General features: G+C 68.1%; 7 protein-coding genes and 1 pseudogene (1 of these 8 running past the window's edge). 3 read left to right on the top strand and 5 right to left on the bottom strand.

The features are described from left to right. The 3 genes from AB0J95_RS07060 to AB0J95_RS07050 all read right to left on the bottom strand — a co-directional run. A protein-coding gene (locus AB0J95_RS07060; RefSeq protein ID WP_364753573.1) for a type I polyketide synthase crosses the window boundary here: on the bottom strand, positions 1 to 11889 show its 5' portion. It extends 7215 nt beyond the left edge of the window; the window shows 11889 of its 19104 coding nt (coding positions 1-11889); the start codon lies at positions 11887 to 11889; the stop codon falls past the left edge of the window. Between the two features lie 21 nt (positions 11890 to 11910). Further along, the gene (locus tag AB0J95_RS07055) at positions 11911 to 36147 is read right to left on the bottom strand and encodes an SDR family NAD(P)-dependent oxidoreductase (RefSeq protein WP_364753570.1); all 24237 of its coding nucleotides are present in this window, start codon (positions 36145 to 36147) and stop codon (positions 11911 to 11913) included. A gap of 309 nt (positions 36148 to 36456) precedes the next feature. After that, positions 36457 to 51675 (bottom strand): SDR family NAD(P)-dependent oxidoreductase, encoded by a 15219-nt coding sequence (locus AB0J95_RS07050; protein ID WP_364753568.1) that lies wholly within the window; start codon positions 51673 to 51675, stop codon positions 36457 to 36459. Between the two features lie 97 nt (positions 51676 to 51772). On the opposite strand from AB0J95_RS07050, the gene AB0J95_RS07045 reads away from it, so the two are divergent. The 3 genes from AB0J95_RS07045 to AB0J95_RS07035 are packed head-to-tail and all read left to right on the top strand — an operon-like array spanning position 51773 to position 55638. After that, on the top strand, positions 51773 to 53107 hold the full coding sequence (locus tag AB0J95_RS07045) for a glycosyltransferase (protein WP_364753566.1): 1335 nt from the start codon (positions 51773 to 51775) through the stop codon (positions 53105 to 53107). A 3-nt stretch (positions 53108 to 53110) separates the two neighbouring features. Continuing rightward, the gene (locus AB0J95_RS07040; RefSeq protein WP_364753565.1) at positions 53111 to 54283 is read left to right on the top strand and encodes a cytochrome P450; all 1173 of its coding nucleotides are present in this window, start codon (positions 53111 to 53113) and stop codon (positions 54281 to 54283) included. 8 nt (positions 54284 to 54291) lie between these two features. After that, positions 54292 to 55638 (top strand): glycosyltransferase, encoded by a 1347-nt coding sequence (locus AB0J95_RS07035; RefSeq protein WP_364753563.1) that lies wholly within the window; start codon positions 54292 to 54294, stop codon positions 55636 to 55638. A 129-nt stretch (positions 55639 to 55767) separates the two neighbouring features. On the opposite strand, the gene AB0J95_RS07030 is transcribed toward AB0J95_RS07035, so the two are convergent. Together AB0J95_RS07030 and AB0J95_RS07025 are read right to left on the bottom strand one after the other, a co-directional pair. After that, entirely contained in the window at positions 55768 to 56043 is a 276-nt protein-coding gene (locus tag AB0J95_RS07030; RefSeq protein ID WP_364754990.1) for an HNH endonuclease signature motif containing protein, read from the bottom strand. A 45-nt stretch (positions 56044 to 56088) separates the two neighbouring features. Beyond that, positions 56089 to 56998, bottom strand: a pseudogene (locus tag AB0J95_RS07025) (DUF222 domain-containing protein); the annotation flags it as partial. Positions 56999 to 57671 lie beyond the last annotated feature (673 nt).

Raw genomic sequence — 57671 nt, 5'->3', positions numbered from 1 at the left:
GCGGTACCAGTAACCGGCGTCGAATGACGTGCCGTCCTCCCATTTGCCGGTCACCGTCGAAAAGAACGGGATCCGGGCCGCACGCGGCCGGATGCCCGCCAGGTCACGGGCAAGGTCATCCTTCAGCAGCTCGACATGGGCCGAGTGCGAGGCGTAGTCCACCGCGATCTTGCGAACCCGGATACCTTCGGTTGTCAGCTCGTCGAACAACCCGTCGAGCGCCTCCGGATCACCGGCGACCACCACGGAGTTCGGGCCGTTCACCGCGGCGACCGAGACCCGGTCGTCCAGCCGGGCCGAGATGTTGACCAGCGGCAACGCCACCGACATCATTCCCCCGCGCCCGGCCAGCCTCCGCGCGATCGCTTGGCTGCGCAGGGTCACGACCTGAGCGGCGTCCTCAAGCGACAGTGCACCCGAGACGACCGCCGCCGCGATCTCGCCCTGCGAGTGGCCGACCACTGCATCAGGAGTGACGCCGTAGGATTTCCACACCTCGGCCAGCGAGACCATCACGGCCCAGGAGGCGGGCTGAACCACATCGACCCGGTCCAGGTCGCGGCCTTCGCGCAGAACGTCGAGCAACGACCAGTCCACAAAGGATGACAGGGCCGCCGCGCACTCGGCCATCCGCTCCGCGAACACCGGCGACTCGTCCAGCAGCTGGGCGCCCATGCCCACCCACTGAGCACCTTGACCAGGGAAAACGAACACCTTCTTGCCGGACACATCGGCGACACCCTGAACCAGCCGGGCATCCGGCTCCTCATTCGAAAGTGCCGCCACACCGGCCAGCAGGTCCTCACGCGAGCCCCCGGCAACGACGGCCCGGTGGTCGAACAACGCCCGCGTCGTCACCAAGGACGAGCCGACGTCGACCGGATCAAGCGAGTCCACACTGGACACAAGGTTGGCCGCCTGGTCCTTGAGAGCGTTGGCGGTCTTGGCGGAGATCACCCACGGCACGGTGCCGAGGGTCTTGGTCGGCGCCTCGGACTCGACGGCCTCTTCTTCGGGTGCCTGCTCGAAGATGGCGTGCACGTTGGTGCCGCTGACGCCGAACGACGAGACACCCACCCGGCGGGCGCGGCCAGTCTCCGGCCACGACCGTGCCTCAGTGAGCAGCTCGACGTCACCCGTGGTCCAGTCCACGGCAGTGGTCGGCTTGTCCACGTGCAGGGTCTTGGGCAGGACTCCGTTGCGCATGGCCATGACCATCTTGATCACGGCCGCGACACCGGCAGCGCCCTGAGTGTGACCGATGTTGGACTTCAGCGAACCGAGCCAGAGCGGCAGGCCCTCCTTGCGGTCCTGGCCGTAGGTGGCCAGCAGGGCCGTCGCCTCGATCGGGTCGCCGAGCGTCGTTCCGGTGCCGTGCGCCTCGACCGCGTCAACGTCCGCAGTGGACAGTTGAGCGCTGGCCAACGCGGACCGGATGACCCGCTGCTGGGCCAGACCATTGGGCGCGGTGAGACCGTTCGAGGCGCCGTCCTGGTTCGCCGCCGAGCCGCGGAGGACGGCGAGGACCTCGTGACCGTTGCGGCGAGCATCGGAGAGCCGTTCCAGCAGAACGAAACCGACGCCCTCACCCCAGCCCATGCCGGTCGCCGAGTCGGCGAAAGCATGACAGCGACCGGAGTTCGACCAGCCGCCCAGCGCGTCGAACTGCTGGAACGCGTACGGCGTGGTCATCACCATCACGCCACCGGCCAGGACCAGGTCCGACTCGCCGGTGCGCAGCGACTGGGCTCCCATGTGGATGGTCATCAACGAGGCCGAACAACCGGTGTCCACCGTGACCGCGGGACCTTCCAGGCCCAGGGTGTAGGAGACGCGACCGGACATGATGCTGGCGAGCACACCGGTCATCACGTTCGCCGCCTGGTCGGGCGACGGCATGTACAAAGTGCCTGTGGTGCCGATGAAAACGCCAGTCTTGGAGCCGCGCAGGCCGGTCGGGTCGATGCCGGCGTTCTCCAGCAGCTCCCACGAGGTCTCCATCACCAGCCGCTGCTGCGGATCCATGCCCGTGGCTTCCTTGGGTGACAGGCCGAAGAAGGCCGGATCGAAATGGATCGCGTCGGGGATGAACCCGCCCTGGTAAACCCGCTCGGGGTCGATCTCCCAGCCGCGGTCGGTCGGCATCGGCCCGACCGCATCGACACCGTTGGACACCAGCTCCCACAGGTCCTTGGGCGACTTCACCCCACCGGGGAACCGGCAGCTCATGCCAACGATCGCGATCGGGTCGCCGGTCAGGTCCACTGTGGCCGCTTGAGCGACCTCGACCGACTGTGTGCCAAGAACCTTGTCGAGCAGGTGCTCGGCGAGGGTGAACGGCGAGGTGTAGTCGAATACGAGGGTGACCGGCAGGCTCAGGCCGGTCTTGGCGGTGAGCCGGTTGACCAGTTCGACGCCGGTCATCGAGTCGAAGCCCAGCTCCTTGAACGCCTTGGCCGGCTCGACCGCGTCCGTCCCCGGGAACCGGAGCACGGCAGCGACCTGAGCCCGGACGATGTCGAGCATGAACTCCAGCCGGTCCACCTTGGACAGTGGCCGCAGCTTCTCCTGCAGCTCGGACGGACGCTTCTGCTGCTCCCGCTCGGCCTGCTGAGCCGCCTCGATCGCGCGCTTGACCTCGGGCAGGTCGGTCAGGGTCGCGCTGCGCCGCTGGGACAGGAATGCCGGAGCGAACCGCAGCCAGTCCACGCCGTAGACCACCGGCATCGGCTCACCGCTGGCGACGACCTTGGTGAGCGCCTGGACCGCGAGCACCGGATCCATGGCCACAACGCCGTTTTGCGCGGATTGCTCCTCAACTCCACTGCCCACGGCCAAACCGGACCCGGCCCACAGACCCCACGACACCGCCGTCGCGGGAAGCCCGAGGGCACGGCGCTGGGCGGCGATACCGTCCAGGATCGCGTTGGCGGCCGCGTAGTTCGCCTGACCCCGGCTGCCCAGAGCGCCGGCCGCGGAGCCGTAGAGCACGAACATGGTCAGGTCGCGCTCGCGCGTCAGCTCATCCAGATGCTGCGCGGCGACCACCTTCGACCGGAAGACCTGCTCGAACCGCTCCGGCGTAAGGCCTTCGATCAGACCATCGTCCAGCACACCGGCCGTGTGAATGACGCCAGTCAGGTCGGGAACTCCGTCAAGCAGTGCGGTCAGAGCATCTCGATCGCTCGCATCGCAGGCGACAATGCTGACCTCGATGCCCTTCGCGGTCAGCTCGTCGCGAAGTTCTTCAGCGCCAGGGGCTTCGAGACCGCGACGACTGGTCAGGACGAGGTGGGAGGCACCGGCCTCGGCCAGGTACCGGGCAACGTGCCCACCGAGGGCACCCGTACCACCCGTGACCACCACAGTTCCGGAAATCTCAAAGCCATCGGAAGCACCGGTCAGCCGGACAAGCCGACGGCCGAAAGCACCTGAAGTCCGCAGTGCGACCTGGTCCTCGTTCTCGGTGCCGGTCAGCACGGCGACAAGGCGTTGCGCTACACGGTGGTCGACGGTCTCGGGCAGGTCGATGGCGCCGCCCCAACGGTTCGGGTACTCGAGGCCGGCCACTCGGCCGTAGCCCCAGACACCGCTCTGCGCCGGGCTGAGCACCTGTTCGCGGCTGCTCACCGAGACCGCACCGCGGGTCAGTGCCCACAGCGGGGCGTTGATCTCGGCGTCGCCCATGGCCTGGACCACCGCGTTGGTCTGCACCAACCCGGCCGGGACGCCGTTGAAGTCCGATTCGTCGAGGGCGAGGAACGACAGCACACCGGCGAACCCGACGCCGCCGCTGGCCGCGGCCCGCAGCCGGGTGGCGATGGCCTCGCGGTCGGTGGAGTCGACGTCGATCTGGACCGTCTGGGCGCCGAGCGCGGACACCACCGAGGCGATCCACTCGGAGCCCTCGGTCCCCGCGATGACCAGCCACGTTCCGGCCAGGGCGCCGGACTCGGGCAGCGACAGCGGCTTCCAGTCGACGCGGTACTGCCAGTCCTCCACTGTGGACTGGTCGCGCAGCTGGCCGCGGTAGGCGGACAGCGCGGGCAGCACCGTCTCCAGGGCGGCCGGGTCGACGTCCAAAGTGGAGGCAAGCGATTGCGGGTCGGTCTCCTGCAGAGCGCGCCAGAACTCGCTGTCCATCGAGTCCGCGACGAACACGGTCTCGGGCATCTCGGGCCAGTACCGCTCCCGCTGGAAGGCGTAGGTCGGCAGTTCGACCTGGCGCCCACCGGGGAACGGCCACGTGACGGCGACACCGCGGACGAACAACTCGGCGGCCGAGGTCAGGAACCGGGCTAGGTCACCCTGGTCACGACGGAGCGTCCCGCCGACAACAACGGTCGTGTCACCAGCGGTCTCCTGGACCGCGGCGGCGAGCACGGGATGCGGGCTGACTTCGACAAACGTCCGATGGTGTTCGGCCAGCAGGGCGCGGATCGCGGGCTCGAACCCGACCGTGCCACGCAGGTTCCGGTACCAGTAGCCGGCATCGAACCCGGTGCCGTCCTCCCACTGCCCGGTCACCGTGGAGTAGAACGGGATCTGCGCCTTGCGCGGGCTGATCCCGCCCAGCTCGCTGAGCAGTTCGTCGTGCAGCAGCTCCACGTGGGCGGAGTGCGAGGCATAGTCCACCGCGATCTTGCGAACCCGAGTGCCTTCCGCTGTCAACTGCTCGAACAGGGCGTCCAGAGCTTCGGGGTCACCGGCGACCACGACGGAGTTCGGGCCGTTGACGGCGGCGACCGAAACGCGATCATCCAAACGCGACTCCACGTCGGCCAACGGCAACGCGATCGACATCATTCCGCCGCGACCGGCGAGCGTGCGCGCAATCGCTTGGCTGCGCAGGGCGACCACCCTCGCGCCATCCTCGAGTGACAACGCACCCGAGACGACGGCCGCCGCGATCTCACCCTGCGAGTGGCCGACCACAGCGTCCGGCTTCACACCGTAGGACCGCCACAGCTCCGCGAGCGCAACCATCACCGCGAACGACGCGGGCTGGACCACGTCGACCCGGTCCAGGTCACGGCCCTCGCAAAGGACTTCCAGCAGCGACCAGTCCACAAAGGAGGAGAGAGCCGCGGCACATTCGTTCAGCCGCTCGGCGAACACCGGCGACTCGTCCAGCAGGCGAGCCCCCATTCCCACCCACTGAGCGCCCTGACCAGGGAAGACGAACACCGTCTTGCCGTCGACGTCCGCGACACCCTCGACGACGGTGCCCGCGGCCTCGTCCCGGCTGAGTGCCTCGACACCGGCCTTCAGATCCTCGGTCCCGATGACCACCGCCCGGTGCTCGAACAAGGACCGGTTCTTGACCAAGGTGTAGCCGACGTCGACCGGGTCCAGACCGTCCACAACGGACGCAAGCCGGGCGGCCTGAGCACGCAGCGCCCGCTCGGACCGGCCGGACAGTATCCACGGCACGATTGGGGCCTCCGGCCGCTCCTCCGCGGGTGCGTCCTCGGCCGGAGGCTGCTCAAGGATGGTGTGGACGTTGGTGCCGCTGATGCCGAACGAGGACACGGCCGCGCGGCGCGGGTGCCCGGTCTCCGGCCACTCCTGCGCCTCGGTCAGCAGACGGATGTCGCCGACGGTCCAGTCGATCTTGGTGGACGGCTCGGTGACGTGCAGGGTCTGCGGCAGCGTGCCGTGCCGCATGGCCTGGACCATCTTGATGACGCTGGCCACACCGGCGGCGGACTGCGTGTGGCCGATGTTCGACTTGATCGAGCCCAGCCACAGTGGACGCTCGCGGTCGCGGCCATACGTGGCAAGCAGAGCCTGCGCCTCGATCGGGTCGCCCAGCGTGGTTCCGGTGCCGTGCGCGTCGATCGCGTCGATGTCCGCGAAGGACAGGTTCGCGCTGGCCAAGGCGTCCATGATCACGCGCTGCTGCGATGGGCCGTTCGGAGCGGTCAGGCCGTTGGAAGCGCCGTCCTGGTTGACGGCGGACCCCTTGATCACGGCCAGGATCGGGTGGCCGTTGCGGCGGGCGTCCGAGAGGCGCTCGACGAGGACCAGACCAACGCCCTCGGAGAGGTTCATACCATCGGCGCTGTCGGAGAAGGCCTTGCACCGGTTGTCGCTGGAGAGGATCTGCTCCTGTCCAAAAGCGACGAACGGCATCGAGGTGGCCATCACGGTGGCGCCACCGGCGATCGCGAGCGAGCTGTCCCCGGCTCGCAGTGACTGGCACGCCATGTGCAGGGCCACCAAGGAAGACGAGCACGCGGTGTCGATGGTGACGGCGGGACCTTCGAGACCGAACAGGTACGACACGCGGCCGGAGATGACGCTCATCGAACTGCCGGTGACCAGGTGGCTGCCGACCTGCTCGACCGGGGCCGAGTAACCCGCGCCAGCCGCGCCGACGAAGACGCCCGTCCTGGTGCCGTGCAACGTCTCCGGGTCGATCCCGGCGTGCTCGAACGCCTCCCACGCGGTCTCCAGCACCAGGCGCTGCTGCGGGTCCATGGCCAGCGCCTCGCGTGGCGAAATGCCGAAGAAGGCCGGGTCGAACTCGCTCGCGGCGGTGATGAAACCGCCTTGCAGGGCGCCGATCCCGCGGGTGTCCCAGCCGCGATCGCCGGGCAGATCGCTGATCGCGTCCACACCGTCCGACACCATCTGCCACAGCTCGTCCGGAGTCGTGACACCACCAGGGAAACGGCAGCTCATGCCGACGATGACGATGGGGTCACTGGAATCGACCGCGCGAACGGTGCTGACCACCGTAGCCGGGGTGGCATCCATGATCTCGTCGAGCAGGTGTCCGGCGAGGATGGTCGGTGTCGGGTAGTCGAACACCATCGTCGCGGGAAGGCGCAGACCAGTGGCGCCGCTCAGCCGGTTGCGCAGCTCGACCGCGGTCAGCGAGTCGAAGCCCAGCTCACGGAACTCCTTGCGGACGTCGACCGCGTCCTGAGCGTAGCCGAGCACGGCAGCGACCTGGCCGCGGATCGTGTCCACGATGAGCCGCAACCGGTCCGCTTCGGGCGTTTCGCGAACCTTCCGCGCCAGGCCGGAAGCCGCGGCGGCCGCCGCCCGACGCGTTGTGCCGCCACGGACAAGGCCGCGCAGGACCGGCGGGATCAGGCCGGCGTTCCTCAGGCCCTGGGTGTTGACCAGCGCCGGAACGACGATCCCGCGGGTGGACTCGATGGCCGCGTCGAACATCGCCATGCCACGCCCGGTGTCGATCGGCAGCAGACCGCCGGAGTCCATCCGGTGGGTGATCGTGTCGGACACGACCGCGGTCATGCCGCTGTCATCGGCCCAGCGGCCCCAAATGAGCGAGTGCGCGGGCAGGCCGTTGGCCCGGCGGTGCAGGGCGACCGAGTCCTGGAAGACGTTGGCAGCGGCGTAGTTCGCCACACCCGGGCCGCCGATCAGGCCGGTGACCGACGAATACGTGACGAACGCGGCCAGATCCATGTCCTGGGTGAGTTCGTGCAGGTACCAGGCGGCGCCTGCCTTGGGCCCCAGGACGTTGGCGAGCCGCTGCGAGTCGAGCAGTTCCACAACACCGTCATCCAACGCGGCGGCCGCGTGAACGACCGCGGTCAGCGGGTGCTCGGCGGGGATCTCGGCGAGCAGGTCCGCGATCGCTTGGCGGTCCGCGACATCACAGACCACGATCTTGGCTTCGGCGCCGGACTCGGTCAGGTCGGCCAGGAGTTCGACGGCGCCCGGAGCTTCCATACCGCGGCGGCTGGCGATGATGATGTGCTTCATCCCGCGGGCCGAGGCGAGGTGCCGGGCGAGCTTGCTGGCCAGACCGCCGGTACCGCCGGTGATCAGGACCGTTCCGTCCGGGTTCCACGGTCGCTCTTCGCTTTCCGGGCCGAGCGGGGCGATCCGTGCAACGCGGACCACGCCGTCCCTTATGACGTAACGGGACTCGCCGTTGGCCGGGATCTTTGCGGTCAGGTCATCGGTGTCGACGAGGACGAACCGGTCCGGGTGCTCGGTCTGGGCACTGCGGATCAGGCCCCAGACCGCCGACGCGGGCAGGTCCTCGAAGTCGGTGCCCTCGTCCGCGATCACGGCGCCCTGGGTGACCAGAACAAGCTTCGAGTCAGTGCACCGCTCGTCCTTCAGCCAGTCCTGGATCAGCCGCAGCACCCGAGAGGTCACGTCCTGCACCGCCCGCATGACCGGGAGGTCCTCGGACGCCACCAGCACGGCGACGGTCCCGGGAATAGCGTCCAGAGTAGACAGATCGACGTCGAGCGAGACGAACTCGATGTCCGCCAGGGAAACGCCCTCGTCCAGGGTCGGGTCAGGCACCCAGCCGAGCTGGTACATGCCTTCGTTCCCGTTGGGCCGGCCGAGATTCGCCGGTGCCGGCCTGGCCACCACCGACCCGGCGCTGAGCACGAGAGAGCCGGACGGGTCGGTGGCGGCCAGGGTCGTGGTGCCGTCCCCCGTCCGCGTCAGGCGGACGCGGATGGCCGAGGCACCGGCGGCGTGCAGGGAAACGTGGGCGAGGGAGAACAGCAGGCCGCGCTCACCCTCCATGAAGGACAGACCGTGCAGGGCCGCGTCGAGCAGAGCGGGGTGCATGCCGAACGCGTGCGCGTTCTCGACCTGTTCGGGCAGCGAGACCTCGGAGTAAACTTCACCGTCACGGGTCCAGACCTTGCGCAGGCCTTGGAAGATCGGCCCATACCCGGCGCCGCCTTCGGCGAACCGGTCGTAGAGGGTGTCGATGTCCTGGGCTTGAGCACCTGCGGGCGGCCATTCGGTGGTGTCGAACTCGATGCTCGGCGCGGACTCGGCGAGCACACCGGAAGCGTGCTGGACCCAAGGTTCCTCAGGCGTGTCCGCCGGTCGTGAGTGGACGGTCAGCGCCCGGCGGCCGGAGTCGTCCGGCGCGCCCGCCCAGACCTGGACGTCGGCGGGGCGGTCGCTGAGGATCAGCGGGACGCCGAGGGTCAGCTCCTCGATGACCGCGCAACCGACCTGGTCACCGGCACGGATGGCCAGCTCCAGAAACCCGGTGCCGGGAAACAGAACCACGTCACCCATAGCGTGATCGGCCAGCCACGGGTGTGTGGAAAGCGAAAGACGGGTGGTGAACACGACGGCATCGGAGTCCGCCAGCTCGACCGCAGCGCCCAGCAGCGGGTGGTGAGCCGACGTCAACCCCAGGCCGGCCGGGTCGCCAGCGGCCTCAGGAACACCTGTCTGCCAAAAGCGCTTGTGCTGGAAAGCGTAGGTCGGCAGGTTCACCCGACGAGCACCCGGGAAGTCCCACCGAACGGGAACGCCCCGGACGAACAGCTCCGCAGCCGACGTCAGAAACCGGGCGAGGTCACCGTTGTCACGGCGCAGAGAGCCGGTGACGACAGCGATCGCGTTGGTCTCGTCGGCGATCTCCTGCACGCCCATGGCCAGCACGGGATGCGGGCTGACCTCGACGAACACCCGGTGCTCGGCGGCCAGCAGCGCGCGGATGGCGGGCTCGAACCCGACCGTGCCACGCAGGTTCCGGTACCAGTAGCTCGCGTCGAACCCGGTGCCGTCCTCCCACTGCCCCGTCACCGTCGAGTAGAACGGCACGGAAGCCTTCTGCGGCCGGATCTCGGCGAGCGTGGACAGCAGTTCGTCCTGCAACAGCTCAACATGCGCCGAGTGCGAGGCGTAGTCCACCGGGATCTTGCGTGCCCGGACGCCGTCAGCAGTCAGCGAGTCATACAAAGCATCGATGGCCTCGGGCTCCCCGGCAACCACCGTGGACCGAGGCCCGTTTACCGCCGCGATCGAAAGCCGCGAGTCCAAACGCGACTCGACATCGACGGCCGGAAGCGCGACAGACATCATCCCGCCGCGACCCGCAAGCGTTCGCGCGATGGCCTGGCTGCGCAACGCAACCACCCGAGCGGCATCCTCAAGCGACAGAGCGCCAGACACCGCAGCGGCGGCGATCTCACCCTGGGAGTGCCCGACCACAGCGTCCGGCTTGATCCCATAGGACTTCCAGACCTCCGCGAGCGCGACCATCACCGCCCACGAGGCAGGCTGAACCACGTCGACACGGCCCAGGTCCTCACCGTCGCGCAGAACTTCGAGCAACGACCAGTCCATGAAGGACTCAAGTGCGGCGGCACACTCGGCGAGCCGCTCGGCGAACACCGGCGACTCATCGAGGAGCTTGGCGCCCATGCCCACCCACTGGGCGCCCTGCCCCGGGAACACGAACACGGTCTTGCCGCTGACATCCGCCACACCATCGACCACCACTGCCGACGGCTCACCACTACCCAGTGCCTCAACACCGGCGAGCAATTCAGCGCGGTCATGTCCCACAACGACAGCGCGTTGTTCGAACATCGCCCGCGAAGTGGCCAGTGAGAAACCGACGTCTACGGGCTCGAGCGTGGCCACGTGTGACCACAGGCGCTTAGCCTGATCTTGCCGGGCCTCAACGGTCTTGCCGGAGATCACCCAAGGCAGGGCGGCCACCGGCTCGCGGGGCTCGTCGACGACCTCCGGCGCCGCAGGCGGTTCCTCGATGATGGTGTGCACGTTGGTGCCGCTGATCCCGAAGGACGAAACGGACGCGCGACGCGGGTGCCCGGTCTCCGGCCACGGCTTGGCCTCGGTGAGCAAGTCGACCGAGCCGGAAGCCCAGTCGACGTAAGGAGAAGGCGCGTCCACGTGCAAGGTCTTGGGCATGACACCGTGCTTCATCGCCATGACCATCTTGATGATCCCGGCGACACCGGCGGCGGCCTGCGCGTGCCCGATGTTCGACTTGATGGAACCCAGGTCGAGGGGCCGCTCCCGGTCCTGGCCATAGGTAGCGAGGAGGGCGTGCGCCTCGATCGGGTCGCCCAGCGTCGTGCCCGTGCCGTGCGCCTCGACGATGTCAACGTCCGAAGTGGTCAGTCTGGCGCTGGCGAGAGCCTTGCGGATCACCTGCTCCTGCGCGGCCCCGTTCGGGGCGCTGAAGCCGTTCGAGGCGCCGTCCTGGTTGGCAGCTGAGCCGCGGATGACGGCGAGAACTTCGTGACCGTTGCGCTGCGCGTCGGAAAGCCGCTCCAGCAACAGCAAGCCGACACCCTCAGAGAAGCCGGAACCATCGGTCGAGGCGGAGAAAGCCTTGCAGCGGCCGTCCTTGGCCAGACCGCGCTGCCGGCTCATCTCGACGAACAACCATGGGCTCGACATGACCGCGACACCGCCGGCCAGCGCCAGCGAGCACTCACCCGACCTCAGTGCCTGAGAAGCCAGGTGCACAGCGACCAAAGAGGACGAACAGGCAGTGTCCACAGTGACCGCTGAGCCCTGAAGTCCCAGGGCGTAGGCGATCCGGCCGGACACGACGCTGCCGGTGCTGCCGTTGGTGATGTAGTAGCCGCCACCCTTGGGAACCGGGCTGAGCTGGATGCCGTAGTCATGGAACATCGAACCGGCGAAAACGCCGGTCTGCGTACCACGCAACGAATCCGGGTCGATCCCCGCGTACTCGAAGGCCTCCCACGCGGACTCCAGCAGCAGCCGCTCCTGCGGGTCCATCAGCAGTGCTTCGCGCGGGCTGATCCCGAAGAACTCCGGGTCGAAGTCGGCAACCCCGTCCAGGAAGCCACCTTCCCGCGCGTAGGTGCTGCCGGGGACTTCGCCGCTCGGGTCGTAGATGCCCTCGACGTCCCAGCCGCGGTCCTCCGGGAACGGGGTGACCGCGTCGCGGCCGTCGGCCACCAGGTCCCAGAGGTCCTCCGGCGAACGCACCCCGCCCGGCAGCCGGCAGCTCATCCCCACGATGGCGATGGGCTCGTGCCGCTGGTTGACCGACTCGTGCAAGAGCTGACGGGTGTCGTTCAGCTCGGCTGACACGCGCCGCAGATAGTCGCGGAGCTTGTCCTCGTTCGACATTCCGAATCCTTCCCCGGGTTGTCAGCTGCCGAGCTGGGTGTCGATGAACGCGAACAGCTCGTCGTCGGTGGCTGTGGGCATCAGGTGCTCGGTCGCGGCCGGCACGGCCACCTTCGCCATCAGCGCCTGCAGGTGACCGGCGACGCGTTCCCGGTCCGTGTCAGCCATCGCGTCGAGCATGTCCGCCATCCGTTCCAACTCAGCGACAAGCGCATCCGCGCTAGTCCGGCTCTCACCGGTTGATTCTTCGGCAGACCGGCTGGCAGATTGCCCAGTGAACTGGCCGACCAGGTGATCGGCGAGGGCCTGTGGCGTCGGGTGGTCGAACACCAGCGTGGCCCGCAGACGCAGGGCCGTGGCGGCCGACAGGCGGTTACGGAACTCAACGGCGACAAGGGAATCGAAGCCCAGGTCCTTGAACGCCCTCGTGGGTTGCACGAGATCCGCGGACTCGTAGCCGAGCACGCTGGCCGCGTGCCCACGAACGAGCGATAGCAGGCGCTGCCTGCGCTCGTCTTCAGGCATGGCCGCCAGGGCCGCGGATTCGTTGGCCGTGGCCGGACGACGGGCCGCCGCGCGGACCAGACCACGCATCAGCGGTGGCAGGCCACCGGATTCGGCGGCCTCATGCAGGAGTTCGCCGTTCATCTTGGCCGTCACCATGACCGGGCCGGACCGCAGCGCCGCATCGAACAACGCCAATGCTTCCCCGCTCCGCATCGCCGTCGTACCACCGCGAGCCATGCGAGCCAGGTCGCTGTCGGTCAGGTTTCCAGTCAGGCCACTGCGTTCCGCCCACAGACCCCAAGCCATCGAGGTCGCTGCGAGCCCTCGCTGCCGGCGCTGGTGCGCCAGAGCGTCGAGCCAGGCGTTGGCGGCGGCGTAGTTGCCCTGCCCCGGTGCGCCGAATGTCGTCGCCGCGGAGGAGAACAGCACGAACGCGCTGAGGTCCATACCTTCGGCCAGGTCGTGCAGGTTCTGCGCGCCGATGACCTTCGGCCGCAGAACCTTCTCGATCTGCCCGGGCGTCAGGGTTTCGATCAGGCCGTCGTCCAGTTCACCGGCCGTGTGGACGACTCCGGTCAGCTGCACGCCGTCCAGCAAGGCGGCCAAGGCATCCCGGTCGGCCACATCGCAGGCGACCGCGGTGACCTGGTCCAGTCCTTCCGCGAACGGGCTGATCCGTCCGCTGCGGCTGGCCAGCAAGACCTTGCCCACGCCGTGTTCCGTGATCAGGTGCCGGGCGACCAGACCGCCGAGCGTTCCGGACCCACCGGTGACCAGGACCGTCCCTTCCGGGGCGAACACCGGCTCGGTGTCCTCCGGCGCCTTGGCCCGGGCGAGCCTCGGCGCGTAGGCCTTGCCTTCCCTGATGGCCAGCTGCGGTTCGTCCGCAGCCACGATCTCCGCGTCCGGGTCGTCCACATCGATCAGGACGAACCGGTCGGGGTGCTCGGACTGGGCGCTTCGGACCAGGCCCCAGACCGCTGCCTGGTTCAGGTTTTTGACGCCCTCGTCGCCGATCGCCACCGCGCCTTGGGTCACGATCGCCAGGCGCGAGTTCTCGGTGCCCTGCAGCCACTCCTGGATCGTGCCCAGGACCTGCGCGAGGACCTCGGTCAGCGTGCCGCTGTCGGGAGCCCGCGAGATCACCAAGTCCGTTGCCGGAGTGGTGGTCACCGTCGTCCAGTCCACAGTGAACAGGGCGTTGTGAGTCGGGTCGCCGAGTTGCTGGGACGAAACCGGTCGGGACACGAGCGACTCGACGGTGATCACCGGCGAGCCCACTTCGTCCGTCGCCGTCATCGAAACAGCGTTTTGACCGGCTGCGCCGAGACGCACTCGCAGGACCGAGGCGCCGGTGGTGCGCAGGCTGACGCCGTTCCAGGTGAACGGCAGCACCCCGCCCGAGCCTTCGCCCTCGAACACCGCGCCGGCCGGGTGCAGGGCCGCGTCCATCAGCGCCGGGTGGATGCCGAACCCGCTCGCATCCGCGCCCTCAGGCAACCTGATCTCCGCGAAGACCTCGTTCTCCAGCTTCCAGACCGCGGTCAGGCCACGGAACACCGGCCCGTAGTACAACCCGCCTGCGCCCATACCCGCGTAGAACTGTTCCACGGCCATCTCGGCCGCGCCCGCCGGTGGCCACTCGCTCGGAGCGGACACAGTGGACGGTTCCGAGGCGACGAGGGTGCCGCTGGCATGCCGTGTCCACGGCTCGCCGGGTCGTTGCGAGTGGATGCTCACCGGCCGTCCGCCGGTCGGGTCCGGCGCACCGACCAGGACCTGGAGCTGGACCGCGACATCCTCGGTGAGGATCAGCGGCGTCTCCAGGGTCAGCTCCTCGACCCGGTCCAGACCAGCCTCGTCGCCGGCGCGCAGGGCCAGCTCCAGATAGCCGGTGCCAGGCAGGATCACAGTGCCCTGCACGGCGTGGTCGGCCAGCCAGGGGTGGGTGCGCAGCGAGATCCGGCCGGTCATCAGGAACTCGTCCGATGCGGGCAGGGCAACCGCCGCACCCACGAGCGGGTGCCTGGTCGACTCCAGGCCAACCGACGCGATGTCCCCGGCGACTGCGGTGCGCTCCGGCCAGTAACGCTTGTGCTGGAAGGCGTACGTGGGCAGCTCGACCCGGCGTCCACCCGGGAATGCCCACTTCACCGGCACTCCGCGCACGAACAGCTCCGCCGCGGAGGTCAGGAACCGGCCCAGGTCACCGTTGTCGCGACGGAGGGTTCCGGTCGTGACGGCGATGGCGTCGGCCTCGTCGATGATCTCCTGAACCGCCATGGTCAGCACCGGATGCGAGCTGACCTCGACGAACACGCGGTGCCGTTCGGCGATCAGGGCCCGGATCGAGGGTTCGAACTCCACGCGCTGGCGCAGGTTGCGGTACCAGTACTCGGCATCGAAGCCGGTACCGTCCTCCCACTGCCCGGTCACGGTGGAGAAGAACGGAACCGTCGCCTGCTGCGGCTGGATCGGACCCAGCTCAGCCAACAAATCCCCGCGCAGCCACTCTACGTGTACAGAGTGTGACGCATAGTCCACGGCGACCTTGCGAGCACGGACGTCCTCAGCGGTCAGTTCGGCGTGCAAGGCGTCCAAGGCTTCCAGATCACCGGCGACCACGACCGATCGTGGCCCGTTCACCGCGGCAACCGAAAGGCGGTTGTCCACACGGGACTCGACGTCAGCCAGCGGGAGCGCGACCGACATCATCCCGCCCTGTCCGGCGAGAGTCCGCGCGATCGCCTGGCTGCGCAGCGCGACCACCCGGGCACCGTCCTGAAGCGACAATGCCCCGGAGACCACGGCCGCCGCGATCTCACCCTGCGAGTGGCCGACGACCGCGTCAGGCTTGACGCCGTACGACTGCCACATCGAGGCCAGCGCGATCATCACGGCCCAGGAAGCGGGCTGGACCACGTCGACTCGGTCGAGGTCCTGGCTTTTCCGCAGGACATCCAGCAAAGACCAGTCCACGAACGGGTTCAGCGCCGCAGCACACTCGGCCAGCCGCTCGGCGAACACCGGCGAGTCCAGCAACTGGGCACCCATGCCCACCCACTGGGCACCCTGACCAGGGAACACGAACACAGTCTTGCCGTCGACATCGGCGACACCCTGAACCGCCGACGATGGTTCGCCCGCGGCCAAGGCACTCAGCCCGTCGCCGAGAACGACCGCCCGGTGCTCGAATGCCGTCCTACCGGCCAGCGAGAACCCGACATCGACCGGGTTCAAACCGTTCACGTGCTCCAGCAGGCGCTGAGCCTGAGCCCGCAAGGCATCCTCGGTCTTGCCGGACACGATCCACGGCACGAGCGCGGATTCACGCGGAGTGTCGTCGACCGGCACAGCGGGTGCCTGCTCGATGATCACGTGTGCGTTGGTGCCGCTGACACCGAACGAGGACACGGCCGCCCGGCGCGGACGTCCGGTCTCCGGCCAGGCGGTCTCCTCGGTGAGCAGCGAGATCGAGCCGCTCTCCCAGTCCACATGCGACGAAGGAGCGTCGATGTGCAGGGTCTTCGGGACGACCCCGTTGCGGAGGGCCAGCACCATCTTGATCACACCGGCGATACCGGCAGCGGCCTGGGCGTGGCCGATGTTGGACTTGACCGACCCCAGCAGCAGCGGCGTCTCCCGATCCTGACCGTAGGTCGCGAGCAGCGCCTGCGCCTCGATCGGGTCACCCAGCGTGGTGCCAGTTCCATGCGCCTCAACTACGTCAACATCCTTTGTGGACAGACCGGCCGTCGCAAGCGCCGCGCGGATCACACGCTGCTGCGATGGACCATTCGGCGCGGTGAGGCCATTGGAGGCGCCGTCCTGATTGATCGCCGAACCCCGGACCACCGCAAGGACTTCGTGCCCATTGCGGCGGGCATCCGAAAGTCGTTCGACCATCACCAGACCGACACCCTCGGACCAGCCAGCACCAGCGGCGGAGTCCGAGAAGGAACGGCAGCGACCATCCTGAGAAGACCCGTCGGCCAGTCCAAGATCACCGAACGCGACCGGAGTGGCCATCATGCAGACACCACCGGCGAGCGCCAGCGTGGCCTCGCCCGACCGGACGGCCTGAGCGGCCCATTGCAGCGCAACCAAGGACGACGAGCACGCAGTGTCCACCGTGATCGCCGGGCCTTCCAGACCCAGCACATAAGCAATGCGACCCGACACCACGCTCATCGAGTTGCCGGTCACCAGATGACTGCCCAACTCGGCCGGTGCGGTGTAACCGAGGCCAGAAGCGCCGACGAACACACCGGTCTTGCTGCCGCGCAATGTGGTCGGGTCGATGCCCGCCTGCTCAAAGGTTTCCCACGCGGTCTCCAGCAACAGCCGTTGCTGCGGGTCCATCGCCAGGGCCTCACGCGGTGAGATACCGAAGAAGCCCGGGTCGAAGTCGGCCGCGTTGTCCAGGAACCCGCCCAGGGACAGCGATCCCGGCGGGATGTCCCAGCCGCGGTCGGCCGGCAGCGGCGTGATCGCGTCCACGCCATCGGACACCAGCCGCCACAGGTCCTGCGGCGAGGTGACACCGCCGGGGAACCGGCACGCCATGCCGACGATGACGATCGGGTCGTTGGGGTCGTGCGCCGCGCCCGGCCCGGCGACCGCCGGCGCCTCGTCCGGCAGGTCCATCAGCTCGCCGACCAGGTAGCCGGCCAGCACCACCGGCGTTGGGTAGTCGAAGATCATCGTCGCCGGGAGCCGGAGACCAGTGGCCGTGCTGAGCCGGTTGCGCAGTTCGACCGCGGTCAGCGAGTCGAAGCCCAGCTCCTTGAACTCCTTCTGGACATCCACCTCGTCCGAGTCGTGACCGAGAACCGCACAGACCTGCGCCCGGATCACGTCCACGACAAGCCTCGCGCGCCCGTCCTCGGCGGTCGCCTTCAGCTTGGTGAGCAGGCCGGACGCCACCGGAGCCTTGGCCCGGCGGGACCGCCCAGTGGTCGGGACCACTGCGCTGAGCAGCGGCGGAACGCCTACGTTCCGCAATGTGGCCAGGTCGAGCAGGGCCGCGATGACCACGGGCTGGTCAGTCGTCCCGGCCAGGTCGAACATCGCCAGACCGCGCTCGGCTGGGATCAGCTTCAGGCCCGACGCGCCAGATCGTTGCACCACCTGGTCGTTCGCCGCGGTCATGCCGCTGTCCGCGACCCACGGACCCCATACGATCGCCTGACCAGGCAGCCCGCGAGCCATCCGAAGCTGCGCCAGCGCGTCCTGGAACGCGTTCGCCGCGGCGTAGTTGCCGAGGCCCGGGCCGCCGATCACGCCGGACACCGAGGAGTACATGACGAACGCGGCCAGGTCGAGATCCTGCGTGAGTTCGTGCAGGTACCAGGCACCGATGGCCTTCGGGCCAAGGACCGTCGCCATGCGTTCGGGCGTCAGCAGATCGATGATGCCGTCGTCGAGTGCGGCCGCCGCGTGGATCACAGCAGTGAGGTTCTCGGTGCCCTGCACGAGTTCTGTAACAGCGTCTCGGTTGGACAGATCGCAGGCCACCACGTCGACATCGGCGCCGTGCGCGATGAGCTCTGCCTGCAGCTCCAGAGCGCCGGGAGCCTCCAGGCCACGACGGCTGACCAGCACGAGCTTGCGAATGTCCCGTGTGGACACGATGTGCCGGGCCAGCTGTGCGGCCAGGCCACCGGTGCCGCCGGTGATCAGCACCGTGCCGTCGGGATTCCACTCGGCCGGCGTGGTCTCGGTCCGGACCATCGGAACCAGGCGAGCCACGCGGACCTCGCCACCGCGGACAATGGACTGCGGCTCCGCGGTGGAGATCGGCGGCAGGTTCTCGTCGTCGACGTCGACCAGGGCGAACCGGCCCGGCTGCTCGGCCTGGGCCGACCGGACCAGACCCCACACGGCCGACGCGGCGACATCGTTTCCGTCGACCGCGCCCTGTGTGACGAACACCAGGCGGGAGTCGGCAAGCCGCTCGTCACTGATCCACATCTGCAGCAGCCGCAGCACCTTCGAGGTCAGCTCCTGCACCGCCTCAGGCACATCAACGCCTTCCGGCGCGACCACTCGTACCGTCGCGATCGCGGGCGCATCGACGACCTCATCGACATCGAGACCGATGGTGTCCACTTGCGACAGATCGAGGTCGCCCTGAGGGCCAGGTACCCAGTCAAGGCGGTACATCGAGTCGAACTCGTTGGTGGCGAGCATGTCTGCGGACACTGCCCGCGTGACAACCGACTGTGCCGAGTAGACCGGTGTCATGGCTGTGTCGACGGCGTCCACGGTCACCGAGTCCGGGCCGCTCTTGGCCATGCGGACGCGGATCTCGTTGGCGCCGCTGGCGAACAGCGAGACGCCACCCATCGAGAACAGCAGCCGTCCGCCATCGCCGCCCATATCCACAAAGGACAACGCATGCATGACCGCGTCGAGCAGAGCGGGGTGGATGCCATAGGCCGCAGCATCCTCGACGTGGTCGGGCAGAGCGATCTCGGAGAAGACCTCGCCATCCCGCGTCCACACCCGGCGCAGGCCTTGGAACGTCGGGCCGTAAGCGGCGCCACCGTCGGCCATCTTGTCGTAGATGTCCTCGATGTCCTGCTCCTGAGCGCCCGTTGGCGGCCAGGTGTCCGGCCGGAAGCCGGGTTCGGTGGCACCGGTCGCCAGCGAGCCGCTGGCGTGCCGGACCCACTCGCCGGCATCCGGGGTGCGCGAGAAGATACCCAGCTCGCGGCGGCCGTTGTCGTCCGGACCAACCCAGACCTGCACCGCGACCGGGTCGTTGCCGGGCATGATCAGCGGGACGCCCATGGTCAGTTCCTCGACCACATCGCATTCGACCTGGTCGGCCGCGCGAACGGCCAGCTCCAGGAACCCACTGCCCGGGAACAGGATCGCGCCGCCGACGTTGTGGTCGGCGAGCCACGGGTGCGTGGTCAACGAGATCCGGCTGGTGAACAGCACTCCGCCGGACTCGGCCAGCTCGGCCGCCGCACCCAGCAACGGGTGGTCGGCCGCGGTCAGGCCCAGGGCGGCCGGATCCGAGCCATGCGACTCGTTGTGTGACCAGTAACGCTTGCGCTGGAAGGCATACGAGGGCAGCGGCACCTGACGGGCACCTGACCCGGCGAACACCGCGGCCCAGTCCACTTTGCCACCGCGGACGAACAGCTCGGCCAGCGAGGTGACGAACCGCTCCAGATCGCCGTTGTCACGGCGGAGCGAACCGACCGCGACCGCCTTGACCTCGGCGTCGTCGATGATCGACTGGATCCCCATGGTGACTACGGGATGCGGGCTGACCTCCACGAACATCCGGTGCCGCTGGTCGAGCAGCGCCCGGATCGCGGGCTCGAACGCCACGCGCTGACGCAGGTTCCGGTACCAGTAGCCGGCGTCGAACTCCTGGCCATCGGCCCACTCGCCCGTGACGGTCGAGAAGAACGGCACAGACGCCGTGCGAGGCTGGATCTCTGCCAGGGTGGTCAGCAGTTCGTCCTGCAGCAGTTCGACATGGGCCGAGTGCGAGGCGTAGTCCACCGCGATCTTGCGGACCCGCACCTCCTCGGAGGTCAGCTCGTTGAACAAAGTGTCCAGGGCATCCGGGTCACCGGCGACCACAATGGACGTCGGCCCGTTCACCGCCGCCACCGACACGCCTTCCGGCAGCCGGGGCTCGATCTCGGCGAGCGGCAGGGCCACGGACATCATCCCGCCTCGACCGGCCAGCGTCTGGGCGATCGCCTGGCTTCGCAATGCAACCACTTTGGCACCGTCCTCAAGCGACAGTGCTCCGGCCACGACAGCGGCAGCGATCTCACCCTGCGAATGACCCACGACTGCATCCGGGCGAACGCCATAGGATCGCCAAACTTCGGCCAGGGCGACCATCACGGCCCACGAAGCGGGTTGAACGACATCCACCCGGTCCAGATCCCGGCCCTCACGCAGAACATCCAGCAGCGACCAGTCGGTGTACGAAGCCAGGGCCGCCGCACACTCGGCGATCCGCTCTGCGAACACCGGTGACTCGTCCAGCAACTGCGCGCCCATGCCGACCCACTGCGCCCCCTGGCCTGGGAACACGAACACCCGCTTACCCGTGACGTCCGCGAGGCCTTCGATCACGCCACCGGACGGTTCGCCGTCGGCCAGCGCCCGGATCCCGGTGGGCAGGTCGCCGACCACCACAGCGCGGTGGTCGAACGACGTCCGTGAAGTGGCCAGCGAGAACCCGATGTCGGCCGGGTCTCCGTCCACAGCGGACAACCGCTCGGCCTGAGCCCGCAGTGCCGCCTCGGTCTTGGCGGACACGACCCACGGCACGGTCGGCAGAGTCACGTCTTCGCGTGGCTCGTCGGCTTCTTCGTACTGCTCGAAGATGGTGTGCACGTTGGTGCCGCTCACACCGAAGGACGACACACCCGCGCGGCGCGGACGGCCGTTCTCCGGCCACGGCTGGTTCTCCAGCAACAGTTCGACTGCGCCTGCGGTCCAGTCCACTGCGGTGGTCGGCTTGTCCACGTGCAACGTCTTGGGCAAAACACCGTTCCGCAACGCCAGCACCATCTTGATCACGCTCGCCGCACCCGCTGCGGACTGGAGGTGACCGATGTTCGACTTGACCGACCCCAGCCACAGCGGCTTCTCCCGGTCCTGGCCGTAGGTGGCCAGCAGAGCTTGAGCCTCGATCGGATCACCCAGGGTGGTGCCGGTGCCGTGCGCCTCGACAGCGTCAACGTCCGCGGGCGCCAGTCCGGCATTGGCCAGGGCGTGGCGGATCACGCGTTGCTGCGATGGGCCATTCGGAGCAGTCAGGCCGTTCGACGCGCCGTCCTGGTTCGTGGCCGAACCGACCATCAGCGCCAGTACAGGGTGACCGTTGCGGCGAGCGTCGGACAGGCGCTCCAACATGACCAGGCCGACGCCCTCACCGGTGCCCATACCCGCTGCGGTGTCAGCGAAAGCGTGGCACCGGCCATCGCCGGACCAACCGCCGACCGCGTCGAACTGGGACATCGAGGCCGGCGTGACCATCACCGTCACACCACCGGCCAGTGCCAGGTCGCAGTCTCCACTTTGGAGGGACCGCGCGGCCATGTGGATCGCGGTCAGCGCGGACGAGCAGGCCGTGTCGAGGGTGACCGCCGGGCCTTCCAGACCGAGGGTGTAGGCGATCCGGCCGGAGATGACGCTGGTCAGGTGACCGGTCATGGCATTGCTGGACGCGTCCGCCGAAGGTGTGTAACCGCTGGACGATGAGCCGACGAAGACACCGGTCTGGGTGCCGCGCAGGCTTCCCGGCGTGATCCCGGAGTTTTCGATGGCCTCCCAGGACGCCTCCAGTACCATCCGCTGCTGCGGGTCCATGCCGACCGCCTCTTTCGGCGGGATGCCGAAGAATGCGGCGTCGAACTCGGCGGCGTCGTAGACGAACCCGGCCTGATATCCCTTCGTGGGATCGAGATCCCAGCCGCGGTCCGTCGGGATGGGACCGACCGCGTCGACGCCGTTGACGACCAGCTGCCAGAAGTCCTCCGGCGACTCGACGCCCCCGGGGAACCGGCAGCTCATGCCGACGACCGCGATCGGGTCGGTGGACACGCCCCGCCGCTTGATCACGACATCCCGTTGGTCGCCGAGCAACTCGGCGAGCAGGAACTCGGCGAGCACCACCGGCGTCGGGTAGTCGAACACGAGCGTGACCGGGAGGTTCAGACCGGTCTTGGCCTTGAGCCGGTTGGCCAGCTGCACCGCGGTCAGCGAGTCGAAACCGATCTCCTTGAACGCCTTCGCGGCCTCCACGTCCTCGGCCGACTCGAACTGGAGCACCGTGGCGACCTGCGCCTGCACGAGTTCGACGAGGTGGTCCAGACGTTCGTCCGTCGGCATGGCCAGCAAGCCGTCCCGCAGCTCGCCGCCCTCCTCGCCGAGGTCCTGCGGCTCAATGGTCTGCTGCCAGCGGACCTCGTTCGGAACAGCGTCCGGCCAGTACCGGTTGCGCTGGAAGGCATATGTGGGCAGGGCGACTCGGCGTCCGCCAGGGAACTCCCAGCGCACCGGCAGACCGCGCACGTACAGCTCGGCCGCCGAGGTCAGGACCCTTGTCAGGTCACCGTTGTCGCGGCGAAGTGTTCCGGCGACCGCCGCCTCGGTCGCGGTCTCCTGGATGCTCGCCACGAGCACCGGGTGCGGGCTGACCTCGACGAAGAACCGGAAGCCCGCGGCGTACAGCGACCGGATCGCGGGCTCGAACTCCACCCGCTGGCGCAGGTTGCGGTACCAGTACGCGGCATCGAAGCCGCTGCCGTCGGCCCAGTCACCGGTCACCGTGGAGAAGAACGGAACGGTGGAGGCCTGCGACTGGATCATCAGGTCTGCCAGGAGTTCCGCTTCGATCAACTCGACGTGCGCCGAGTGTGAGGCATAGTCCACGGCGATCTTGCGAACCCGGACCTCCTCGGCCGTCAGCTCGGCGAACAGCGCGTCCACGGCCTCTGGCTCACCCGCGACGACCACCGAATTCGGCCCGTTGATCGCGGCGATAGACAGGCCCTCAGGCAGCCGGGGTTCGATGGCGTCCACCGACAAGGCGACGGACATCATCGCGCCGCGGCCGGCGAGCGTCCGCGCAATCGCTTGGCTCCGTCGGGCGACCACCCGAGCACCGTCCTGGAGAGACAGTGCGCCGGAGACGACCGCTGCCGCGATCTCGCCCTGCGAGTGGCCGACCACCGCATCGGGCTGCACGCCGTATGCCTGCCAGACTTCAGCCAGGGCAACCATCACGGCCCAAGAAGCCGGTTGGACCACATCGACCCGGTCCAGCTCCCGGCCCGCTCGCAGAACATCCAGCAGCGACCAGTCCACATAGGCGTCCAGAGCAGCCGCGCACTCGTTGATCCGCTCGGCGAAGACCGGCGACTCGTCCAGCAACTGGGCACCCATGCCCACCCACTGAGCACCTTGACCAGGGAAAACGAACACCGTCCGGCCGACGACATTCGCCACGCCCTCGACGAGGTTGGCGTGCGGCTCATCCTTGCTCAGTGCCTCAACGCCGGCACGCAGTTCATCCTTGGCACTGCCGATCACAACCGCTCGACGCTCGAACGCCGACCGCGTGGACGCCAGCGAGAACCCGACGTCGACCGGGTCAGCGTCCACAGTGGCCAGACCTTCGGCCTGAGCCCTCAGGGCCTTGACGGACTTGCCCGAGATCACCCATGCGACCGGACCGGCACCCTTCTCGGGCTCGGCCTCTTCGGGTGTCTCGGGGGCTTGCTCCAGGATCATGTGCGAGTTGGTGCCGCTGATCCCGAACGACGACACGGCCACTCGGCGGGCTCGGTTGATCTCGGGCCACTCGGTGGTCTCGGTCAGCAGCTCGATGTCACCCTCGGTCCAGTCCACATGGGACGTCGGCGCGTCGACGTGCAGGGTCTTGGGCAGCACACCGTGCCGGAGCGCCTCGACCATCTTGATCACACCGGCGATACCGGCCGCTGCCTGGGTGTGACCGATGTTCGACTTGATCGACCCCAGGAACAGCGGGTTCTCCCGGTCCTGGCCGTAGGTGGCCAGCAGGGCCTGCGCCTCGATCGGGTCACCCAAAGTGGTGCCAGTGCCGTGCGCCTCGACGGCGTCGATGTCCGAAGGGGACAGACCGGCGCGGCCCAGCGCGGCCCGGATGACGCGTTGTTGCGATGGGCCATTCGGAGCAGTCAGACCGTTGGAAGCGCCGTCCTGGTTAATCGCGGAGCCCTTGACCACCGCGAGGACGTCGTGCCCGTTGCGGCGAGCGTCGGAAAGCCGTTCCACCAGAACCAGACCGACACCCTCGGACCAGCCGGTGCCCGAAGCGGCGTCGGCGAAGGCCCGGCAGCGGCCGTCGTTGGCGAGCCCGCCCTGCTGGGTGAAGTCGGCGAAGATGCCTGGCGTGGCAAGGACACAGACGCCACCGGCGACGGCGAGAGAGCATTCACCGTTGCGCAGCGCCTGAACCGCCCAATGCAGAGCCACCAACGACGACGAACACGCGGTGTCCACAGTGATCGCCGGACCTTCGAGGCCCAGCGTGTAGGCAACGCGGCCGGAGATCACGCTTGTGGCCGTGCCGGTGATGCCGTGGCCGAGAACCTCGATCGGCGGCGTGTAGCGATAGCTCGCCGCACCAACGAAAACGCCGGTATCCGTGCCACGCAACGAGGTCGGGTCGATCCCGGCCCGTTCGAAGGTCTCCCACGCGGTTTCGAGAACGAGACGCTGCTGCGGGTCCATCGCCAGCGCCTCACGCGGGGAGATGCCGAAGAAGCCGGCGTCGAACTCGGCGGCTTTGTCCAGGAACCCGCCCATCGCGGTCGAGGAGGCACCGAACTTGGTGCCTTCGGGGTCGTAACCGCCGTCCAGGTCCCAGCCGCGGTCGGTCGGGAACGGCCCGATCGCGTCGGTGCCGTCCATCAGCATCCGCCACAGGTCGTCCGGCGACTCGACACCACCAGGGAACCGGCAGCCCATGCTGACGATGACGATCGGGTCGTCGTCCACGACCTGCCCGATCGCCCGGGTCGTCACGCCTGACCCGTCGCCCATCAACTCGGCCAGCAGGTACGAGGCCAGGATCGACGGCGTCGGGTAGTCGAAGACAAGCGTTGCGGGCAACCGCAGACCGGTCGCTCCATTGAGGAGGTTACGCAGCTCGACCGCGGTCAGCGAGTCGAAACCAAGTGCCCGGAACTCACGGCTGGTGTCCACAGTGGCCGGTGTGGCGTGACCGAGGACGGCAGCAGCCTGCTCGCGGACGAGGTCCTCGATCAGCCGGAACCGGTCGTTCTCGGGCAGTCCGGCGAGGCGAGCGACCAGAGTCGTTGACGTGAACGAAGCCTTGCCCGCGGCCCGGCGCTTGCCACCGACAAAGCCGCGCAGCACAGCGGGAACGTCTCGCTGAGTGCGCAGAGCCTGCAGGTTCAGACGCAGTGGTACGACCACCGGGTCGACCGACCGCACGGCCGCGTCGAACAATGCGAGGCCTTCGTCGACGTCGATCGGCGGCAGGCCGGAGTTGCGGAACCGCTGGATGTCAACCTCGGTCAGGCGGCTCGCCATGCCGATCTCGGTCGTCCACGGGCCCCACACCAGGGAAGCCGCTGGCAGACCGAGCGAGGCGCGGTGTGTCGCGAGGCCATCGAGGAAGGCGTTGGCCGCCGAGTAGTTGCCCTGACCGGGGCTTCCGGTGGCGCCGGCCACCGACGAGAACAGGATGAACGCGGCCAGGTCGTGGTCCTTGGTGGCCTGGTGCAGGTTCCACGCACCGGCCGCCTTGGGCAGGATGACCTTCGCCATCCGCTCGGACGTCAACTGTGGGATAACACCGTCATCCACGACCGCCGCCGCGTGAATCACCGCGGTCAACGGATGTTTGGCGACCAGTTCGCCGACCGCGATGGGAGCGGCCACGTCACACGCCTCGATGCTCACCTCGGCACCGAGCGCGGTCAGCTCTTCCTGCAGCTCAAGCGCTCCGGGTGCCGCCAGGCCGCGCCGACTGGTCAAGACCAGTTTGCGCACACCCTGGGAGGCAAGGTGCCGAGCCAGGTAGGCGCCGATTCCGCCGGTACCACCGGTGATCAGCACCGCACGATCGCGGTCCCAGTCCCCTGGCAGGGTCAGCAGGACCTTGCCATTGGTGGCGTCGAACGCGTCGCGGGCCTTGCGGATGTCCCAGGCCTGGGCGTCCATCGACACCGCGTCCTGCCAGCTCGTCCCTTCCGGCATGACCGCCAGGTACTGCTCGTCGGCGATCGCGAACGGACCAACACCGCCGCTGACCAGGCCGAACACCCGATCACCGGCCCGCAGTCCAGCAACTCCAGGACCGGTCTCGACCACGACACCGGCGGCCTCGTAGTCATCGAGGACATCTCTGGTGGTCACGGCCGCCCGCACGGCGATCCTGACCTCACTCCCACTGAGGTCCGTCGCGGACGACGGCTCGACGTCAAGCGACTCGGTGAGGCGCCACGGCCCGTCGAGCGGGAGCAGCGACCGACTGGTGGTCAGACCCGCGAGACGACCGGCTTTGATAACACCGTCACACACGTAGAGCTGCGGCTCACCAGTGGAAACCGCGGGGCCGACCTGGTCGCGATCGTCGGTGTCGACCAGCACGAACCGATTGGGATTCTCGACCTGTGCGGTCCGGACCAATCCCCACACGGCGGCCGCCGCCAGGTCGCTGCCGTCGACGGCACCGTTGGTCACGAACACCAGGCGGGAGAAGGCAAAACGCTCGTCCGATGCCCAGGCCTGGATCAGTTCCAGCGCCCGGTTGGTCTCCGCGAGCACCGCAGCCGGAACATCCACCCCCTGCTGGCCGTACTCCACTGCCACCACATCGGGAATCTCCTCCAGCGCCAACGGGTCCTGCGCGAACACAACATCCAGCGGCTCGGCGTCCTCGACCGTCACCCAGTCCAGGCGGTACAGCGAGTTCCGAACGGCACGACCACCGTCCTGGGTCAGCTCGCGCTGGTGGTAGGAGACCGCTTCGATGCTCGCCACCGGAGCGCCCTCACCGTCGGCCATTTCAATCGCGACCGTGGTCTCGTCTTTGCGCACCAGGCGAACCCGGAGCACGGACGCCCCGATCGCGGACAGCCCAACGCCCTTCCACGAGTGTGGCGAGCCATCGACCTCGGCTTGCAGAGCGGCATGCAACAACGCTGGGTGAATACCGTAGGCCTCGCCGTCGGAAACCTGGTCCGGCAGAACAACCTCGGCGTAGACCTCGGTGCCGCGGCGCCACAACGCCCGCAGTCCTTGGAACGCGGGACCGTAGTCCAGGGCGTCGTAGAAGCCATCCACATCGGACACGATCGCCCCGGCCGGCGGCCACTGGACGGCGTCAAAGGTCGAGACCAACCGCCCGGAACCGAGCTTGCCGGTCGCATGGTGGGTCCACGGCTCGTCCGGCGAGTCGACCGGACGCGCGTACACGTCGACCAGGCCGTTCGCGACCTTGACCTGCAACGCGATCGCACCCTTGACCACCAGCGGCGTCAGGACCGTCAGCTCGTCCAGGCGATCGCTGCCGACCTGGTCGGCGGCCCGCAGGGCCAGCTCGACGAACGCGGTCTCCGGGAACGTGATCGTGTCGCCAACTCGGTGGTCGGCGAGCCAGGGCTGGGTTCGCACCGACACGGATCCGGTGAGCAACACGCCATCGGAGTCGGCCAGTTGCACAGCCGCGCCGAGCATCGGGTGGTCCGCGGGAAGCAGGCCCAGTCCGGTCGGGTCGCCGTTCCGCGAGGCGGTCTTGGGCCAGTAGTACTCGTGTTGGAAGGCATAAGTCGGCAGATCAACACGTCTGGGGGCGGTGCCCGCGAAGTACGCTTCCCAGTCCACAGTGGAGCCGTTGACTGACAGCGCGCCGATCGCGCCCGCGATCGCCGTCTCCTCACCGCGGTCCTTGCGCTGCACCGGGATCAGTACAGCCTCGTCGGGCAGTGACTCGCGGGCCATCGCGACCAGCACGCCGTCCGGTCCGATCTCGACGAACCGCGTGACGCCGGAGTCACGGACGGACGCGATGTGGTCGGCGAACCGGACGGCCTCCCGGACGTGCCGAACCCAGAACTCGGGGTCGGTGACCGGCGAGACCATCGCGATCGTGGGCTCGTTCAACGTGATGCCGTCGACCACCGCGCGGAACTCGGCCAGCATCGGGTCCATCAGCGGCGAGTGGAACGCGTGCGAGACGGTCAGCCGCCTGGACTTCTCGAATTGCGCGGCGATCGCCAGGACCTCATCCTCGTCACCAGCGATCACCACGGACTCGGGGCCGTTCACCGCCGCGATGCCGACGCGGGCGGTGAGCAGCGGCAGGACCTCTTCCTCGCTGGCACGCAACGAGACCATCGCGCCGCCGGCGGGCAGGGCCTGCATCAACCGGGCGCGGGCGGTGACCAGCGAGCACGCGTCCTCAAGCGAGAACACCCCGGCGACGTGCGCCGCCGCGATCTCGCCGATCGAGTGCCCGATCACATGGTCGGCCCGAACGCCCCACGACTCCAGCAACCGGAACAGCGCCACCTCGAACGCGAACAGCGCCGGCTGCGTGAACTCGGTCTGGCTCAACGCCTCCGCGTCCCCGCCCCACATCACATCGCGCAGCGCAGGGTCCAGACCAGCCAAGATCTCGTCGAAAGCGGTGGCGAACACCGGGAAGCGCGCGTACAGCTCCCGGCCCATCCCAAGCCGCTGCGATCCCTGACCGGTGAACAAAAACGCCGTTCTCATAACAGATCCGGTCGCCACACCTCGGGTAACACTCGCATTGCCCTCGGCCAACGCGGTCAGGCCGGCGACGGCGGACTCGCGGTCCGTAGCCGTGATGGCCGCTCGGTGCTCGAAGGCTGCCCTGGATGTGACCAGGGAGTAGGCGAGGTCCGTGAGGCCATCGTCCACAGCGGACAACAGGCGCTCGGCCTGAGCCCGCAACGCGTTCGGCGTCCGGCCGGACAACACCAGCGGAACAGCCGCCGGAGTGATCTCCGACTCGGCGATCGGTTCGAAGTCGGGGCCCTGCTCGAGGATGACGTGAGCGTTGGTGCCGCTGATGCCGAACGAGGAGATTCCGGCCCGGCGCGGATGCCCGGTCTCCGGCCAGGCGGTCTGCTCGGTGAGCAGCTCGATCGAGCCGGACTCCCAGTCCACATGAGACGTCGGCGAGTCGACGTGCAGCGTCTGGGGCAGCACACCTTCGCGCAGCGCGAACAGCATCTTGATCACACCGGCGATACCTGCGGCCGACTGGGTGTGGCCGATGTTGGATTTCACCGAACCCAGCAGCAACGGTGTTTCGCGGTCCTGACCGTAGGTTGCGAGCAGCGCCTGCGCTTCGATCGGGTCGCCCAAGGCGGTGCCCGTACCGTGCGCCTCGACCGCGTCAACGTCCGAAGCGGACAGTCCGGCGCCTGCCAAGGCCGCGCGAATCACGCGCTGCTGGGAAGGACCGTTGGGAGCGGTGAGGCCATTGGACTCGCCGTCCTGGTTGATCGCCGAACCGCGCAGCACAGCCAGGATCTGGTGACCGTTGCGGATCGCGTCGGACTGGCGCTCCACAACGACAATGCCCGCACCCTCGGACCAGGACGTGCCGTCCGCACCATCCGCGAACGACTTGCAACGACCGTCGGGCGCGATCCCGCCGGTCACACCGGGAGTGATGAACGCGCCCGGAGTGGCCATGACGGTGACGCCACCAGCCAGCGCCAGCGAGCATTCCCCGGCGCGGAGAGCCTGAGCAGCCAGGTGCAGAGCGACCAAAGAAGAAGAACACGCGGTGTCGACGGTCAGCGCGGGACCTTCGATGCCCAGGATGTACGAGACTCGGCCGGAGAGCACGCTGCCCGCGGCGCCGGTTCCGATGAAGCCCAGTGACTCGGGCGGGAACTCGACTCCCGAGCCATAGTCGTGGTAGCTCATCCCCGAGAAGACGCCGGTCTGGCTGCCACGCAGGGAGTTCGGGTCGATCCCGGCCGACTCCAGCGCCTCCCAGGAGATCTCCAGCATGATCCGCTGCTGCGGGTCCATGGACAGCGCCTCACGCGGCGAGATGCCGAAGAAGCCGGCGTCGAAGTCACCCGCGTCGGTCAGGAACCCGCTGTGCTGGCCGGTGAACTGGTCCAGGTCCCAGCCACGGTTGTCCGGGAACGACGTCAGGCCCTCACGGCCCTCGGACACCATCTGCCACAGGTCGGCCGGAGTCCTTACGCCGCCGGGGAACCGGCAGGCCATGCCGACGATCACGATCGGGTCGTCGGTCACCGGTCCCGCGAACGTGACCGCGGTTCCCCGAACCGACTCGCCCACAACGAGTTCGGCCAGCAGGTACTCGGCGACAGCGAGGGGTGTCGGATAGTCGAAGACCAAAGTGGATGGCAACGCCAGTCCAGTGGCCTTGTTCAGCTGGTTGCGCAGCTCGACCGAGGTGAGGGAGTCGAAGCCGAGCTGGCGGAACTCGCGTGCGGTGTCGAGCAGGTCCGGGGAGCTGTGCCCGAGCACGGCGGCGGCGCGCTCGCGTACCACTCCGATCAGGAACTCGATGCGCTCGGCCGGTGACAGATCGCGCAGCCGGTCCTGCAGGGCGATCGTGCCCGCCGAAGACTTCGCCAGCCGCCGGGACTTGGTCGCGCCGACGATGTTGCGCAGCAACGGAGTGACTTCGCCCTGAGACCGCAATGCAGGCAGGTCCAGGCGAACCGTCACACATACTGGCTCATCGGAAAGCATCGAAGTGTCGAACATGGACAGGCCCTGTTCGGCACTGATCGCGGGCACACCCGCTGCCTTCATCCGGGCGACGTCCGCATCGGACAGACCGGCGGTCATACCGCTGCCCGCATGCCAGGGACCCCACACCAGTGAGGTCGCCGGAAGACCTTCAGCAGCTCGCCTTTCGGCCAGCGCGTCCAGGAAAGCGTTCGCGGCGGCGTAGTTGGCCTGGCCGGGGCCGCCCATCGCCCCTGACACTGAGGAAAACAGCACGAACGCGGCCAAACTCCGGTCCTTGGTGGCCTCATGCAGGTACCAGGCCGCGTCGGCCTTGGCCCGCAGCACCGGCGTGAACCGCTCAGGAGTCAGCGTCGCGATCATGCCGTCGTCCAGCACGCCAGCCGTGTGAATCACGACGCTGAGATCAGGTATGCCGTCGATCAGCGTGAAGACCGAGTCTCGATCGGATACATCGCTCGCCACGATGTCGACCTCGGCGCCATGCGCGATCAACTCGGCCTGCAGTTCGAGGGCTCCGGGAGCGTCCATGCCTCGACGGCTGGTCAGCACGAGCTTGCGAACGCCGCGCTCTCCCACCAGATGGCGGGCAAGCTGAGTGGCCAGACCGCCGGTGCCACCGGTGATCAAGACCGTGCCATCCCACTCGGCAGGCATGGTCAGCACAACCTTGCCAATGTGCTTGGCCTGGCTGATGAAGCGGAAGGCGTCGCGCGCCCGGCGCACATCCCAGGTCTGCACCGGCAACGGCCGCAACGAACCGTCCTCGAACAGGGCCAGCAGTTCGGCCAGCATCTCGTGGATCCGGTCCGGTCCCGCGTTCAGGAGGTCGAAGGCGCGATAGTCCACACCGGACTCAGCGCGGATGTCGGTCTTGCCCATCTCCCGGAACCGACCGCCCGGAGCCAGCAACCTCAGCGAGGCGTCGATGAACTCGCCGGACAGCGAGTTCAGCACGACGTCCGCACCGCGACCGCCGGTCACCTCGCGGAACTTCTCCTCGAAGTCCAGCGTGCGTGAGCAAGCGATGTGGTCCTCGGCAACACCTAGCGCCCGCAGCGTGTCCCACTTGCCCTCGCTGGCGGTCGCGAACACCTCCGCGCCCAGGTGCTGGGCCAGCTGGATCGCGGCCATACCAACACCACCGGCACCGGCGTGGATCAGCACCGACTCGCCGGCCCGCAGCGAAGCCAGGTCCTGGAACGCGTAGTAGGCGGTCAGGAACACCAGCGGCACCGAGGCGGCGACGTCGTCCGTCCAGTCCGACGGGACCTTGCCCACCAAACGGTGATCGGCCACGACGACCGGGCCGAACGTCCCGGAAGCCATGGCCAGCACCCGATCGCCCGGACTCAGGCCGGCGACCCCGTCGCCCACCTCCAAGATCACACCGGACAGCTCGATACCGAGGAGACCCGCTTCGCCCGGGTACATCCCAAGAGCGTTCAGCACATCACGGAAGTTCACGCCCGCGGCACGCACACCAATGCGAACCTGGCCTGGCTGCAACGGTTCCTGCACCTCGGGGCACGGCTCAAGGGTGAGGTTGTCCAATGTGCCGCGGCCCGTCGACCCCAGCCGCCACGGCACATCGGCGGGCGGTACCAGACCTGGCCCGGTGGCCAGCGAGGCCAACCGTCCAACATGGACAATACCGTCCCGCACCAGAACCTGCGACTCACCAACGGCCACCGCAGCAGTGACATCATCCGGTATGTCGGTGTCCACGAGCACGAACCGGCCGGGGTTCTCGGCCTGGGCGGTCCGGACCAGTCCCCACACCGCCGCAGCGGCCAGGTCTGAACCGTCGACCGCGCCCTGGGTCACGAAGACGAGCTGCCCCGGCTGCTCGCCCGCGAGCCATTCCTGAACAATGCCAAGCACGCGAGCGGTCTCCGCGTGCACCGAAGCGACAACGTCCTCAGTGCCACCAACGCGAACGACCTCGAACTCAGACGCGCCCTCCGGAGCCTGCGTAGGCACCCACTCCAGGCGGAACACCGGCTCCCGGGCGGCGATCTGCTCGCTGAGTTCGACGAGCACCAGCGACCCGATCGACGCGACCGGCACACCGGTGGCGTCAGCGACCCGCAGCGCGGCGCTCTTGTTGTCCGGTGCGGTCAGGTGCACGCGTAGCGCTCCAGCGCCGGCCGCATGCAGGGTGACCCCGTTCCACCCGAACGGGAACCGTTTCAGCCCAGACGGGTCTTTGTCCACAAAGAACAGTGCGTGCAGGGCTGCGTCCAACAGCGCTGGGTGCAGACCGAACGCCTCGGTGTCGTCGACCGAGTCCGGCGCCGCGACCTCCGCGAAGATCTCCCGGCCGCGCTTCCAGGCCGCCCGCAGGCCCTGGAACGCCGGTCCATAGCTGCTCGTTTCGTAGAAACCGTCCAGGTCACAGGGTTCGGCACCGTCCGGCGGCCACACCGAGACGTCGAACTCATCCACGGCCTGTGCGGGGGCGAGAACGCCGGTGGCGTGCCGGATCCAGTCCTGGTCGACGGCGTCGGCCACGCGGGAGTAGATGCTCAACGACCGGTTCCCGGACTCCTCGGGGGCCCCGATCCACAGCTGCAGCTCGATCGGCTGCGGTCCCAGCGGCAGCGGCGCGCCCAAGGTCAGCTCCTCGACCCGGTCGCAGCCGACCTCGTCACCGGCCCGGATGGCCAGCTCCAGGAACCCGGTGCCGGGGAACAACACCGAGCCGCCGAACGCGTGATCCACCAGCCACGGATGGGTTTCCAGCGAGATCCGGCTGGTGAACAGCACCCCGTCGGAGTCGGCCAGCTCGACGGCCGCACCCAGCAGCGGATGCCGGGCCGGAGAAAGGCCCAGTCCAGTGACATCCCCAGCACGCAGCGAGGTTTTCGGCCAGTACCACTGCTTCTGGAACGCGTACGTCGGCAGGGCCACGCGATTGGCCCCGGTGAAGAAGTTCGGCCAGTCGACGGTCACACCATGTGCGTGCAGCTTGCCCAGCGCGGTGACGACAGCGATCTCCTCGGAGCGGTCCTTGCGCACCAACGGGACCAGTACCTCGTCACCGTTGAGCCGCTCCTGCGCCAACGCGGACAGCACGCCATCCGGCCCTACCTCAACGAGCACACGAACACCCGCGTCGGTCAAGGCAGCAACGGCATCGGCGAACCGCACGGTCTCACGGACGTTGCGCACCCAGTACTCGGGCGAGGACACGTCAGCCAGACCACCGGTCACGGTGGACACGAAAGGGATCTCGCCCTGGTTGAACGAAAGCCCGGACACCCCGGCCCGGAACTCGTCCAGCATCGGGTCCATCAGCGGCGAGTGGAACGCATGCGACACCCGCAGGCGTTTGGACTTCTCGAACCGGTCGCCGATGGCCAGCGCCTCAGCCTCATCCCCGGCGACCACCACCGACCGTGGACCGTTCACTGCCGCGATGCCGACATTCGCGGTCAGCAAAGGCAGAACTTCTTCCTCGGTCGCCCGGATCGCGACCATCGCGCCACCCGTGGGCAGCGCCTGCATCAATCGTGCCCGCGCCGACACCAACGTGCAGGCGTCCGCCAGGGACAGCACTCCAGCGACGTGAGCCGCGGCGACCTCACCGATCGAGTGCCCGGCAACGAAAGCCGGCTTGACACCCCACGACTCCAGCAACCGGTAGGAGGCTACCTCGAAGGCGAACAGCGCGGGCTGCGTGAACCCGGTCTGGTTCAAGGCTTCTTCGTCGGAGCCCCACACGACATCCCGCAACGCCGGGTCGAGCCCGGTCAGCACCGCATCGAAAGCCGTTGCGAACACTGGGAAGCGCGCATACAGGTCACGGCCCATGCCGAGCCGCTGCGATCCCTGACCGGAGAACATGAACGCCAGCCCCGGCCCGGTCTGCGCCAATGCGGCGTCATTCCCTTCGGCAACCGAGCTCAACCCGGCCAGCGCGGTCGGCCAGTCACCGGCGACCACCGAAGCCCGGTACTCGAACGCGGATCGCGTTGTCGCCAGCGAGAAGGCGACGTCCGCGAGGTCGGCCTCCTCGTCCAGTGAGTCCAGCAGCCGGGTCGCCTGCGCCCGCAGCGCCGCCTCGGACCGGCCGGACACAACGAGCGGCACGACCTGCGGCTTCTCGACCGGGATCTCCTCGGCGGTCTCCTCGGACGCCTGCTCGATGATCGTGTGCGCGTTGGTGCCGCTGATACCGAAAGACGAGATCGCCGCCCGACGCACCCGGCCGGCTTCCGGCCACGGCGTGTTCTCGGTGACGAGCCGCACAGAACCCGCGTCCCAGTCCACATTGGATGACGGCGAGGTCACGTGCAGAGTCTTGGGCAGCACGCCGTGCTGCATCGCGCTGACCATCTTGATGACACCCGCGACACCGGCGGCGGCCTGGGTGTGCCCGATGTTGGATTTGATCGACCCGAGCAAAAGCGGGTTCTCGCGGTCCTGGCCGTAGGTCGCGATGAGACCCTGGGCCTCGATCGGGTCGCCGAGGACCGTACCGGTGCCGTGCGCCTCGACCGCATCGACGTCCGAAGTGGACAGACCGGCGCCGGCCAGCGCGGCTTTGATGACTCGTTGCTGGGACGGGCCGTTCGGGGCGGTCAGGCCGTTGGAGGCGCCGTCCTGGTTCACCGCGGAGCCCCGGATGACCGCCAGGACTTGGTGACCGTTGGCGCGCGCGTCGGAAAGCTTCTCCAACACCAGAACGCCGACGCCCTCGGACCAGCCGGTGCCGTCCGCGCTGTCGGAGAACGACTTGCAGCGACCGTCGTGCGCGAGACCGCCCTGGCGCTCGAACTCGTCGAACAGGTCGGGCGTCGCCATCAGGGCGACACCACCGGCGAGCGCCATTGTGCACTCTCCCGCGCGCAGCGCTTGCGTGGCAAGGTGCAGGGCGACCAGGGAGGACGAGCACGCGGTGTCGACGGTCAGGGCGGGGCCGACAAGACCGAGCGTATAGGAGATGCGGCCGGACATCACGCTGGACACCGATCCGGTCAGCATGTGCCCCTGCAGGTCCTCTTCGGACTGGGCCGCGAGGTTGAAGTAGGTGCCCATGGTCGCACCGACGAACACACCGGTCGGGCTGCCGGACAACGACTTCGGATCGATCCCGGCCCGTTCCACCGCCTCCCAGACGGTTTCCAGCAGCAGCCGTTGTTGCGGGTCCATCGCCAGGGCCTCACGCGGCGAGATGCCGAAGAACGCGGCGTCGAACGCGCCCGCGTTGTCGAGGAAACCGCCGGTGCGGCCGGTGTCCTGGCGCCAGCCGCGGTCGGCGGGCAGACCGGAGATCAGGTCGCTCCCGGACGCCACCGCGTCCCACAGCTGCTCGGGCGTGGTCACCCCACCCGGGTAGCGGCAAGCCATGGCCACGATCGCCACCGGCTCCTGCTGGCCGGACTCGACCTGGAGCAGGCGCTGACGCGTCTGGTGCAGGTCGGCTGTGACCCACTTGAGGTAGTCGACCAGCTTCTGGTCTTCCGCCATGGCTATCAGCCTCCGTGTTGCATGCGGTCATCCCTGATCGAAACTGAACAGCCGAAAGCACCCCCAAATTGACTAGAACCCTGGATGAGCACCACGAACTACCCATCCAGCCACCCCACCCACCCACGCCAGATCGCCACTCAATGCGACCTCTCACTTACTCGACGTGCACAACGACACGGAGGAAAGGAGGACACACCACGGAGGAAAGGGGGACACGCGCTGGAGGAAAGGGGGACACGCGCATACGGCGAAGGGCGCCCACTGTCGTGTATGTGAGCGCCCTTCGGCGAGCGTGCCGCTATTTGCCTACTGCGTGGCCTTGCGGCCCAGCTGGTTGTCGATGAAGGCGAAGATGTCGTCCGTGCTCGCGGCACTGATCAGCTCGCTGACCCCCTCGCCGCTTTCCTCCGACGTCGGACCCGACAGCTTGGTGAGCAGCTGGCGCAACCTCGTGGCCAGGCCGTTCCGGGCCACCCCATCCAGGTCGTCCAGACCAGCCTCGAGACGGTCGAGGTCGCTCAGGTACGACGGGCCGGTGTCCGCCTCGTCCGCAACCAGTTCGCTGAGCAGCTGCTCGGCGAGGACCTGCGGGGTTGGGTAGTCGAAGATCAGCGTCGGGGGCAGGCGGTGCCCGGTGGCCGAGGTGAGGCTGTTGCGCAGCTCCACCGCGGTCAGCGAGTCGAAGCCGAGGTCGTTGAACCGCTGCTCGGCGCCCACGAGCGCCGACGAAGCATGGCCCAGCACGCCCGCAGCCTTGTCCCGGACCAAGGTGATCAGGTAGTCGAGCCGCTCACCCGGCCGCATCTCCTGCAGCTTCCCGCGCAGCTCGCCACCGGCGTCTACTGTGGACCGGATGACCTTGCGTGGGCCGGAGCCGACCAGGCCTTGCAGTAGCGGCGGAACCTCACCGGCGCGCTGCAGGTTCTGGATCTCCAGCCGCACGGCCACCACGACCGGTTCGTCCGAGGCCACCCCGGCGTCGAACATCGCCATGCCCTGGTCGGTGGAGATCGGCGGCAGGCCTTGGGCGGTCATCCTGGCCACGTCGGCATCGGACAGGCCCGCGGTCATGCCGCTGCCGGCGTGCCACGGTCCCCACACGAACGAGGTCGCCGGGAGCCCAGTGGCCACGCGGTGTTGCGCCAGGGCGTCCAGGAAGGCGTTGGCGGAGGCGTAGTTCCCCTGTCCCGGGCTACCCATCGCGCCGGACACCGATGAGAACAACACGAACGCTGACAGGCCTTCCGTGAGTTCATGCAAATGCCAGGCGGCGTCCGCTTTGGACTTGAGCACCTGCGAGAACCGTTCGGGTGTCAGCGACTCGATCATGCCGTCGTCGAGGACACCGGCGGTGTGGATCACCGCGGTCAGGTCCGGGATGCTCGAGACCAAGGCAGCCACCGAATGCCGGTCGGACACATCGCAGGCCTCGACCCGGACATCGGCACCGTGCGCCACGAGTTCGGCCTGCAGCTCCAACGCTCCCGGAGCGTCTAGGCCGCGACGACTGGTGAGCACGAGGTTCTTGATCCCGCGCTCCCCCACCAGGTGACGCGCCAGCTGGCTCGCCAGGCCACCGGTACCGCCGGTGATCAGGACCGTGCCATCCCACTCGGCAGGCATGGTCAGCACGACCTTGCCGATGTGCTTGGCCTGGCTCATGAACCGGAACGCATCCCGCGCCCGGCGCACATCCCAGGTCTTGATCGGCGACGGCTTGAGCACCCCGGAGCCGAACAGGTCCAGCAGGGCCACGAGCATCTCCTGGATCCGCGCAGGACCGGCCTCCCAGAGGTCGAAGGCCTGGTAGTCCACATCGGACTCAGCGCGGATGTCGGTCTTGCCCATCTCCCGGAACCGGCCGCCCGGAGCCAGCAACCGCAGTGAGGCGTCGGTGAACTCGCGCGCCAGCGAGTTCAGCACGACGTCCACACCGCGACCGCCGGTCACCTCGCGGAACTTCTCCTCGAAGTCCAGGGTGCGCGAGGACGCGATGTGGTCCTCGGCGACCCCGAGGTCGCGCAGCACCGGCCACTTGTCCTCGCTGGCGGTTGCGAAGACTTCAGCGCCCAGGTGCTGCGCGAGCTGAATCGCCGCCATACCAACGCCACCGGCGCCCGCGTGGATCAGCACGGACTCGCCGGCCCGCAGCGAAGCCAGGTCGTGGAAGGCGTAGTAGGCGGTCAGGAACACGAGGGGGATCGAAGCGCCCGTCTCGTGGCTCCACGTGTCGGGGATCTTGACGACCAGGTCGCGGTCGGCGACGACCATCGGGCCGAACGCGCCCGGCGTCAGACCCAGCACCCGGTCACCGGGCTGAAGATCCGTGACCTCAGCACCGATTTCCTGGATGACACCGGACCATTCGATACCGAGCAGACCGGCCTCGCCTGGGTACATGCCCAAGGCGTTGAGCACATCGCGGAAGTTCACGCCGGAAGCCCGGACGTTGACCCGGACCTGGTCTGCTACCAATGGTTCCAGTAGACCCGGGCAGGGAGCCAGCGCGAGACTGTCCAAAGTGCCCTTGGTCTGGATGCTCAACCGGTACGGCACACCAAGAGGCGCGACGAGTCCGGGACCGGAGGCCATCGTGGCCAACCGTCCGACGTGGACAACCTCATCACGGACCAGAACCTGCGACTCGCCAGTGGCGACAGCTTCCGCAATGGCGTCAGCGTCGGTATCCACCAGGACGAACCGTCCCGGGTGCTCTGCCTGGGCCGCGTGCACCAAGCCCCACACCGTCGATGCGGCGACATCCGAGCCGTCGGTCGCGCCCTGAGTGACGAACACCAGGCGGGAGTTGGCAGTTCGCTCGTCGGCCAGCCACTCCTGCAGGATGCCGAGCACCTTCGCGGTCAGTTCGTGGCTCGCCGCAAGGACATCCGTCCCATGCTCGATCCGCACAACCGACACCGAAGGAACAACCTCCACCGGCCATTGGTAGTCAACGACTTCCGGAAGATCGCCGCCGGCAGAAGGCGCAGGGATCCAGTCCATCCGGAACAGCGGGTCGCGGCTGCTCATCGCCGGTCCACCGGCCATCGGTCGCAGCGTCAGCGACTCCACCGAGGCAACGGGTGCCCCAGTGCTGTCAGACACCTGCAGTGCGACCGATTCCGTGTCGACCCGAGTCAGCCGGACCCGAAGCGCACCAGCGCCGGTGGCATGCAAGGTGACGCCACTCCACGCGAATGGCAGGCGCATCGCGGTCGAACCGAAGTCCATGAAGGACAGAGCGTGCAGGGCCGCGTCCAGCAGGGCTGGATGCAGGCCGAACGCCTGGGCGTTGGTGACCGACTCGGGCAGGACGACCTCGGCGAAAACCTCGCCGTCGCGCGTCCACGCCGACCGCAGGCCGCGGAAGTCCAGACCATAGGTGAACCGGTCGTAGAACCCGTCCATCCCGGCCTCGACCGCGTCCGGTGGCGGCCACGCCGACAGGTCGACCTCGCCCGGATCGCCCGTGGTGAGCAGGCCTTCCGCGTGCCGGACCCATTCCTGGTCCAGGGCACCGGAAGTGCGGGAGTAGATGCTCAGCGAGCGCTGGCCGGTCCCGTCCACGGCACCCACGACGACCTGGAGTTCCACCGGGCGGCCAGGTTCGAGCGGCAGCGGCACGCCCAGGGTCAGTTCCTCGACGCGACCACAGCCGACCTGGTCCCCGGCCCGGATCGCCAGTTCCAGGAATCCGGTGCCGGGGAACAGGACCATGCCGCCAACGGCGTGGTCGGCCAGCCACGGGTGGGTCGCCAGCGAAAGCCTGCTGACGAACACCACGCCGTCGCCCGCGAGCTCGACACCGGCGCCCAGCAACGGGTGGTCGGCGGCGACCAGGCCGAGGCCTTCGACGTCGCCTACCCGCAGCGACGGCCGCGGCCAGTACCACTGACGCTGGAAGGGGTACGTGGGCAGTGCGACCTTGCGGGCGCCGGTGCCGGTGAAGAACGCGGGCCAGTCGACCTCCACTCCGTTGACGTGCAAGCGGCTCAGCGCCGACAGCAGGGACTTCTCCTCGTCGCGGTCCTTGCGCACCAACGGAACCAGGATCTCGTCTCCGGCAAGGCTTTCCTGCGCGACCGCGGTGAGCACGCCGTCCGGGCCGATCTCGGCGAACCTGGTGGCCCCGGCCTCGCGCACGGCGGTCACGTGGTCGGCGAACCGCACGGCCTCGCGGACGTGCCGGACCCAGTACTCGGGTTCGTCCACAGGGGACACCATCGGGATCTTGGGTTCGTTGAAGGTCAGTTCGGCCACCACGGCCCGGAACTCGTCCAGCATAGGGTCCATCAGCGGCGAGTGGAACGCGTGCGAGACGCGCAAGCGCTTGGTCTTCTCGAACCGCGCAGCAATCGCCAGCACGGCTGTCTCATCACCAGCGATGACAACCGAATTCGGCCCGTTGACCGCGGCGATCCCGACCTTTTCGGTCAGCAGCGGCAGAACCTCGGCCTCGGTGGCTCGCAGGGACACCATGGCGCCACCAGCAGGCAGGGCCTGCATGAGCCGAGCCCGGGCCGTGACCAGCTTCGCCGCGTCCGGCAGTGACAGCACACCGGCGACGTGAGCTGCGGCGATCTCCCCGATCGAGTGGCCGGCCAGGTGGTCCGGGCGCAGGCCGAACGACTCGGCCAGCCGGTACAGGGCGACCTCAAAGGCGAACAGCGCGGGCTGGGTGAACCCGGTCTGGTTCAACGCCTCCTCGTCCGAGCCCCACATGACATCGCGCAGCTCAGGGGTCAGCAGCGCTAGCACCTCGTCGAACGCCGACGCGAACACGGGATAACGCTCGTGGAGGTCGCGGCCCATGCCCAGGCGCTGGGCACCCTGGCCGGCGAACAGGAAGGCGAGCTGGCCGGAGGTGGCCACCCCGCGCGCCACCTCCGAGACTTCGGCTGTTCCGGTTTCACCAGCTGCCAGCAGGACAGCCCGGTGCTCGAACGTCCCGCGTCCGGTGGCCAGCGAGAACCCGACGTCCACGGCCGAGTGCCCGGCGCCGCGGACCAGATCGATCTGCTCGGCCAAGGCCTCCTCGGTCTTCGCGGACACGATCCACGGCACGACCGCCGGTGTCTCCACGCGCTCGGGTACCTCGACGACCGGGGCCTCCTCGATGATCACGTGCGCGTTGGTGCCGCTGATCCCAAACGACGACACACCAGCGCGTTTCGGCCGGTCCACCTCGGGCCACGGCCGCGCCTCGGTGAGCAGTTCGATCGAACCCGCGGTCCAGTCCACGTGCGTGGTCGGGGCGTCGACGTACAAGGTCTTGGGTGCCAGGTTGTTGCGGATGGCGTAGACCATCTTGATCACACCGGCGACACCGGAGGCCGCCTGCGAGTGACCGATGTTCGACTTGATCGAGCCCAGCAGCAGCGGCTGTTCCCGGTTCCGCCCGTACGTGGCCAGCAGCGACTGGGCCTCGATCGGGTCGCCGAGAACCGTGCCGGTGCCGTGTGCCTCGACCACGTCAACGTCCGCGGTGGACAGTCCAGCCGCACCCAACGCGGCTCGGATCACCCGTTGCTGCGACGGACCATAAGGCGCGGTCAGGCCGTTCGAGGCGCCGTCCTGGTTGACCGCGGAACCCTTGACCACGGCAAGGATCTCGTGGCCATTCCGGATCGCGTCGGACTGCCGTTCCAGGACCAGAATGCCGACCCCCTCGGACCAGCCAGTGCCGTCCGCCGCGTCCGCGAACGACTTGCAGTGGCCGTCCGGCGCCAGGCCGCCTTGTGCGCTGAAGCCTGCGAAAGCTCCGGAAGTCGCCATCACGGTCACACCACCGGCGAGTGCCAACGAACACTCGCCCGCTCGCAGAGCCTGGGCAGCCAGGTGCAGAGCGACCAAAGAGGACGAACACGCGGTGTCCATGGTGACCGCTGGGCCTTCCAGACCCAGGGTGTAGGCAACGCGTCCGGACAGGACGCTGCCCGCGATGCCGGTGCCGAGGAACCCGATGGACTCCTCGGGGAAGTCGAGCGCGCCGGGCGCGTAGTCGTGGTAGCTCAGGCCGGTGAATACACCGGTTTGGGTGCCACGCAGAGAGGTTGGGTCAATTCCGGCTCGTTCGATGGCCTCCCAGGCGGTTTCCAGCAGCAGGCGCTGCTGCGGGTCCATCGAGAGGGCCTCACGCGGGGAGATGCCGAAGAAGGCGGCGTCGAACTCCCCCGCGTCGTGCAGGAAGCCACCCTTGCGGGCCGCGCTTGTGCCACCGTGCGGGCGGTTCGGGTCGAACAGGGCGTCCAGGTCCCAGCCGCGGTTGGCCGGGAACTCCGTGATGCCGTCGGCCTCGTTGAGCACCAACTCCCACAGCTGGTCGGGGGTGTTCACGCCACCCGGGTAGCGACAGCCCATGGAGACGATCACGATCGGATCGCCGTCGTGCCGGACCACCGCGACCGGCGCCGTGGTCACCCGAGCCCCGATCAGCTCGCCGACCAGGTGCTCGGCCAGGACCTTCGGGGTCGGGTAGTCGAAGACCAAAGTGGACGGAAGCGACAGCCCGGTGGCCGTGTTGAGCCGGTTGCGCAGTTCGACCGCGGTCAGTGAGTCGAAGCCGAGCTGCCGGAACTCGCGGCTGGTATCGACCATGTCCGGTGAGGCGTGGCCGAGGGCGATCGCGATCTGCGCCCGGATCACTTCCAGCACGCCACGAGTGCGTTCGCCGGCCGGCAGGCTGGCGATCCGTTGTGCCAGCGCGGCCGCGTCCCCAGCCGCCTTGCGACGGTCCTTGATCAGCCCACGCAGCAACGGGAGGATCTCGCCGCGTGCGCGGACGACCTTGACGTCCACTTGAATCGGTGCCAGGGCGGGCTCGTCCAGCGCCGTGGCCATGTCGAACAGCGCCATACCGAGTTCGACGCTCAGCGGCCGCATGCCAGACCGGGTCATCCGCCGCATGTCCGCCTCGTCCAGGGTGCCGGTCATGCCGGTCGCTTGGTCCCACGCGCCCCAGGCCAGCGACAACGCGGGCAGGCCCTGGGCGTGCCGGTGCTGGGCGAGCGCGTCGAGGAAGGCGTTGGCCGCCGCGTAGTTCGCCTGACCGGCGGCACCGAACGTGCCGGACATCGAGGAGAACAGCACGAACGCCGTCAGGTCCTTGTCCTTGGTCAGCTCGTGCAGTGTCCAGGCGGCGTCCACCTTGGGCCGGAACACCTTCGCGAACCGTTCCGGAGTCTGAGATCCGATAACACCGTCATCGAGCACGCCGGCCGTGTGCACAACCGCCGTGATCGGCGTCGACTCCAGTAACCGAACCATACCGTCACGATCAGTAACATCGCAGGCGACAACATTTGCAGTGGCGCCAAGTTCGGCCAGCTCTGCCACCAACTCGGCCGCGCCAGGCGCCTCCGGGCCGCGACGGCTGGTCAGGACCAGGTTCCGAACGCCCTGAGCGGCCAAGTGCTTGGCCAGCAGACCGCCCAGACCGCCAGTACCACCGGTGATCAGGACGTTGGCGTCAGCACTCCAAGTGACTGTCGCTTGTGGGGTGATTCGAGCCAGGCGAGCGACTTTGACGTCACCGTCGCGGATCATCAGCTCCGGCTCACCAGAGGCCAGTGCGCTCGCCAGAACGTCCGTGGAGGCGTCGGTGTCGTCCGTGTCGACAAGCCCGAACCGGCCGGGGTTCTCCAGTTGCGCCGATCGGACCAATCCCCAGATCGTCGCGGTGGCAACGTCCCTGCCGTCGACCGCGCCCTCGGTGCGGAACACCAGCCGCGACCGCTCGAACCGCTCATCCGCCAGCCAGGCTTGCACCAGGCTCAACGCCCAGGCTGCCAGGTTGTGCGCGTCTCCAATGACATCCGTCGCCAGGCCGATCACCGGGACCAGCACGACCTCGGGAACCTCGTCCACGCTGGCCAGGTTGCCGTGCAGCTCGACCACATTCGCCTGCTTGGCGGGAAGGTCGATGTCAGCCCAAGTGACCTTGTAGAGCGAGTCCCGGCCGAGCTGCGCCGTGCCCACCGTCACCGGCCGGAGCACCAGCGAGTCGATCGAAGCGACCGGCGAACCGGCCGGGTCCACGATCGCGACCGACACCGTCTCAGCGTCCTTCTTGGACACTCGCACGCGGATGACCGAAGCACCGGCCGCGTGCAGCGAAGCCTGGCCCCACCCGGCGGGCTGCCCCTCGATGTCCAGCAGGGACGCCGTTCGCAGTGCCGCGTCGAGCAGGGTCGGATGCAGGCCGAAGGCCTCCTCGAACTGGTCGGGCAGCACGGCTTCGGCGAAGATGTCGTCGCCGCGCCGCCAGATCTCGCGCAGGTTCGGGAACTCGTCGGCGTCAACGGCGACCGCGCCCTGCGGCGGCCACTCGCCGAACTCCTCGGTGACCTCGTCGACGCTGAGCACACCGCTGGCGTGCTGCACCCACCCGTTGCCGGTGCTCGAGTACACACCCAGCAAGCGCTTGCCGTCCTCGTCCGGCCCGATGCGGACCTGCAGGTCGGCCGCTTCGGCCAGCACCAGCGGTTCGGTGACGGTGAACTCGGAGACCAAGCCGCAGTCGACCTCGTCCCCGGCCCGGACCGCCAGCTCGAAGAAGCCGGGGAACACGATCTGACCGTCCACAGTGTGCTCGGCGAGCCACGGATGTGTGGACGCGGATACCCGGCCGGTGAGCAGGAACGCATCTGTGTCGGCGATCCGCACCGCGGCGCCGAGCAGCGGGTGGTCAGCCGAGGCCAGGCCCAGCCCGGCGGCATCGGCGGGACGAGCCGACACACGCGGCCAGTACCACTCGTGTTGGAAGGCATACGTGGGCAGGTCGACCCAGCGAGCGCCCGTGCCCTTGAAGAACTGGGCCCAGTTCACGTTCACACCGTTGGCGTACAAGGAAGCCACAGCGGTCAGCGCAGTGGTCTCCTCATCGCGCTCATTGCGCAACACAGCAACCAAAGTCGCGTCCGACGCGGTGTCCCCGGCCATCGCGGTCAACACGCCGTCCGGCCCCAGCTCCAGGAACTTGGTGACACCAGCGGCAACCAGCGTGGAGATCCCGTCGGCGAACCGAACGGCCTCGCGAGCGTGCCGGACCCAGTAGTCGGGCGTCCGCATCGCGTCGCCGGCCGGAGTACCGGTCACAGTGGACACAACGCCGATCTCCGGCTCGTTGAACGTCAACTCGGCGACGACCGCGCGGAAGTCGTCCAGCATCGGATCCATCAGCGGCGAGTGGAACGCATGCGACACCCGCAGCCGCTTGGACTTCTCGAACCGCTCGGCGATCGCGAGCACCTCGTTCTCGACACCGGAGATCACCACGGACTGCGGCCCGTTGATCGCGGCGATGCCCACGCCGTCGGTCAGCAGCGGCAGAATCTCGGCCTCGGTGGCCCGCAGCGAGACCATCAGGCCACCCGCGGGCAGGTGCTCCATCAACCGGCCGCGTTCGGCGACCAATGTGCTGGCGTCGCTCAACGACAACATCCCGGCCACATGCGCGGCCGCGATCTCACCGATCGAGTGCCCCGCAACGTAGTCCGGCCGCACCCCCCACGACTCCACGAGCCGGTAAAGCGCGACCTCGATCGCGAACAAGGCTGGCTGGGCGAAGATGGTCCGGTTCAACAGGGCATGGTCGGTCCCCCAGACCACCTGCCGGACCTTGGGCTCGAACTCCAGCATGACCTCGTCGAACGCCTTGGCAAAGGGCCCGAACCGCTCGTAAAGCTGCTTGCCCATGTTCAGCCGCTGGGCGCCCTGACCGGCGAACAGGAAGGCCAGCTTGCCATCCGCGGCGACACCGCGGGCGACCTCGTCCCCGCCAAGCAGAACGGCCCGGTGCTCGAACGGAGTCCTTGCGGTCGCAAGGGAGTAACCGACGTCCAGCGGCTCCTGCTCGACGCGGTGAATCTGGGCCAGCTGAGCATCCAAGGCAGCCTCGGTGCGGGCCGATACGACCCACGGCACCACAGCTGGCGGCTCCGCACGTTCGGCCGGTGGCTCAGCAGGCGGAGCCTGTTCGATGATCACGTGCGCGTTGGTGCCGCTGATCCCGAACGAAGACACACCCGCTCGACGCGGGCGGCCGGTCTCCGGCCAGTCGATGGCGTCCGTCAGCAGCTCGACAGCGCCGGACGTCCAGTCCACATGGGACGAGGGCTCGTCGACATGCAGGGTCTTGGGTGCGACACCGTGCTGGATGGCCTGGACCATCTTGATCACGCCAGCGACGCCGGATGCGGACTGGCTGTGGCCGATGTTCGACTTGATCGACCCCAGCAGCAGCGGAGTCTCACGGTTCTGGCCGTAGGTCGCCAGCAGGGCGCCCGCCTCGATCGGGTCACCGAGAGTGGTACCCGTGCCGTGCGCCTCGACCACATCAACGTCGACAGTGGACAGGCCAGCGTTCGCAAGCGCCTGACGGATCACGCGCTGCTGCGACGGGCCATTCGGGGCGGTCAGGCCATTCGACGCGCCATCCTGGTTGACTGCGGAACCCTTGACCACCGCGAGGATCTTGTGCCCGTTGCGGATGGCATCGGACTGACGCTCCAGCACCAGAATGCCAACGCCCTCGGACCAGCCGGTACCGTCCGCCGCGTCCGCGAAGGACTTGCAGCGGCCGTCGTTGGCGAGGCCACCCTGCTTGTCGAACTCCCCGAAGCCATCCGGGGACGCCATCACACAGACACCACCGGCCAGCGCCAGCGAGCACTCCCCCGACCGCAACGACTGTGTAGCCCAGTGCATGGCCACCAGCGACGACGAACACGCCGTGTCGACCGTGACCGCAGGTCCCTCAAGCCCCAGCGTGTACGACAACCGTCCGGAGAGCACACTCGCGGCGATGCCCGTGAGCAGGTGCCCACGGAGGTCACTACCGGACCGCACCACGATGTCCAGGTACGCACCCTCCGTGGCGCCGATGAACACGCCGGATTGCGTACCCCGCAACGAGGTCGGCTCGATCCCAGCCCGCTCAACGGCTTCCCACGCGGTCTCCAGCAGCAGGCGTTGCTGTGGGTCCATCGCGACGGCCTCGCGCGGGGAGATCCCGAAGAAGTCCGCGTCGAACTCCCCGGCCTCGTGCAGGAACCCGCCGGTCAGCGTCTCGCTTTCGCCGCGCCCGAACGTGTCCCAGTTCCGGTTCGTCGGGAATGCCGTGATCCCATCGCGTCCCTCGGCGACGAGCTGCCACAGGTCCTCCGGCGAACCGACCCCGCCCGGGTATCGGCAGGCCATGCCGACGATCACGATCGGGTCGTCGGTGGTACCGACGGCGTTGGGCATGAACAGTTCGCCGTCGCTGCCCAGCAGTTCGTCGAGGAGATGCCCGGCGAGCACCGTCGGCGTCGGGTAGTCGAAGACAACGGTGGCGGGCAGGGAGAGCCCGGTGGCGTCGTTGATGCGGTTGCGGAGTTCGACTGCGGTCAGCGAGTCGAAGCCTAGGTCCCGGAAAGCCCGGCCGACCTCGACGCTCTCCGCGGACGTGTGCCCCAGAACCACGGCCACCTCGGCGCGGACGAGGTCGACGAGCATGGCCAGCCGCTCGTTCTCGCGGACCCCGGCGAGCCTGCGGGTCAGCGCGGTCGCGCCTGGCGGCTCGATGGCTTTGGTCTGGCCCACCAGGCCGCGCAGCATCGGCGGCACGTGGTCCTGACCGAGCAGCACGGACTGGTCGACGCGGATCGGGATGACCACGCTGTGGTGGCCCGCGGTGGCCACGTTGAACAGCGCGATGCCCTGCTCGGCGGACAGCGGCGACATGCCCGAGCGGGCCATGCGCTGGATGTCGCCGCTGGTCAGGCGGGCGGTCATGCCGGACTCGCGGGCCCAGGCGCCCCACGCCAGCGAGGTCGCGGCCAGGCCCTGCGAGGCCCGGTACTGGGCCAGGGCGTCCATGAAAGCGTTGGCGGCGGCGTAGTTGGCCTGGCCCGGGCTGCCCATCACGCCGGCGACCGAGGAGAACATGACGAACGCCGACAGGTCCATACCTTCGGTGAGCTCGTGCAGGTACCAGGCACCGTCGGCCTTGGGCCCGAACACCGTGCCGATCCGTTCCGGTGTCAGCGAACCGACCACACCATCGTCCAGAACGCCCGCGGTGTGCAGAACCATGGTCAGCGGATGCTCGGCCGGGATGCTTTCGATCAGGCCGGCAACGGCGTCACGGTCGGCCATGTCGCACGAGGTGATCGTGACCTCGGCGCCGTGCGCGATCAGCTCGGCCTGCAGGGCGAGCGCGGCCGGACCCTCCATTCCGGACCGGCTGACCAGCAGAAGCCGTTTCATGCCATGGTCACCGACGAGGTGCCGGGCCATCAGGGCACCCAGACCGCCGGTACCGCCGGTGATCAGCACCGTGCCCTCGGGATCCCAGCTCGGCGTGCCCGGCGAACAGGACAGCTTGACGATCCGGCCGACGCGGGCCTTGCCGTCACGGATGACGAACTGCGGCTCGTCCGAGGTCAGCAGGCGCGGCAGACGCTCCAAAGAGGACTCGGCGTCGTCGAGGTCCGCGAGCACGAACGCGCCCGGGTTCTCCGCCTGCGCCGTCCGCACCAGGCCCCAGACACTGGCGGCGGCGACGTCGGTGATCGACTCGTTGTCGTCGGCCGCGACCGCGCCGCTGGTGGCGAAGACGAGGCGGGCGGGGGCGAAACGGCTGTCGGCGAGCCAGTCCTGGACCGTCTTCAGCACGTAGTTGGCGACCTCATGGGCTTTCGCCACCTTGTCGTCGCCTTTGCCGTTGACCCGGACCAGAACCACGTCCGGCACGTCGTCGAGGGCCGCCAGGTCGCCGGTCAGCTCGATCATGCTCGGCACGGCGGTGGAGCCCGTCGCGGGCGCGGGCACCCAGTTCACCCGGAACAGCGAGTCGACATCCTCGTAACTGTCGGTGTCCGCGGTCTCTGGCCAGAACCGCTCGTGCTGGAACGCATAGGTGGGCAGGTCGACCCGGCGGGCACCGGTGCCCGCGTGCACAGCGGTCCAGTCCAATCGCACGCCGTGGACGTGCAGCCCGGCCAGGGCCGTGACCAGGGAAACCTCTTCGTCGCGGTCCTTGCGGACGGCCGCGACCGCCAGCGAGTCCTCGGCCAGGCAGTCCTGGGCCATCGCGGTGAGCACGCCGTCCGGGCCGATCTCCAGGAACGTGTTGACGCCAGCGGACTCCAGCTCGGCGAGGCCGTCGGCGAACCGGACCGTCCCGGCCACGTGCGACACCCAGTATTCGGGGCTGGTGACCGGCTTGCTGGTCGCGGCGGTGCGGACCATCGGGATCTTGGGGCTGCTGAAGGACAGCTTGGCCACGGCCGCGCGGAACTCGGTGAGCATCGGGTCCATCAGCGGCGAGTGGAACGCGTGCGAGACCTTGAGCCGCCGGGTCTTGTCGAACCGCTCCGCGATCGCGAGCACCTCGGCCTCTTCGCCGGAGATGACCACAGAGGACGGTCCGTTGACGGCCGCGATCGACACCTTCCCGGTGAGCAGCGGAAGCACTTCGTCTTCGGTGGCACGCAGCGAGACCATCGCTCCACCCTGCGGCAGCGCCTGCATCAGACGGCCTCGTGCGGAGACCAGCGTGCAGGCGTCCTCCAAGGTCAGCACACCAGCGACATGCGCAGCGGCGATCTCACCGATCGAGTGGCCCGCGACGAAGTCCGGCTTGACACCCCAGGACTCCAGCAGCCGGAACAAAGCCACCTCGAACGCGAACAACGCCGGCTGGGTCGCGCCGGTCTGGTTCAGCGACCCGGCGTCCGTTCCCCACATGACGTCCTTGAGGCCTGGGTCCAGATGGGCCAGGACGGCGTCGAGCGCCTCGGCGAACACCGGGAACCGCTCGTGCAACTCCTTGCCCATACGGAGACGCTGGGCACCCTGACCAGCGAAAACGGCGGCCAGTTTGCCATGGCCCGAGGTGTGCGCCTGGATCGTGCCGGGCGCGGGGGCGCCGGAGATCCAGGAGGCGAGGGTGTCGCGCAGAACCGTCCGGCCGGAGCCGATCACCGCCAGCCGGTACTCGAAGCTCGCCCGATGCGCCGCCAGGGACAGTGCGATGTCACTCGGGTCCAATGCGGGTCGGTCGTCTACAAAGGACAATAGGGTGGTTGCCTGTGCTCGCAGGGCATCGCGCGTCCGGCCCGAGACGGTCCAGGACAGGGCTGCCGGGGTGCGGACGGGAGCTGGTTCTGCGGTTTCCTCGGCCGGTGGCTGTTCGAGGATGGCGTGCGCGTTGGTTCCGGTGACACCAAAGGCCGAGATGCCCGCAGCACGGGGGCGGCCGGTGTCCGGCCAGCGGGTGTTCTGGGTGACCACTTCGACAGACCCGGCAGTCCAGTCCACATGCGACGATAGTTCGTCCACATGCAACGTCTTGGGGACCATGCCGTGCTGCATGGCCATCACGGTCTTGATGATCCCGGCCAGGCCGGCGGCGGCCTGGGTGTGGCCGATGTTGGACTTCACCGATCCCAGGAGCAGCGGACGTTCCCGCTCCTGGCCGTAGGTCTCCAGCAGGGCCTGCGCCTCGATCGGGTCGCCCAGCCTGGTGCCCGTGCCGTGCGCCTCGACGACATCGATGTCCTGGGAGGACAGTCCGGCGGCGCCCAGTGCCTGCCGGATGACCCTTTGCTGCGCGGGACCGTTCGGGGCGGTCAGACCGTTCGACGCGCCATCGGAGTTCACTGCGGTGCCGCGGACCAGAGCCAGCACCTGGTGACCGTTCCTGCGCGCATCGGACAGCTTCTCGACCAGGATGACCGCTGCGCCCTCACCCCAGCCGGTGCCGTCCGCGGCCTCGGCGAAGGCCTTGCAACGGCCGTCCGGGGCCAGCCCGCCCTGGCGGCTGAACTCGACGAACGCGCCCGGCGTGGACATCGCGGTCACGCCACCGACCAGAGCCAGCGAGCATTCCCCGTTGCGCAGGGCCTGGGTGGCGAAATGGAGTGCCACCAGGGAGGATGAGCAGGCCGTGTCGACTGTGACGGTCGGGCCCTCCAAACCGAACGTGTAGGAGATACGGCCGGACGCCGCGCCCGCGCCCATCCCAGTGCCGACGCTGCCGTCCACGTCGTTGAGCGAGTTCAGCGTCAGGTACGCGTAGTCAGTGCCGCTCAGGCCAACGAAAACGCCGGTCTTGCTGCCCTTGAGCGTGGTCGCGTCCAGGCCGGCCCGTTCCAGCGTCTCCCAGGCGGTCTCGAGCAGCAGCCGCTGCTGCGGGTCCATGGACAGCGCCTCGCGCGGCGAGATACCGAAGAACCCGGGGTCGAACTCGGCGAGCCGGTCCAGGAAGCCACCCGCGCGGGTGATCCGCGCGCCGCCCTCGTCCAGCCCGGCCAGGTCCCAGCCACGGTCGGCCGGAAAACCGGTGATGGCGTCCCGCCCCGACACCACCAGGTCCCACAACTGCTCGGGCGAGCCGATCCCGCCGGGGAACCGGCAGCTCATCGCCACGATCGCGATCGGCTCGGTGGCCGCGGCGACCAGCCGGGCGTTCTCCCGCCGCAGCCGCTCGGTCTCCTTGACAGAGGCACGCAGCGCGGCCACAACCTTGTCACTGGGCATCGGGTCCATAGGCGTGAGTGAACTTCACCGCATGCCCGCAATCCCCTAGTTGTTGTGTAGCGGAATCACCAGCGACGCGGCCCCCACGATGCCAGCCATGAGCCCGATACTGTTCGTCAGTACGTCCGGAAGCGGCATGCTCAACCCGATGCTCGTGGTCGCCGCCGAGATCGCCCAGCGCGGCACCGAAGTCTGGTTCGCGTGCGACGAGGAACACCAGGACGACGTGGAGAAGGTGGAGGGCCTGCGGTTCACCTCGCTCGGCCCGGAGATCCCCGAGCTGACCCCGACCAAGTGGGACGAGGGCACCTACCGGGAGATCACGCAGCGGACCAAGTGGAAGGCGCTGCGTGCGACCGCGTTGCACACCTGGCCGCCGAGCCTGCGGCCGGACAAGTACGTGCGGCTCAACGCTTTGGCCGACGAGATCAAGCCGGGGCTGATCGTCACAGACACGATCGCGCGGTTCGCCGGCCGGCTGGCCATCACACGCAAGATCCCGTACGTGATCGCGGCGCCGTTCATGCCGAGCAACGTGCTGTTCCCGCGGGTTCCCAAGGGGTTCCCGATGCCGAACTCGGGGCTGCCGCTGAAGATGTCGCTGGGCCAGAAGATCTCGCACCGGATGCTGAAGCTGCGCAAGATGCGGATGATGTTCAACCCGACGATGGTCAACGCGTTGAAGGGCGCCATCAAGACGAACACAGAACTGGGCATCAGCAAGGAAAGCGGCGCGCCTGGGGCCATTGTGGAGCATGCCGAGCTGCTGCTGTCCTACACCGTGCCGGGGATGGACTACCCGATCCCGCTGCCGGAGAAAATGCACCTGCTGGGCGCGATGGTTCCACCGCTGCCCGAGGCGCCGGCCGGTGAGCTGGGGTCCTGGCTCGACTCGCACGAGTCGGTCGTCTACATGGGACTGGGCACGATCACCCGGCTGACCCGCCAGCAGGTGGAGGCGTTCGTCGACGTCGCCCGCAAGCTGGACGGACAGCACCACGTGCTGTGGAAACTTCCTCTCGCGCAACAGGAACTGCTGCCCGAGGCGCTGCCGCCGAACCTGCGCGTGGAGAGCTGGGTACCGTCGCAATTGGACGTTCTGGCGCACCCCCATGTCAAGCTGTTCCTCAACCACGGTGGCGGCGGCGGGTTCAACGAGGGCCTGTACTTCGGCAAGCCAATGGTGATCTACCCGCTCTGGGTGGACTGCCACGACCAGGCCGTGCGCGGCGAGGACGCCGGGATAAGCCTGACACTGAACAACTCGGACACGATCGACGTCGAGGACGTCGTCGGCAAGATCAACCGTGTGCTCACCGAACCGTCGTTCCGGGAGCGCGCCGAAGAGTTCCGCGCGCGGCAGCTGGCCGCCGGTGGCCGCGAAACCGCCGCCACGATGATCCTCGATGTGCACAACCGGTTGGGAGCGTAGGCAATGGCGGTCATGATCGACTTCCCGCGCCGCAAGCACGGGCAGATCTCCCCGCCGGTCGAGTACGCCGACCTGCGGCAACGGGAGGGCCTGGTCCGCTCGCAGCTCCCGAACGGCAGCACGGTTTGGCTGGTCACCCGGCATCAGGACGTGCGGACCGTGCTGACCAGCCCGCAGATCAGCTCGAACCCCACGCACGAGGGCTTCCCGAACCTCGGTGACGTGCAGACGGTTCCGTTGCCAGAGCAGATCCCTGGCTGGTTCGTCGGGTACGACCAGCCGGATCACGGCCGGTTCCGCAAGACGCTGATCCCCGAGTTCACCGTGCGCAAGATCCGTGAGCTGCGGCCGGCGATCGAGAAGATCGTGAACAGCCGGGTGGACGCGATGCTGGCCGCCGGTCCGCCCGCGGATCTGGTGAACGATTTCGCCTTGCCGGTGCCGTCGCTGGTGATCTGCGCGATGCTCGGGGTTCCCTACTCGGACCACGAGTTCTTCGAGGAGCACACCCGGACGCTCGTGCGCTTCACGTCCACACAGGAGGAACGTGAGGAAGCGGTCGGCGCGCTGGTCACCTATCTGAACCGGCTGGTGTCGATCAAGCAGCGGTTCCGTGGCACCGACCTGATTTCCAAGCTGCTCGCCGGTGATTCCCTGACGGCCGAGGAGATCGTGGGCGTCGGGTTGCTGCTGCTGATCGCGGGACACGAGACGACCGCGAACAACATCGCCATCGGCACGGTGATGCTTTTGCTGAACCGCCAGTGGATCGGGGATCCGCGCGCGGTGGAAGAGGTGTTGCGGTTCGCTTCCGTGGCCGACCTCGTGTCGTTGCGGGTGGCCGTCGAGGATGTCGAGATCGGCGGGGAGCTGATCCGCGCCGGTGAGGGCATCGTGCCCTTGGTGGCTGCGGCGAACCACGACGTCGAGGCGTTCGACCGGGCCGCCGAGTTCGACCCGAGCCGGCCGGCCAAGCACCACGTGGCCTTCGGGTACGGCGTGCACCAGTGCCTGGGTCAGAACCTTGTCCGCGCCGAGATCGAGATCGCCTACCAGGTGCTGTTCTCCCGGATCCCCACGCTCGATCTGGCCATGCCGGTGGAGGACCTGCCGTTCAAGTACGACGGCATCCTCTTCGGCGTGCACGAGCTACCGGTCACCTGGACCGCCGACTAGGGAGCACTATGGACCGCCCGATCCTGTTCGTCAGTTCGTCGCCCTACGGCCTGCTCAACCCCGCTCTGGTGTTAGCCGGTGAGGTGGCGCGCCGGGGCGGGCGGGAGGTGTACTTCGCCACCGACGAACACCGTCGCGCGGACGTGGAGAAGGTGCCGGGGTTGCGGTTCGTCTCCCTGGGCGACCCCATCCCGGAGAACTCCCCCTCACAGTTCTCCGACGCGATGTACCGGAAAACCACCCAGCGTGGTCGATTCCGCGCGCTGCGTGCGACTGTGTTGCACACTTACGATCCGACCTTGTCGATCACCAAGTACGAGCAGCTGGCCTCGGTCGTGACTTCGCTGAAGCCCGCGTTGATGGTGTCGGACAATGACTTCGCGAGTTACGCGATCCGGTGTGCGATCACGTTGAAGGTCCCCTACGTGCTGAGCTCACCGTACATGCCGAGCTATATCCTGAATCGGTATCTGCCGCCGGGGTATCCGGGTCCGTTCTCCGGGCTTTCGGTGCGGATGACGCCGCGGGAGAAGTTCGCCAACTGGGCGTTCTTCAAACCCCGGGTGGTGCACCCCCTGTTGCTGAGCTGGGACATCGTGCGGAAGTGGCGGCGGTTCTTCAAGATCTGCAACCGCCTGGGCATCGCCCTCGACGACCGCATCAACCCCACACTGGTCAACAAGTCGGCGATGATCCTGTGTTACACGGTCGACGGCCTGGACTACCCGTTCAAGCACCTCGACAAGCTCCACATGGTCGGCCCGATGATCCCTCCCCTCCCCGAAGCCCCTCCCAGCGAACTGAACGCCTGGCTGGACGCACAGGACTCAGTCGTCTACATCGGACTAGGCACTCTCACCCGCCTGACTCGGACACAGATCGCCGCTTTCGTGGACGTTGCCCGCAAACTCCAGGGAACCCATTCCGTGCTGTGGAAACTCCCTGTCGATCAACAGAAGCTCCTCCCCGCAGCACTCCCAGGCAATCTCCGCATCGAAAGCTGGCTGCCTTCCCAACTGGACGTGCTGGCCCACGAGAACGTCCGCGTGTTCGTCAACCACGGTGGCGCCAACAGCTTCCACGAAGGCCTCTACTTCGGCAAACCCCAGCTCATCCGCCCCCTGTGGGCCGACTGCTATGACGTCGCCATCCGCGCCCAAGACGCCGGCATAGCCCTCACAACCGATCCCCACACCGCCGACATCGAGGAGATCCTCGCCAAACTCACGCGCCTCCTCACCGAGAAACGCTTCCACGAACGCGCTACCCAGTTCCGCGCCGCCCTGTTGAACGCCGGCGGCCGCGAAGTAGCCGCGGACAAAATCCTGGCCATGCCTGCCCTGCAGGACCACTAGGGGCTCGATGGGTTGGGGCGCGGTTCGGTTTGACATGGGTTCCGTCGGCGGCCTCGGCAGGGGAAGCGGGTAGGTCCATATTGGGGCGCGGGCTTGAGGGTCGCGCCCGGTCACCTGCTGGCCCTGGGGTCAGGCGGCGGTGGGTATGGATCTTCGGGCGGAGTTGGTTCTGGGGCGGCGGTGCGGGTCGATGTACGCCGGTGGAATGAACTGTGGGGTGCGGTCGATCATCTGGATGGTCCAGTCGCTGCGGTGAACCAACCGGTGGTGGTGGGGGCAGAGCAGTACGAGGTTGTCGATTTTGGTGGGGCCGTGGTTGCGCCAGTGGATGATGTGGTGGCCGTCGCAGGCACTGGCGGCTACTCCGCAGCTGGGGAAGGCGCAGCCTCCGTCGCGCAGGATCAATGCGCGGCGGATGTGGGCGGGGACGGTGTAGGAGCTGACGCCGATGTCGAGGGGTTCGGACTTGCTGCCGAGGACTGCGGGGAACACGTGGCTGTCGCAGGCGATGCGGCGGGCTTCCCTCGCGGTGAGGTAGGTGTCCGGGCCGACGAGGATGCGGTCGTCGAGGTCCTTGAGCAGATCGTCATAGGAGATCGTGATGGCGACCGGCGTGCGCAGCCCATTCTTGGTGCGCTTGGCGGGGCACTGGGCTGCCATCCGCAGGGTCTCCACGAACGCATCAGCGGTGCGTTCGGCCTGACTCCGGTCATCGGCACGGTCGGTGGGGCGCTGCTCACCCTTCTTGATCACCGGGTGCAGCAGATGGGCGTCTTCAGCGGGCAGGTGGCCGCGGAAGTCAAGGCCACCGTCGCGGCGACCGCGGATGTGCAGCATCCGGTCGGGCTGTTTCGGTTCCGGATCGGGCGGGGGTGGGCCGTCGGGATCGACGATGTTGCGCACCCGGGTGCCGAAGCGGGGCGTTGGGGTCGTCCTCGGCGGCTTGGGCGACCATGGTGGACTCAGCCAGAGCGAGCTTCTCGGGCTCCAGATCCGGCAGGTCCTTGAGAGTCTTACGGATGACATCCACGGCCTCGGACCCGATGTCTCCGGCGGCCAGAGCGGCGGAGGTTGCGGGCAGGGCGGGCTTGATGATGGAGCCGGTGGGGGTGATGCTGGGGAACAGCGCTTCGGCTTGGGCTAGCCGGAGTTTGGCTTCCTTGGGGGAAATTCGTAGCGCGTGCACGAGCAGCGCGGCGGGGTTGGAGTAGCCGAGTTCGGTGGCGAGGCCCTGGTTGTTCAGGTGGGCCACTAGCTCCAGCCCGGTGTACTCGATCCGCCGACCCTGCGCCTCGATGTCCTGCAGGGCAGCGATGATCTCTTCTTTTGTTTTACCCCAATGGTTCCCACTGCCTTGCATAGCTCCATACTACCGGGCACAACCCGCGATTTCAGTGCCACGCAAGGCCATCACCGATGTGGGTGACCCATGAACGCGAAGCGCAACAGACCCCGCCTTCGTGCCCTGTCCCTCATCCCCTCTGGGTGGCGCTGCCCGTCCGGCGAGGACAACCCACCTAGAGGCTCCGCATCCATCCGACGCCCAAGTTCAAGCAGCGGCAGCAGAACCCCCAGAAGCAAAGACCATCTGAAGGCTCCGCCGACAAGCAGCCATCAACCGCGAACTCGCAGCGCTCAACCCACCACCACACCGAGGACAGGACATAGCAATAGTGCCAGCAAACTCATCCACAGCCACAGTCAACTCGGCCTCACAAGACCGGCACCACCGATGCCGAGTAACCCGGTTGACGTGCGCCGCCGAACTCACGCACTGGTGGATCCACCTACCATGCACGTGACACGTGAGGCGGTCATCCGGCGCCAGTGTCCCCGCGTCCTCCTCACTGTCCTCAGCCAGCAGCCGTACCGCGAGCTTCCTTCCCTTGTGGGCGTTGAGGCCCATGATGGTGTTCATCGTTGTGCCTCTCCTTCCCAGGGGTGTGGGGGTGGGAACTGCGGTACGAACACCTCGGTGCCGAGGGCGCTGATGGATCTCAGCAACTCGCCGGCCAGCAGGGTCCAGCCTGTCT

The sequence above is a fragment of the Actinocrispum sp. NPDC049592 genome, assembly GCF_040675465.1.
In the GTDB taxonomy this organism is placed as follows: domain Bacteria; phylum Actinomycetota; class Actinomycetes; order Mycobacteriales; family Pseudonocardiaceae; genus Kibdelosporangium.
This window is presented reverse-complemented; position numbering and strand designations above follow the sequence as displayed.

What these genes read in the sequence shown, in the direction of transcription:
- AB0J95_RS07055 (WP_364753570.1), bottom strand. Translation starts at nt 36,147, where the DNA reads ATGGCGGAAGACCAGAAGCTGGTCGACTACCTCAAGTGGGTCACAGCC.
- AB0J95_RS07050 (WP_364753568.1), bottom strand. Translation starts at nt 51,675, where the DNA reads ATGCCCAGTGACAAGGTTGTGGCCGCGCTGCGTGCCTCTGTCAAGGAG.
- AB0J95_RS07045 (WP_364753566.1), top strand. Translation starts at nt 51,773, where the DNA reads ATGAGCCCGATACTGTTCGTCAGTACGTCCGGAAGCGGCATGCTCAAC.
- AB0J95_RS07040 (WP_364753565.1), top strand. Translation starts at nt 53,111, where the DNA reads ATGGCGGTCATGATCGACTTCCCGCGCCGCAAGCACGGGCAGATCTCC.
- AB0J95_RS07035 (WP_364753563.1), top strand. Translation starts at nt 54,292, where the DNA reads ATGGACCGCCCGATCCTGTTCGTCAGTTCGTCGCCCTACGGCCTGCTC.